At 32.9% G+C, this 57,671-nt stretch carries 54 protein-coding genes (2 of these 54 only partly in view); 27 read left to right on the top strand and 27 right to left on the bottom strand.

Translation table 11 applies throughout. The features are described 5' to 3' along the window. Window positions 1–702 carry the start of a DUF3365 domain-containing protein gene (locus FLY87_RS03680; protein ID WP_012545582.1) on the bottom strand. Its footprint begins 1,233 nt before the window's first position, so 702 of the gene's 1,935 nt are visible here — the first part of the coding sequence; the start codon lies at window positions 700–702; the stop codon falls past the left edge of the window. A gap of 132 nt (window positions 703–834) precedes the next feature. Here FLY87_RS03680 and FLY87_RS03675 point away from each other — a divergent pair, with 132 nt between their 5' ends. Beyond that, window positions 835–2,721, top strand: a complete 1,887-nt coding sequence (locus FLY87_RS03675; protein WP_141266323.1) for an ATP-binding protein — start codon at window positions 835–837, stop codon at window positions 2,719–2,721. Here the strand turns inward: FLY87_RS03675 and FLY87_RS03670 are convergent. The 3 genes from FLY87_RS03670 to FLY87_RS03660 are packed head-to-tail and all read right to left on the bottom strand — an operon-like array spanning window position 2,667 to window position 5,805. Beyond that, window positions 2,667–3,119, bottom strand: a complete 453-nt coding sequence (locus tag FLY87_RS03670; protein WP_028842169.1) for a TIGR00725 family protein — start codon at window positions 3,117–3,119, stop codon at window positions 2,667–2,669. The two genes, FLY87_RS03675 and FLY87_RS03670, sit on opposite strands and share 55 nt — an antisense overlap. Beyond that, the gene (locus FLY87_RS03665; protein ID WP_141266322.1) at window positions 3,116–5,473 is read right to left on the bottom strand and encodes an endonuclease MutS2; all 2,358 of its coding nucleotides are present in this window, start codon (window positions 5,471–5,473) and stop codon (window positions 3,116–3,118) included. The genes FLY87_RS03670 and FLY87_RS03665 overlap by 4 nt, the downstream gene beginning before the upstream one ends. Further along, complete coding sequence (locus FLY87_RS03660; RefSeq protein WP_012546034.1) at window positions 5,470–5,805, bottom strand: YtxH domain-containing protein; 336 nt, start codon at window positions 5,803–5,805, stop codon at window positions 5,470–5,472. The genes FLY87_RS03665 and FLY87_RS03660 overlap by 4 nt, the downstream gene beginning before the upstream one ends. A 116-nt stretch (window positions 5,806–5,921) precedes the next feature. On the opposite strand from FLY87_RS03660, the gene FLY87_RS03655 reads away from it, so the two are divergent. Continuing rightward, window positions 5,922–6,215: a methyltransferase gene (locus FLY87_RS03655; RefSeq protein WP_012545162.1), complete on the top strand. Its 294-nt coding sequence runs from the start codon at window positions 5,922–5,924 to the stop codon at window positions 6,213–6,215. On the opposite strand, the gene FLY87_RS03650 is transcribed toward FLY87_RS03655, so the two are convergent. Next, a complete protein-coding gene (locus FLY87_RS03650) occupies window positions 6,216–7,223 on the bottom strand; it encodes a sodium:calcium antiporter (protein ID WP_012546217.1) in 1,008 nt (335 codons plus the stop codon). A 65-nt stretch (window positions 7,224–7,288) separates the two neighbouring features. Between FLY87_RS03650 and FLY87_RS03645 the strand changes: the two genes are divergently transcribed. The 4 genes from FLY87_RS03645 to rlmN are packed head-to-tail and all read left to right on the top strand — an operon-like array spanning window position 7,289 to window position 11,598. Beyond that, on the top strand, window positions 7,289–9,514 hold the full coding sequence (locus FLY87_RS03645) for a vitamin B12-dependent ribonucleotide reductase (RefSeq protein ID WP_012545329.1): 2,226 nt from the start codon (window positions 7,289–7,291) through the stop codon (window positions 9,512–9,514). 14 nt (window positions 9,515–9,528) lie between these two features. Then, window positions 9,529–9,918, top strand: coding sequence for a co-chaperone GroES family protein (locus FLY87_RS03640; RefSeq protein WP_012545317.1), 390 nt, complete (start codon window positions 9,529–9,531; stop codon window positions 9,916–9,918). Then, the gene (locus FLY87_RS03635; protein ID WP_012545458.1) at window positions 9,902–10,570 is read left to right on the top strand and encodes a TIGR00730 family Rossman fold protein; all 669 of its coding nucleotides are present in this window, start codon (window positions 9,902–9,904) and stop codon (window positions 10,568–10,570) included. The genes FLY87_RS03640 and FLY87_RS03635 overlap by 17 nt, the downstream gene beginning before the upstream one ends. Continuing rightward, window positions 10,570–11,598: a 23S rRNA (adenine(2503)-C(2))-methyltransferase RlmN gene (gene rlmN / locus FLY87_RS03630; protein WP_012546659.1), complete on the top strand. Its 1,029-nt coding sequence runs from the start codon at window positions 10,570–10,572 to the stop codon at window positions 11,596–11,598. Before FLY87_RS03635 ends, rlmN begins: the two co-directional genes overlap by 1 nt. Here the strand turns inward: rlmN and FLY87_RS03625 are convergent, their stop codons facing one another. The 9 genes from FLY87_RS03625 to FLY87_RS03585 all read right to left on the bottom strand — a co-directional run bounded on the left by FLY87_RS03625 (window position 11,599) and on the right by FLY87_RS03585 (window position 24,942). Beyond that, on the bottom strand, window positions 11,599–12,363 hold the full coding sequence (locus FLY87_RS03625) for a YkgJ family cysteine cluster protein (protein ID WP_141266321.1): 765 nt from the start codon (window positions 12,361–12,363) through the stop codon (window positions 11,599–11,601). Beyond that, window positions 12,363–12,764 carry a secondary thiamine-phosphate synthase enzyme YjbQ gene (locus tag FLY87_RS03620; protein WP_012545896.1) on the bottom strand — a complete coding sequence of 134 codons (402 nt, stop codon included), beginning with the start codon at window positions 12,762–12,764 and terminating at the stop codon, window positions 12,363–12,365. Before FLY87_RS03620 ends, FLY87_RS03625 begins: the two co-directional genes overlap by 1 nt. Further along, window positions 12,764–13,924, bottom strand: a complete 1,161-nt coding sequence (locus FLY87_RS03615; protein WP_141266320.1) for an LL-diaminopimelate aminotransferase — start codon at window positions 13,922–13,924, stop codon at window positions 12,764–12,766. Before FLY87_RS03615 ends, FLY87_RS03620 begins: the two co-directional genes overlap by 1 nt. Before the next feature lie 75 nt (window positions 13,925–13,999). After that, window positions 14,000–14,650 carry an energy transducer TonB gene (locus tag FLY87_RS03610; RefSeq protein ID WP_141266319.1) on the bottom strand — a complete coding sequence of 217 codons (651 nt, stop codon included), beginning with the start codon at window positions 14,648–14,650 and terminating at the stop codon, window positions 14,000–14,002. Window positions 14,651–15,235: 585 nt separating this feature from the next. Next, a complete protein-coding gene (locus FLY87_RS03605) occupies window positions 15,236–15,760 on the bottom strand; it encodes a hypothetical protein (protein WP_141266318.1) in 525 nt (174 codons plus the stop codon). Further along, entirely contained in the window at window positions 15,757–16,995 is a 1,239-nt protein-coding gene (locus FLY87_RS03600) for an HD domain-containing protein (protein ID WP_181405975.1), read from the bottom strand. Before FLY87_RS03600 ends, FLY87_RS03605 begins: the two co-directional genes overlap by 4 nt. After that, on the bottom strand, window positions 16,988–20,329 hold the full coding sequence (locus tag FLY87_RS03595; RefSeq protein WP_141266316.1) for an Eco57I restriction-modification methylase domain-containing protein: 3,342 nt from the start codon (window positions 20,327–20,329) through the stop codon (window positions 16,988–16,990). Before FLY87_RS03595 ends, FLY87_RS03600 begins: the two co-directional genes overlap by 8 nt. A 2-nt stretch (window positions 20,330–20,331) precedes the next feature. Beyond that, on the bottom strand, window positions 20,332–23,673 hold the full coding sequence (locus tag FLY87_RS03590) for a helicase-related protein (RefSeq protein WP_141266315.1): 3,342 nt from the start codon (window positions 23,671–23,673) through the stop codon (window positions 20,332–20,334). A gap of 228 nt (window positions 23,674–23,901) precedes the next feature. After that, window positions 23,902–24,942: an ATP-binding protein gene (locus FLY87_RS03585; protein WP_028842176.1), complete on the bottom strand. Its 1,041-nt coding sequence runs from the start codon at window positions 24,940–24,942 to the stop codon at window positions 23,902–23,904. A 68-nt stretch (window positions 24,943–25,010) separates the two neighbouring features. On the opposite strand from FLY87_RS03585, the gene mtgA reads away from it, so the two are divergent. Beyond that, on the top strand, window positions 25,011–25,826 hold the full coding sequence (mtgA, locus tag FLY87_RS03580) for a monofunctional biosynthetic peptidoglycan transglycosylase (protein ID WP_028842177.1): 816 nt from the start codon (window positions 25,011–25,013) through the stop codon (window positions 25,824–25,826). Here the strand turns inward: mtgA and malQ are convergent. Genes malQ through FLY87_RS03565 form a run of 3 tightly spaced genes read right to left on the bottom strand, consistent with a single transcriptional unit; the run spans window position 25,786 to window position 30,810 of the window. Further along, complete coding sequence (gene malQ / locus FLY87_RS03575) at window positions 25,786–27,831, bottom strand: 4-alpha-glucanotransferase (RefSeq protein ID WP_169720688.1); 2,046 nt, start codon at window positions 27,829–27,831, stop codon at window positions 25,786–25,788. The two genes, mtgA and malQ, sit on opposite strands and share 41 nt — an antisense overlap. Beyond that, window positions 27,803–29,095, bottom strand: a complete 1,293-nt coding sequence (locus FLY87_RS03570) for an AAA-associated domain-containing protein (protein WP_012545780.1) — start codon at window positions 29,093–29,095, stop codon at window positions 27,803–27,805. Before FLY87_RS03570 ends, malQ begins: the two co-directional genes overlap by 29 nt. A gap of 2 nt (window positions 29,096–29,097) precedes the next feature. After that, window positions 29,098–30,810 (bottom strand): ABC transporter permease subunit, encoded by a 1,713-nt coding sequence (locus FLY87_RS03565; protein WP_028842179.1) that lies wholly within the window; start codon window positions 30,808–30,810, stop codon window positions 29,098–29,100. Window positions 30,811–31,031: 221 nt separating this feature from the next. On the opposite strand from FLY87_RS03565, the gene FLY87_RS03560 reads away from it, so the two are divergent. Both FLY87_RS03560 and FLY87_RS03555 read left to right on the top strand, forming a co-directional pair. Then, window positions 31,032–32,042 (top strand): ABC transporter substrate-binding protein, encoded by a 1,011-nt coding sequence (locus FLY87_RS03560; protein ID WP_028842180.1) that lies wholly within the window; start codon window positions 31,032–31,034, stop codon window positions 32,040–32,042. Further along, on the top strand, window positions 32,039–34,591 hold the full coding sequence (locus FLY87_RS03555; protein WP_141266314.1) for an ATP-binding protein: 2,553 nt from the start codon (window positions 32,039–32,041) through the stop codon (window positions 34,589–34,591). Before FLY87_RS03560 ends, FLY87_RS03555 begins: the two co-directional genes overlap by 4 nt. Here the strand turns inward: FLY87_RS03555 and FLY87_RS03550 are convergent. After that, window positions 34,577–34,954 (bottom strand): response regulator, encoded by a 378-nt coding sequence (locus FLY87_RS03550; protein ID WP_012546203.1) that lies wholly within the window; start codon window positions 34,952–34,954, stop codon window positions 34,577–34,579. The genes FLY87_RS03555 and FLY87_RS03550 overlap by 15 nt on opposite strands. 79 nt (window positions 34,955–35,033) lie before the next feature. Between FLY87_RS03550 and hemL the strand changes: the two genes are divergently transcribed. Genes hemL through FLY87_RS03520 form a run of 6 tightly spaced genes read left to right on the top strand, consistent with a single transcriptional unit; the run spans window position 35,034 to window position 38,889 of the window. Further along, a complete protein-coding gene (gene hemL, locus FLY87_RS03545) occupies window positions 35,034–36,317 on the top strand; it encodes a glutamate-1-semialdehyde 2,1-aminomutase (RefSeq protein WP_141266313.1) in 1,284 nt (427 codons plus the stop codon). Then, entirely contained in the window at window positions 36,314–36,838 is a 525-nt protein-coding gene (locus FLY87_RS03540; RefSeq protein ID WP_012545951.1) for a molecular chaperone, read from the top strand. The genes hemL and FLY87_RS03540 overlap by 4 nt, the downstream gene beginning before the upstream one ends. Next, on the top strand, window positions 36,831–37,091 hold the full coding sequence (locus tag FLY87_RS03535) for an AtpZ/AtpI family protein (protein ID WP_012545122.1): 261 nt from the start codon (window positions 36,831–36,833) through the stop codon (window positions 37,089–37,091). The genes FLY87_RS03540 and FLY87_RS03535 overlap by 8 nt, the downstream gene beginning before the upstream one ends. Continuing rightward, window positions 37,060–37,425: an ATP synthase subunit I gene (locus tag FLY87_RS03530; RefSeq protein ID WP_012546716.1), complete on the top strand. Its 366-nt coding sequence runs from the start codon at window positions 37,060–37,062 to the stop codon at window positions 37,423–37,425. The genes FLY87_RS03535 and FLY87_RS03530 overlap by 32 nt, the downstream gene beginning before the upstream one ends. Next, window positions 37,422–37,580 (top strand): hypothetical protein, encoded by a 159-nt coding sequence (locus FLY87_RS03525; protein ID WP_012545885.1) that lies wholly within the window; start codon window positions 37,422–37,424, stop codon window positions 37,578–37,580. Before FLY87_RS03530 ends, FLY87_RS03525 begins: the two co-directional genes overlap by 4 nt. Continuing rightward, a complete protein-coding gene (locus FLY87_RS03520) occupies window positions 37,567–38,889 on the top strand; it encodes a glucose-6-phosphate isomerase (protein ID WP_012546494.1) in 1,323 nt (440 codons plus the stop codon). Before FLY87_RS03525 ends, FLY87_RS03520 begins: the two co-directional genes overlap by 14 nt. Here FLY87_RS03520 and FLY87_RS03515 read toward each other — a convergent pair. Next, the gene (locus FLY87_RS03515; RefSeq protein ID WP_012545903.1) at window positions 38,886–39,437 is read right to left on the bottom strand and encodes a thermonuclease family protein; all 552 of its coding nucleotides are present in this window, start codon (window positions 39,435–39,437) and stop codon (window positions 38,886–38,888) included. The two genes, FLY87_RS03520 and FLY87_RS03515, sit on opposite strands and share 4 nt — an antisense overlap. Before the next feature lie 14 nt (window positions 39,438–39,451). Between FLY87_RS03515 and FLY87_RS03510 the strand changes: the two genes are divergently transcribed. From FLY87_RS03510 to FLY87_RS03455, 12 genes are all read left to right on the top strand, one after another. Continuing rightward, the gene (locus FLY87_RS03510) at window positions 39,452–39,973 is read left to right on the top strand and encodes a shikimate kinase (RefSeq protein WP_012546210.1); all 522 of its coding nucleotides are present in this window, start codon (window positions 39,452–39,454) and stop codon (window positions 39,971–39,973) included. Then, a complete protein-coding gene (gene aroB / locus FLY87_RS03505) occupies window positions 39,960–41,039 on the top strand; it encodes a 3-dehydroquinate synthase (protein WP_141266312.1) in 1,080 nt (359 codons plus the stop codon). The genes FLY87_RS03510 and aroB overlap by 14 nt, the downstream gene beginning before the upstream one ends. Then, the gene (locus FLY87_RS03500; RefSeq protein ID WP_141266311.1) at window positions 41,032–41,721 is read left to right on the top strand and encodes a response regulator; all 690 of its coding nucleotides are present in this window, start codon (window positions 41,032–41,034) and stop codon (window positions 41,719–41,721) included. The genes aroB and FLY87_RS03500 overlap by 8 nt, the downstream gene beginning before the upstream one ends. A 5-nt stretch (window positions 41,722–41,726) precedes the next feature. After that, window positions 41,727–42,905: a cell wall metabolism sensor histidine kinase WalK gene (locus tag FLY87_RS03495; RefSeq protein WP_141266310.1), complete on the top strand. Its 1,179-nt coding sequence runs from the start codon at window positions 41,727–41,729 to the stop codon at window positions 42,903–42,905. A gap of 22 nt (window positions 42,906–42,927) precedes the next feature. Then, window positions 42,928–43,431, top strand: a complete 504-nt coding sequence (locus tag FLY87_RS03490; RefSeq protein ID WP_012546031.1) for a Fur family transcriptional regulator — start codon at window positions 42,928–42,930, stop codon at window positions 43,429–43,431. A 42-nt stretch (window positions 43,432–43,473) separates the two neighbouring features. Then, the gene (locus FLY87_RS03485) at window positions 43,474–43,890 is read left to right on the top strand and encodes a bacterioferritin (protein WP_012545069.1); all 417 of its coding nucleotides are present in this window, start codon (window positions 43,474–43,476) and stop codon (window positions 43,888–43,890) included. 2 nt (window positions 43,891–43,892) lie between these two features. Next, window positions 43,893–45,107, top strand: a complete 1,215-nt coding sequence (locus FLY87_RS03480) for an FprA family A-type flavoprotein (protein WP_012546277.1) — start codon at window positions 43,893–43,895, stop codon at window positions 45,105–45,107. 14 nt (window positions 45,108–45,121) lie between these two features. Then, window positions 45,122–45,616, top strand: coding sequence for a rubrerythrin family protein (locus FLY87_RS03475; protein WP_012545398.1), 495 nt, complete (start codon window positions 45,122–45,124; stop codon window positions 45,614–45,616). 43 nt (window positions 45,617–45,659) lie between these two features. Beyond that, a complete protein-coding gene (locus FLY87_RS03470) occupies window positions 45,660–46,232 on the top strand; it encodes a flavodoxin family protein (RefSeq protein WP_028842186.1) in 573 nt (190 codons plus the stop codon). Next, window positions 46,225–47,112 (top strand): radical SAM/SPASM domain-containing protein, encoded by an 888-nt coding sequence (locus tag FLY87_RS03465; protein WP_141266309.1) that lies wholly within the window; start codon window positions 46,225–46,227, stop codon window positions 47,110–47,112. Before FLY87_RS03470 ends, FLY87_RS03465 begins: the two co-directional genes overlap by 8 nt. 62 nt (window positions 47,113–47,174) lie before the next feature. Then, on the top strand, window positions 47,175–47,903 hold the full coding sequence (locus FLY87_RS03460; protein WP_164924879.1) for an ABC transporter ATP-binding protein: 729 nt from the start codon (window positions 47,175–47,177) through the stop codon (window positions 47,901–47,903). Beyond that, the gene (locus tag FLY87_RS03455) at window positions 47,894–49,144 is read left to right on the top strand and encodes a SufD family Fe-S cluster assembly protein (protein WP_012545826.1); all 1,251 of its coding nucleotides are present in this window, start codon (window positions 47,894–47,896) and stop codon (window positions 49,142–49,144) included. The genes FLY87_RS03460 and FLY87_RS03455 overlap by 10 nt, the downstream gene beginning before the upstream one ends. Before the next feature lie 61 nt (window positions 49,145–49,205). On the opposite strand, the gene FLY87_RS03450 is transcribed toward FLY87_RS03455, so the two are convergent. The 8 genes in view from FLY87_RS03450 to FLY87_RS10100 are tightly spaced (at most 36 nt apart) and all read right to left on the bottom strand, a layout consistent with a single transcriptional unit that may run on beyond the window. Further along, window positions 49,206–50,663 (bottom strand): DegQ family serine endoprotease, encoded by a 1,458-nt coding sequence (locus FLY87_RS03450; protein WP_141266308.1) that lies wholly within the window; start codon window positions 50,661–50,663, stop codon window positions 49,206–49,208. Window positions 50,664–50,693: 30 nt separating this feature from the next. Next, complete coding sequence (gene fsa, locus FLY87_RS03445; RefSeq protein ID WP_141266307.1) at window positions 50,694–51,338, bottom strand: fructose-6-phosphate aldolase; 645 nt, start codon at window positions 51,336–51,338, stop codon at window positions 50,694–50,696. Further along, window positions 51,335–52,132, bottom strand: a complete 798-nt coding sequence (locus FLY87_RS03440; protein ID WP_141266306.1) for a YkgJ family cysteine cluster protein — start codon at window positions 52,130–52,132, stop codon at window positions 51,335–51,337. The genes fsa and FLY87_RS03440 overlap by 4 nt, the downstream gene beginning before the upstream one ends. Continuing rightward, the gene (locus FLY87_RS03435) at window positions 52,107–53,273 is read right to left on the bottom strand and encodes a (Fe-S)-binding protein (protein WP_141266305.1); all 1,167 of its coding nucleotides are present in this window, start codon (window positions 53,271–53,273) and stop codon (window positions 52,107–52,109) included. The genes FLY87_RS03440 and FLY87_RS03435 overlap by 26 nt, the downstream gene beginning before the upstream one ends. A gap of 2 nt (window positions 53,274–53,275) precedes the next feature. After that, a complete protein-coding gene (locus FLY87_RS03430) occupies window positions 53,276–54,820 on the bottom strand; it encodes an Rne/Rng family ribonuclease (RefSeq protein ID WP_012546353.1) in 1,545 nt (514 codons plus the stop codon). After that, window positions 54,817–57,234, bottom strand: a complete 2,418-nt coding sequence (locus tag FLY87_RS03425; RefSeq protein WP_012545608.1) for a TIGR03960 family B12-binding radical SAM protein — start codon at window positions 57,232–57,234, stop codon at window positions 54,817–54,819. Before FLY87_RS03425 ends, FLY87_RS03430 begins: the two co-directional genes overlap by 4 nt. 36 nt (window positions 57,235–57,270) lie before the next feature. Beyond that, the gene (locus FLY87_RS10395; RefSeq protein ID WP_181405974.1) at window positions 57,271–57,462 is read right to left on the bottom strand and encodes an EAL domain-containing protein; all 192 of its coding nucleotides are present in this window, start codon (window positions 57,460–57,462) and stop codon (window positions 57,271–57,273) included. A 34-nt stretch (window positions 57,463–57,496) separates the two neighbouring features. Then, on the bottom strand, window positions 57,497–57,671 hold the end of the coding sequence (locus FLY87_RS10100; protein WP_181405973.1) for a PAS domain S-box protein. The gene runs 2,681 nt beyond the window's last position; only the last 175 of its 2,856 coding nucleotides appear in the window; its start codon lies beyond the right edge, outside the window — the gene reads right to left on this strand; the stop codon is at window positions 57,497–57,499.

Genomic DNA, 57,671 nt, shown 5'->3' with positions numbered 1-57,671 from the left:
AAAAAGAAATAAAAGAGAGACAGCTCCAAAAAGAAATGTTGAAATAGCAACACCTTTTATCTCTCCTAAGGTAGAAGCAATTGGAAGAGAGACTGATTCAATTCCCATGATATCGCCTTCTTTCCATGTAAAGTCCTTGGAACGAGGAAACATTTTAAGTAAAGCCTTAGGAGCGTTGTTAATCTTTCCATGACATATTAAACATCCTTTTTCAACAATAACAGGTTTTGCCATCACGAGTATTTCTTGCCCATTATATGTAATAATTCCACTCCATGATTCTTGAGTTTTATTTCTCTTAAAATACTCTATTAATTTGACATATAATGCATCAGCTTTATGTTCTGGATTAATAGGGTCTAAAGAAACTCTTTTATACATGTAATTTCCTATTTTATTGTTGAATCTTTTCATTACACTTAGCCTTACATGAGTTGTTGACATCCCTTCAACGATAAATTCATCTTTTTTGCCAGTTTCATAAAGAAGTTTGAAAATCGCGGGTCTTAGTTCTTCTTTAACATAATTACCAAGTGCATCAATCTGTGTAATAATAATTCTTGTTTTTTCGTTTGCATCTTCTATTACTTTTTGTTTGAGGTGATAGTAAAGTAAAAAAGAAAACAATATACAGAAAGCCAAAATTATCAAAATGATTGAAAGCGTGAACTTTGTGCTTATTGAAAGATTTTTGGGTTTCATTATAGTTTAAATTTTAAAAGAGTTTAAACATTATCTGCAAATTTTTATAAAAATTTTTTAGTTTTTAAAAAAAACAGAAATATACCTTCATATGTAGTCAAAATTTTTTATTACAAGTATAATTTAGTTAAGATGGCAAAATTTATATTGAGTATTAAATGGCTTTTTGTAATGGTAATATTTGTTCTTGTGACAGGCATATTAACAAACAACTATCTATTTTCATACCACTTTTATAAAAAATTTTTTGACCACCATATTGATACAGTATCTGCTCTTTTTCAGAAGGGAACTGAAAATATAACAAAGCCTGTTGAAGTATTTTTATACAATGTTGAGGCTCTTGTATGTTGTAGAGTTTTAGATTTTAATGAAGTTGAAAAGACTAACAGATTTTTAATGGAGTTTATGAAAAAATATCCTTATGTTACTTCAATAAACTATGGAGACGGAAATGGGAATGGTTATCTTATCTTAAATGACAGGGGCAAATGGTTAAATAGAATTAAAAGAGTTGGAGATACAGAACATGTAGTTTGGAATACCTTGAATAATGACGGCAAAATAATAAAAAAAATAAGAGTCAAAGATAACTATGATCCGAGAAAAACAGTTTGGTATAACCAGGCATTACACTCTAAGGATATTCAGTGGAGTAAAGAATATATATTCAGAACAACAAAAGACCCAGGAGTAACAGCTTCTTTAAAACTCTGTAGAAACTCAAAGCAAATTGTCGGTATTGATATAATGATTAAAGATTTATCTGTTCTTCTTAATAAAATAAAAGAAAATGTTCATCCTGAGACAAAGCTTTATCTACTTTCAAACGGAGACCATGTAATAGCTTATACTGATGAAGTCCAGCCTGAACAAAGTAAAATTTATACTCTTGATGAGAAAAAATTCCCGTTACTTTTCAAAGCATTAAATTCAGGAGTAAACGCTTCCAATATCACTTTCAATAATCAAAAATGGTTTGTAAATATTAAAAAATGGGAAAACAAAAATAGACAATATTCCCTTGTAGTATTGATTCCCCATGTTGCTATAACAAAAAGTCTCAGGCTTCATCTTTTCTATCAGTCCTTTTTTTCTTTATTGCTTACATTTTTTGTATTCCTGTATATTTCCCGAAGATATATAGAGCCTTTAATAGATATCTCAAAACAAATGCCAGAAATTGGATTTAAGAAAATATATCTTGAAAAACATTCTCAAAGAACAGATGAGATAGGATATTTAAGTAGAGCAATTTCAGATGTTTCAATGCAAATATTGAAAGCAAAGGAGATTGAAAGAAAAATTCAGGAATCCAATCATTTTGAATCTGTCAGGCGTTCTCTTGGTGAAGCAGTGCACAGATTTAAAGATATTATTAATATTATTCAAGGATTTGCAACTCTTGCTCAACCAAAAGTTTCAAACGAGTTTGCAAAAAATGCTTTAGACCAGATAATCAATGCATCAAAAAGAGCAATATATCTTACAAAAGAAATTTTAAATGTTACAGGTGAAAGAAAATATGAAATGAAAATTACTGATTTAAATTCAATTATTCTTTCCATGAAGACAAAAATAGAAGTGTCTACTGAAGATTCTATAAAAATAGTTTATGAAATATTAAACACACCACTTCCTGTGAAGCTTGATATTGAAGCTTTTGATGAAGTTTTAATGAACTTAGTACTGAATGCTAAAGATGCGATGCCAGAAGGTGGAACATTGACAATAAAAACAAAAACAGCTTCTTTTTTGGATAAACAATTTGCTGTTTTATCTGTATCAGATACAGGAGTTGGTATGGATGAAGAAACAATAAAAAGAATATTTGAGCCATTTTTTACAACAAAAGGAGCTAAAGGAACAGGTCTTGGGCTTTCAATTGTTTATAAAATTATCAAAGACCACTCTGGATTTATTGAAGTGCAGAGTGAGATAGGGAAAGGAACAACCTTTAAAATTTATTTGCCCTTGATTAAAGATGTTGCGATGCTTACTGCTTCCTCTACTGAGTGAGACTCTATTATACCAGGGATATTCCATGTTTTTAATCCAATTACTTTTTTACCAGTTTTTAATGCTAAAGCTATTTCACTGAGTGTTCCGTATCCTCCTCCTATGGCAATAAGAATATCAGATGCTCTAACTATCAAACTATTTCTCATCTCTCCCATACCTGTTGGGATAGGAATTTTTACATATGGATTAGCATCTTCTTTTCTATCTGTTGGTAGTATTCCTACTGTAATTCCTCCATTTATATAAGCTCCTCGGCACACAGCCTCCATTACTCCTCCTAACCCACCTGTAACAATAATAACGCCCTCTATCGCAAGAAGACGTCCTACCTCTTCTGCTGATTTTAAAAGTTCTTTATTTGCCTTACCTGCTCCGACAATACCAATGATTTTCATTTCATCTCAATCACTGTTACAGCATCTCCACCTTCATCAGGATTGCCTTTGCGGAAGCTTTTCACAGCAGGGTGGTCTTTTATATAGTCTCTTATAGCATCCCTCAAAATGCCCTTTCCTATGCCATGCAATATTATCCCTCTATTAGACTCACTAAATGACAGTTCATTTAAAAATCTTTCAACCAAGGGAATAGCTTCATCAACTCTCATTCCTCTAATATCAAGTTTTTTAGAAGGATATTCTTCTTTATAGTTTTCAATAGCTTTTTTATTTGTAACGCTGAAAATATCCAATCTTTTATTACTCTCTTGCTCCTCATGAAAAGACACTTTCTCAAGTTCTCTTAATTCTGCCTCAATCTGCGCGGTATCCGTCTGAATCTTTGCTCTACCATCTTCAATTATTAATATTTTACCTGAAAGATTTAAATTCCTGATTTTCACAATATCCCCAGGGTTTAATTCTTCCTGTTTTTTGGGTTCTTCAGAAATAAACTTTTTTGAGATATCAGATATTTTCTGGGATATCTCTCTAAGTTTTTTTCTGTCTGCTTTTTTGGCTTCTTCATAAAGAAAGTTAATCTCTTTTTTAAGTTTTGTTAGCATGGATTGAGCTTCTATTTTTGCCTGTTCAATGATTTTTTTCTTATTTTCAGATGCGAAAACTAATTCTTTTTCCAGTCTGTTTTTCTCTGAATCCATAATATTTTTAATTTTTTCAATCTCTGCAAGTTTCGTTTCATATTCCTGTTTGTTTTTTTCAAGTTCTTTAATAAGTTCGTATATTTCTCTATCCTGAGTTCCTTTGAGTTCATATGCTCGTCTGATAAGATTTTCAGGAAACCCATACTTCTGAGCAACTTCAAGGGCATAGGAAGGAGTGAGACTACCAATGCTTAATTTATATAGCGGTGTCATGGTTTTTTCATCAAAAAGCATTGAGGCTATTTCTATATTCTGCTGAGTGGCGGCAAAAATTTTAACTTTACTTAAATGAGTTGTTGCAAATGTAAGGGCTTCCCTATTTTTTAATTCTTCAAGTATTGCACAGGCTAAAGCAGAGCCTTCCTCAGGGTCTGTGTTTGTTCCTATTTCATCAAGTAGAATAAGGCTTTCTGAGTCAGCCTGCTCTATTATTTTTTTAAGAGTTATTATGTGTAATGCAAAGCTTGAAAGATGTTCTTCAATTGAGCCTTCATGATATAGGTCAACATATATGTTTTTTACAAAAGGAATTATAGAAGATGGACTTGCTGGAATTGGAAGTCCTGAAATCGCCATTGCTGTTAGAAGTCCTATGGTTTTTATTGTTACAGTTTTACCCCCTGCGTTTGGACCTGTGATAACAAGAACTTTTTTATTCTTGAGTTCAAGATTGAGAGGAACCACCTGTTTTGAAAGCAGAAGAAGAGGATGTTTTGCATTAATCAAACTTATATTGATTTCTCTTGTTAGTTGTGGTGCCTCTGCATTAAATTTTTGAGAAAACTTATATATAGAGAGCATTTTATCAAGATACACAAGCAAATTAAATTCCCTATGAAGTGTTTCACTGATTTGATGAATTTCAAAGGATAATTCTTTTAAAATTTTGATTTCTTCCAGTCTCTGTTCAATTAAAAGTTCCTCAAGTTTTTTAGAAAAAGCTGTTATTTCAGCAGGTTCAATAAATGCTGTTTCTCCTGAACGGGAAACATCATGAACAACTCCTGGAATCTGTCCTTTTGAGTCCATTCTGACAGGAATGACCCATCGGTTATTTCTTTTTGTAATAAATCTATCCTGAAGAAAAACCAGAACATTTGAACGATTAATTATTTCTTCAAGTTTTTGTTTTATTTTCTCTTCAGTTAATTTAATCTGCTTTCTGATATATTTTAGAGTTGAAGAAGCTGTATCAAGAATATTACCTTCTTCATCAACTGTATTTTCAAGTCTTTCAAGAATATAGGGCTGTCCAATTGATAGATTAGTTTTGAGAATATTTTTTATTTTCTGGCTTAAAAAAGGAAAATTGAAAAACTCATCAATATATGAAGAAATTTTATCTAAAACTCTTAAAACCTTTAAAAACTGAGTTAATTCCGAGGGTTCAAAAAATGCTCCTTCTTTTTTAGCTTTTTCAATTAAATTAGCAATATCAGGAAAAGAAGATATTTGAAGTTGTCCCCCTGTGTCAAAATATCTTTTTATTTCTTCAAATTCTTTAAGAGAATTCTCGGCCGATGTAAACTCATCAAAAGGAAAAATTTGTTGAATAGCCTTTTTAGTAGCTTCTGAACCTGCAAACTCCTCTATTAATCCTAATATTTTGTAAAAATCTAACTCCTGAAGAGCTTTTTTTTCAATCAATCAAACTTCTCCAGAAGTCTTTTCTTTTTTTCATCAATTGTTTTTGAAAGTTTTTCAATCTGATTTAAAATTTCTTTTTTAGCATCTGAGCTTAATTCCTGACCACGTTCTTTAATATCTTTAACTTTCTCTTTTAGCATTTCTGAAAGCTCTTCAATTTCTTCGTAAAGTTCTTCTGCAGCTTTCACTGTCTTTTTCTTAAGTTCCTTTGCTTTCTTTTTAATATCTTTTCTTGTTTCTTCTCCTGATTTTGGTGCATAAAGAAGTGATACTGCCGCGCCAATTATTCCACCTATAAGAAATGCTACTAAAATTTTTCCTTCTTCTCTCATTTTAAACCTCCTCCTATTGATGAAATTTTTCGTTAAACTCTTTCTAATTTTACCACATTTTACTGGACAGGTTTTTAAAAATTAGGTATAATTAAAGAAAAAAGAGGAGGTATTCTATGCTTTCCCAGATTCCTTTTTCTATGGACAAATTAGAACAAGAAGATATTAACAGACAGATTTTACGAATAGGACTTATTGCTGAGCTTGATGCTATTAATCTTTATGAGCAACTTGCTTCATTGACAAATGACGAAAAAATTAAAACAATTTTTCTTGATATTGCAAGAGAAGAAAAAACCCATGTTGGAGAGTTTCTCACCCTCCTTCTAATGAATGATGAAGAACAAGAAGATGAACTGGAAGAAGGAAAAGAAGAAGTAGAAGAATTATTAGAGGAAGAGGAGGAGTGATTAAAAAGGTTTAATTATCAAAATGGCATAGAGCAAATAAAAAGAGCCAGACAAAATTAAAGTAAGAGGGGAGATTCGCTTTCTAAAGTGGATCTCCCCTAAAATTATCAAACCTGCAAGAATTGCCAGGCAGGCACTCAATAAGGCATATCCTGTTATATTCCAGTCTGTAAAAATAATTCCCACAGAAACAGGGAAAGTTGACTGAAAGACCATTGCTCCTGTTACATTTCCCATTGCCAAGGTATCTCTTCCTTTAAATGTCCATGTTACTGAATTAAACTTTTCAGGAAGTTCAGTTGCAACAGGTGCTATTAATAGAGCAAAAAGAAGAGGGTCAAACCCAAGCATTAAAGAGACATGCTGAAGAGCAGAAACAAATCCATGAGCACCTTCTATCATTATAAAAAGAGCTAACAGAACCTGAACAAAGGAAAAGAAGCCTTTGAATCTTTCTACAGGAAGAATTTTCCCAAAAAATTTTTCAAGATAAAGTTTTTCTTCATGTATCAAAGCATCACTTTCACTTTTAAAGGTAAGATAAAGATATACAGTGTAGCCGATTACAAGTAAAAAGGCAACTATTATATGCGGGATTATTAACATTGGTAAAAAAATTCCGCAAGAATACATGCAGAGAAAAAATATTAAATCTCTTTTTACTGTTGGAATTTCTGCATCAAAAACAAAGGTTCTTTTTTTTGAGATATAGGCAATTAAAACAGTTAAGCCTATAAGCAAAAAAGCCAATGTTGCAAGCATAAATGGAGCACCCAAGATTGCACCGATTCCAATACTATGTCCTGCTTCTCCTTTATGTAAGAAAATAGCTACCAATGGAAGGATTGTTTCAGGAAGTGCGGTTCCCACAGCTGCAAGAATGCTTCCTACAACTGCTTGACTGAGTGAAAGTTTTTTCCCGAAGACTTCAATCCCATTTGTAAATACTTCTGCGCTAAGCAATATCAACAAAAGATTAAAAAGGAGTAGAAAAATATCTGCAGTCATGCTTAAAATTATAATCTAAAGTTTTATTTATTAACAACTAATTTACTCTAAAAGAGGGAGGGAAAATGGAAAAAATTAAACAAACATTTGAATTGACAGACAATGCTATAGAAGTTTTAAAAAGACGATATCTTAAAAAGAACGAAGACGGTATATTGATAGAAACCCCTGAAGAACTTTTTACAAGAGTTGCAACTGCAATTGCTCAAATAGATACAATATATGGTAAATCAGAAAAAGAAGTGTATAGAACAAAAGAAGAATTTTTTGAACTTATGACTTCTTTAAGATTTTTACCAAACTCACCAACTCTTATGAATGCTGGAACTCCACTTGGTCAGTTGAGTGCTTGTTTTGTTTTACCTGTTGAGGATTCTATGGAAGGAATCTTTGATGCAGTAAAATATGCAGCAATAATACATAAATCTGGAGGAGGAACAGGATTCAGTTTTTCCCGTCTTAGACCAAAAGGCGATGTTGTAGGTTCAACCAAAGGCATAAGCTCAGGTCCTGTATCTTTTATGAGTGTTTTTGATTCCGCTACAGAAGCTGTAAAGCAGGGTGGCAGGCGCAGAGGTGCAAATATGGGACTTTTAAGAGTAGACCATCCTGATATTTTAGAGTTTATAACCTGCAAGGATGACCTCACAAAATTCACAAATTTTAATATTTCAGTAGGACTGACAGAAGAATTTATGAAAGCTGTTATAAACGATGAAGAATATGAGCTTATTAATCCTCGTTCAGGAAAGATTGTAAAACGCCTTAAAGCTAAAGAAGTTTTTGACCTGATTGTTCATCAGGCATGGAAAAATGGTGAACCCGGGATTGTTTTTCTTGATAGAATAAATGCGGCTAACCCAACACCGTCACTTGGTGAGATTGAGGCAACTAATCCATGCGGAGAACAACCACTTTTACCCTATGAATCCTGTAATCTTGGCTCAATAAATCTTGCAAAAATGGTTAAAGATAACTCTGTTGACTGGGAACTTCTTAAAGATACAGTATGGAAGGCTGTCCATTTTCTTGATAATGTTATTGATGCAAACAAATATCCTTTGTCGCTTATTGAACAGAACACAAAGGCAAACAGAAAAATAGGACTTGGAGTAATGGGATGGGCTGATATGCTGATTCAATTGAAAATTCCTTATAATTCAAAGGAAGCATTAAATTTAGCAGAAGAATTAATGAAGTTCATACTTCATGAAGGACGACTTGCTTCTAAAGAACTTGCAAAGGAAAGAGGGACATTTCCAAACTATGCAAAGAGCATTTACTATGACAAAATGCCTTTAAGGAATGCGACGATAACAACAATTGCACCGACAGGAACTCTTTCAATTATTGCAGGTTGCTCATCTGGGATAGAACCTCTTTTTGCTCTCTGTTTTGCAAGAAATGTAATGGATGGAACAAGGCTTGTAGAAGTTAATCCTTACTTTAAAAAAGAAATGGAAAAAATAGGGATATGGTCTGATAGTTTGGCAGATAAAATAGCTGAAACTGGTTCAATTCAGGGAATAAAAGAAATACCTGAGGAAATAAAGAAAATTTTTGTAACAGCTCATGAAGTTTCTCCATCTGAACATATAAGGATGCAGGCAGCATTTCAACAGTATGTTGACAATGCAGTCAGTAAAACTGTAAATCTTCCAAATCAGGCAACAGAAGAGGATGTAAGAGAAGTTTATCTCCTTGCATATCGTCTTGGATGTAAAGGTGTTACTGTTTATAGAGATGGTTCAAGACATGGACAGGTTATTCAAAAAGGTAAAACAGAATCCCCAGCTTTACAGATAAGCCTTAAACCAAGAAAGAGACCTGAAACTCTTAAAGGTGTTACAAGATTAATGAAGACAGGCTGCGGAAATCTTTATGTGACAATAAATAAAGATAAAGATGGAAAACCTTTTGAAGTTTTTACAAATATAGGAAAAGCAGGAGGATGTGCTGCTTCTCAGGCAGAAGCGATTGGAAGGCTAATTTCTCTTGCATTAAGAAGCGGAATTGAGCCACAAGAAATAGTAAAGCAACTTAAAGGTATTTCTTGTCATGCTCCTGTTTGGTCAGGTAATGGCAAGATTACAAGCTGTTCAGATGCTATTGCTAAGGCAATAGAGGCAGAATTAAGAGAAACAAAAGGAAATAGTCTGGAAAATAAAGAGGAGATAAAAAACAATTCAGAGGCAGCTCACTATGGAGCCTGTCCTGAATGTGGAAGTTCTCTTTCTTATGAAGAAGGTTGTGTGATATGTCATAGTTGTGGGTTTACCAGATGCAGCTAAGATAGAGTGAAGTTATGAAAACTAAAAGAGAGTTTATAATAGTTGGAGACAGGGTTCTTATTGAGCCAGATGAGCGAATGGATAAAACTTCAGCAGGTCTTTTTTTACCACCAACTGTTAAGGAAAAAGACAAGGTTCTTGGTGGTAGAATTGTTAAGGTTGGTCCTGGTTATCCAGTCAATGATCCTTCTGCTGTGCTTGAAGAGCCATGGAAACAGTCAAACACCGAATCAATAAGATATATTCCTCTGCAAGCAAAAGAAGGTGACTATGCACTTTTCCTTAAAGATGCAGGAATTGAAATAGAATTTGAAGAAAAAAAGTATTTAATTGTACCACATTCGGCGATACTTGCACTTATAAGAACAACAATAATAGAGGATGAAGATGATAGAGGATTTTAAATCTACTGATACATGGCGAGTCTTCAGAATACAATCTGAACTTGTTGAAGGATTTGAAACACTTCATGGAATAGGTCCTGCTGTTTCAATATTTGGTAGTTCAAGACTAACAGAGGAAAGTTTTTATTATCAAGAAGCCTTTAAAGTTGCAAGACTTCTAAGTCAGGCGGGTTTTTCAATTATCACAGGAGGCGGTCCTGGTATAATGGAAGCAGCAAATAAAGGTGCAAAAATAGGCAGGGGTAAATCTATTGGATTGAATATAGAAATTCCTCATGAGCAACGTCCCAATAAATATCTTGATATTTCATTAAATTTTAGATACTTTTTTGTAAGAAAACTTATGTTTATAAAATATTCCATAGGTTTTGTTATTTTCCCAGGCGGATTTGGAACTCTTGATGAACTTTTTGAAGCATTAACGCTTGTTCAAACAGGTAAAATTATTTCGTTTCCTGTTGTTCTTTACGGTTCTGAATACTGGAAAGGACTTCTTGATTGGTTTAAAAATTCTCCAAAGAATTTGGGCGCAATAAGCCTTGATGATTTTAAATATTTTGAAATAATTGACAATCCTGAAGCAGTTTGCGGTTATCTTAGAAATTATCTTACCCGTCTTGGAGTTCCCTTGCCTGATTTTTATTGCGAATAATGTATAAACAGAATCTGAAAGAGCTTACCACAAAACAGATAGAAAAAATAATATTAGATGAATCTCTTCCATTATATCGTAGTAAACAAATAGTTCAATGGATTTATAAGAAATTTGTAGACTCAATAAACGATATCACTGAATGGTCTAAATCATTGAGAGAGAGATTTTCAGAAAAATATTATATCGGGAGAATAAATCTTTTTGATAAAAGAATAAGCATTGATGGGACTATAAAATTTCTCTGGGAGCTTGAAGATGGTGAAAAAATAGAAAGTGTTTTAATCTCAGATAAAGATAGATTAACCCTATGTGTATCAAGTCAGGTTGGCTGTATGCTTAAATGTAAATTTTGTCTTACAGGGAAAATTGGATTAAAAAGAAATCTGAAAGCATGGGAAATAGTTGACCAGTATATTCAGGTAAGCAAAATAATACAAAAAGAAAATAGAAAGATTACTAATATTGTTTTTATGGGCATGGGGGAGCCTCTGTTAAATTTTGAAAATGTGGTTGAGGCATTATGGAGACTTAAAGACTTAATATTATTTTCTCCAAGCAGAATTACTCTTTCAACTGCTGGAATAATTCCTGCAATAAAGGAATTACCATACAAAGCTCCAGCCATTAAATTAGCTATCTCATTAAATGCAACAGACAATAAGACAAGAAGTTATTTAATGCCGATAAATAAAAAGTATCCTCTTCATGAACTTATTAAAACTTTAAGAGATTATCCATTAAAGCCAAGACATAGAATAACCTTTGAGTATATATTGATAAAGGGGATAAATTGTTCTGAAAAGGATGCTTATAGGCTTTCTGAACTACTTAAAGGCATTCCTTCAAAGATAAATTTAATTCCTTTTAATCCTTGGGAAGGATGCGAATTTGAAAGACCTGAGGATAATGAAATACTTAATTTTCAGGAAATATTGGCAGCAAGAGGTTATTCAGTCTTCATAAGAAAAAGCAAAGGCACAGATATACTTGCTGCCTGTGGGCAGTTGAAGGCTTTATACCCTTAGTTATTTCCTTTTCAGCTTCAGTGTTTCCTTTATCATAAGAAGAAACTTAACGTAATCAAAACCGAAATTCATAAGTTCTGTTTCGTCTTTTTTTATTTTATTTATTTTTTCTTCTGAGACATCAAAGACATCAAGAAACTTGCTTTCAAAGACAAATCTTTTAAATGCATCAATATCATAGCAGGCTGTATAAAATGCTTTTTGTTTTTTCTCATCAAGTTTTTCTGCTTTAAGATTTCTTGTAAAGAAAAGTTCACGCCATCCTCTATTCATGTCATCATATACGTCAACTCCTTGGTCTTTTCTCCACTCTTGAACTGTCCACTCTTTTTCCTCTTCAAATCCCTTGCAGTGAGGCTCTTTAACAAAAAAGTAGTGTTCTTCTGTTATTCCATCTGTTAAGTCAAACTTTTTAAGGGATGCTTGTCCTATAGGATAATATCTACAGGTAGCCGGTCTGTCTTCATAAACAGAACATCCTGCTTCGCAGATAAAAGGGCATGTTTTCTCTTCATCATCATTTTTGTTCAAAAATACAAAGGGATATCCGCTCTTAGGTTCAACAAAAACATAGGTATATTTCATCAAAAACTCACCTGAAGATATACCAAATCTATTTCTAAGCCTCATTATGTCATAGGGAGTAAGCATTATATCAATATTTTTACAGCAGCTTTTGTAACAGGATATTCCTGGATAACAGCGAAACTTAAAATTTGATTCAAGTGTTAGCTCCTCTGGAGCTATTGCATTAATGTTTAACATTATTCCTCCTCTTTAAGTATTTTTAGATAAATTTTTCTTGTTCTTGGTCCGTCAAATTCGCAGAAAAATATGCTCTGCCATTGCCCCAAAATAAGATTTCCATTTTCAATAAAAATATTGACAGATGACCCTACGAGAGTTGTTTTTATATGACTGTCTGCATTCCCTTCCATATGAAGATACCCTGCCCCATAGGGTGCTATTTTTTTTAATGCATTGATTATATCCTTTTTTACTGAAGGGTCTGCTCCTTCATTTATTGTTATGCCTGCGGTTGTGTGAGGAACATAGAGATAACAAACTCCATTTTTAATTCCTGAATCTCTTACAGCTTTTTCTACCTCATCAGTGATATCAATTAGTTCCTCTCTTGAAGAAGTCTTTACTGTCAATGTTTTCATTACAGTTTAAGCCTCCTTATTCTTTCTACAGCTTCTTTTATTTTTTCCTTAGACTGCGTAAGAGCAAATCTGATATATCCTTCTCCATGTTCACCAAAACCTACTCCAGGTGTACATAAAACTTCAGCTTCTTTTAAAAGTTTAGCAACAAAATCAATGGATTTTCCATTAGGAACTTTTACCCATAAATAAAATGTTGCTACAGGTTTTTTAAGAGCAAATCCTGCATTTTTAAGTCCTTCATATAAAATATCTCTTCTTTCTCTGTATACATTTCTAATTTGTTTTAAAACAGTATCTTCAGTTTTCAGAGCTACAATACTTGCCTCCTGAATTGCTTGAAAAACTCCAGAATCAAGATTTGTTTTAACCTTGCCAAGTCCTGCAAGAATATCTTTATTACCAACAGCAAATCCTATTCTCCATCCTGTCATATTATATGTTTTTGAAAGAGAATGAAATTCTATCCCAACATCTTTTGCTCCATCTATTTGCATAAAGCTAATAGGTTTTTCTTCATAGTAAACCTCTGAGTAAGCAGCATCATGACATACGATTATATTGTATTTATTTGCAAATTCTATGATTTTTTTATAAAAATCCGTACCTGCACAGGCTGATGTAGGATTATTTGGATAATTTATGAACATAAGTTTTGCTTTCTTACATACATCTTCTGGAATTGAGTCAATATCAGGAAGGAATCCATTGTCTTCTTTAAGAGGCATAAAATAAGGAATACCTCCTGCAAACTTTGTTCCAACAGGATATACAGGGTAACCAGGAGATGGCACAAGAACAATGTCTCCAGGGTCAATAAATGCAAGAGGAATGTGCCCAATCCCTTCTTTTGAACCAATAAGACTGATAACTTCCTTTTCAGGATCAAGCTCAACATTGAATCTTTCTTTATACCAATCAGCCACAGCCTTTCTGTATGAAAGCATTCCTTCATAGCTTGGATATCTGTGGTGCTCTGACTTTTCAACAGCTTTTTTCATTGCATCTACAATGTGAGAAGGAGTTGGAATATCAGGATCTCCAATGCTTAAATCAATTAAATCCGCTCCTTTTAAGAGAGCTTCTCTTTTCATTTGGTCAATTGCTGCAAAAAGATATGGTGGTAAAGTTCTAATTCTTTCAGCATACTGAATCTGCATTCTCGTCCTCCTCGTGGTGTTTGTTTATTTAGTTTACAAAAAAAATAGTAATATTTCAAAAAATTTGAATTATTTTCAGTTTTTAAGAATAAATCTTACTGGAAGGATTGCCCGACAGGCTACTGGTTTACCATCTTTAATTGCAGGTGAAAATTTTGATTTTTTTACTGCTTCTATGGCTGATTCAGTGAAACCATAAGGAGCTCCTTCTATTATTTCAATATGCATGAGTTCTCCTTTTTCATTAAGGGTAAGCCTCAGAGTAACTTTTCCCTCTTTTCCCAGTCTTCTTGCAATTTGTGGATATATAGGAATTTCTCTATGAATAAACTTAGGTCCATAAGCAGTACCAAACTCTGTGTCAATAATTCCATCTTTGTCTGATTTTAAGTTTGATGCAATTTTATTTGAAGATATTTTCTGTGATGTTTCAACATGGGAAGAAGAATAATTTGTGATAGTTTCAGTTTTTTGATTCTCAATTTTTATATTCTCATCAGATTTAACAGTAAAAGGGATTTTTTCTACAGTTTTTTTTGTTAAAGGAACTGAAGTCTTAACATCTCCTTTAAATGATTTAGTTACGTCATTTATTATAAAAATTTCCAGCTTCTGGTAGTCTTTATTTAATTTTACAAAGCTTGAAACTGTCACAAAAATTAAAAGATGGAAAAAAACAGAAATTACTACAAAATACTGAATTTTATTTATATAAACTATTCTCATTTTTCCATAAAAAAGCCATGAAAGCTTCTTGAGCCTTCATGGCTTTGATTCACCCTTCAGGATGAGTTTGAAAAAATTTTAAAATATTTCATAATTCCCAGTCAACTTTTCGCTGTTCGTTTTTCTATCTTTAGTTACTCAATAATACCTGAGTTTATCAATTAAAATTTGTAACTCATTGAAAATATTGGATTTAATTTTCAAAAATCGCAAATTTTTATACAACAGACTGAATAAGTTTTTGATTTATTGAGATTTTTTATATTTTGAGGGCTTCTCTGGCTACTTTCAAAGCTTTGAATAGTTCTCGGGCTACCCTGTTCATCTTAAGAATGAAAAAATAAAAATGACATCAAGTAAAATCAATGGTTTGCGAAAGTATTTTGCTATCTTTGGACACTAAATTGATAAACTCATTTCAATCTCTTCAAGTAAAAGTTCAAAGGCTATGTTTACTTCATTTTGCTCAGGTATGGTTTACTCCTTTTATTCACCTTCTTTTGCTATGGAGAGAATATCTTCTTCATCATAAAATATCTTAAAATTTTTCATTTTTTGTTTTATCTTTAACTTACGAGGGTGAACTTAATTTAATATCGTAGATTTAATTTTCTGTATAGCATTTTGTATTTCTATATCTGTAAAATGAGGTTTAGTCATTTTGACTGAATTTAACAGTTTTCTTTCATCTTCAGTGAATTTCAAAAAATAAAGGGTAGTTCCTAATAGTTCCATTTCTCTTGCAGTTTTGTTTTCAGATAGTTTTAAAACTTTATTTATTTTTTCATTTATTTCCTCAATATTTTCTATTTCCGTTTCAAAGTTTTTTATAAAATTTTTTCCTTGAGATGTTATTGAAATCTGATATCCTGTTGAGTTGTCGTGTTCTATTCTCAAAAGCCTGCCGCTTTCCAATGTATCAATATCAGCGGAAATCTTGTCAGAATATGGTCCATAGTAATAAAGTCTAAATTGATAATCTAAGTCCAAGCTAAAACCTTCTTTGATGATATACAATGCTTTTTGTATGAAAGTTTTGCCGACAGCCTGATTCACAGTGTCAAGAAGCTTTAGTATTGTATAAAATCTTACCAATGCTTTACTTCTCATTTTATACCCCTTTTATTTAAAAAATCTCTTACAAAATTTTCAATTGTTTCAAGTTTTTTTAATTTTACATAAATTCTGATTTTTTGTAAAGGTCTCAAGTTTGACACTAAAGTTGAGACTTCATGAATTGGAAGAAGCTTGTTATCTTTTTTGATTTTTATATCAGGTTTTTCAAACTTATAGGGAGCATTTTCAGCCTTGTCAACATAAAATTCAGTATCGTTAAATTCTCTTGCAATTTCATTTGAAAGCCAATCCCAAATTATTATCTCCTCTGGTTTCGGATGCTCACTACTTTCTGTTTGAATTTTTCTGAAAAATTCTCTCTCAATGAATATTTTTCTAAAATCTTCCTGTTCTAATCCCCATGAGAAAATTTTAAAATCATCTATTTTAAGGAAATTATTAACATCTGATGGGAATTTATCTGCTTTTAGATTTTCTCTAAGAAACTCTCTAATTAACTGGCTGATGTGATAATCTAAACTTCTCCGAGTTTTGTGAAAGTAAACTTCTAAAAACATAAAGTATCTTGCAAGAATAAATTGTTCAAGAGAATGAATGCCGCCTTCTTCCCAGTAAATACCATCTTCTTTATCAAAGCAAATTGTTTCAATTAATCTTTCAAGGTCATATTTTCCATACATCACTCCCAGATAGTATGAATCTCTAAGTAGATAGTCCATTCTATCAATACCGGCTTGACCTGTAAGCAATTCATTGAAAATGTAATCAATATCTTTAACAGGGCTTGCCTTTTCTGAGGAGATAAATAAGACTCTTTGTAAGGCTTCTTCTCCGAGAGATTCTTTTATAAATTCTCCAATTTGAGTTTCACTAATTATTTTACTTGTCATGACTTCATGATCTATTCCATCCTCAAAAAGTTTCATGTCCTCTCCAACATGCGAGAAGGGAGCATGACCAATATCGTGTATGAGACAAGCTATTCTAAAAATTTGCTCATCTTGCTCTGTAATCTCAAAATTTTCAAATTCTCTCAATTTCTTTATTATTTTCGAGGATAAGTGCGCAACACCTAATGAGTGTTCAAATCTCTTATGATTAGCAGTAGGATAAACAAAAAAAGTAGGTCCTAATTGATGTATGAATCTCAATCTCTGAAAAGGATATGTTTTTATTATTTTCTGCTCTATATGATTTAAATTTATAAATCCATGAATAGCGTCTCTTATATTGATTGTTTTTCCTTGAAAAGCTTTATTCTTAAACATCATTTTTATTTCCCTCTATTATCGGTATCTCTTGTGGAGTAAGGTTATAGAGTTCGTAAACAAGTTGGTCAATTTGGGATTCAAGAAAGTTAGTTTTTTGTGAACTATGTTTCTGAATTTTTCTTATCTTATTTACAAGATTATAGATCTCATTATTCAATTTATTTCCCCCTCTAACTTCCCAGTCATAATTTATAATATGAACGATCTCATAAAATTCAAGATTATAAAATTTTCTACCAATTACTAAGTCTATTAAGTCAATTTCATCTTTGATTTCGCTTGTTCTGAACCTTTTTCTCTCACTCTCAAATACAGAATAGAGTTTCTGCATGAATCTTTCTTTGATTTTTTTTATTAGAATTAAATTATGGCTTATAACTTCTTTTGAAGGGATTGGAAATTCTTCCATAATATCCCTATTCATGTGTCTACCATCTCCGTATACTCTAACCCAGAAGTAAAATAGTGATGAATTCACAGCTAAGAGGAAAAAGTCTTTGTAAATTCTGTCAACATAAATCTCTGATATCTCAGAGCTATCATAAGGTTTTTTATCAAAAGCGTTATACCAGTAATTACCACTTGTTCTGATCCATAACCTGTGATTATTTGAGTTATTTAATATATTAGATATGTTAGATGAAAAGGAAAATAACTTTTCTAAAATTCTAAGATTTATCCTTTCTCCAATCTTTGGTAGTCTGTGTCTATCCTGGTAAGTAGATTTTCGAGGGAGTAAATAATTATCACTATTGCAACTCTCTATAGTATCAATGAGTGGCATTTCCCTAAACATTCTACTTGTAAATATTCCCTCTTTTTCAGTTGAATCTTTAGTAATACACATTAGTAGAGCAACTGATTGTGACATGTTTTCAAAAATTCTACATTTATCTCTATCAAAAATGTAAATTTTTGTTTTTTTGAAACATTCTCTAATTTGCATTCTATTACCTGAAAAATCTTTATTAAATGTTATGGCAAAAGTGATTATGTAGAAAAGATTGCCTTGTTTTTTTAATAGTTGAATTCCTCTTTCGATAAATAAACTGGAAATATCAGATGATGTAGAATACCTATAAAAATCACTTTCTTGTATAAATCTAAAGGTTCCTGAGTCTCTGTTTTTATATTTGTTAACTAAATTACCATACGGTGGATTACCTATCACGATATCAAATCCATCATCTACTCCAAACATCCACTCTGAGTCAAACCAGTCTGCAATAGCAGTTTGAGAGAATATGTCAAAGTTGGCTATTTTTTCTGCTGAGTAATTATCCCAACCTATGTGTCTTAGCAGTTCTTTTATTTCATTTCTTATCTTTTCAGATTCTTTTTGAATATTCTTCTTTTCTGTTCTTGTTTTTATATTAAAGTGTCTCTTATAGAGCTTTTTTAGCTTTTCTTTTTGTTCTTTTACTTTCTCTATGATTTTTGCATTTTCAAGACTTAATTGTATTGGCTTATTTAATCCTATCAATGTATTTGCTGAAACAAACTTCGTCTCAAAATGAGGAAGTGGTTTTATTCCAAAGTTTGGCTTGGTTCTGTCAATCTTTTGGTCTATAAGGAGGCTTAGAAAAAATCTGAGTTTACATATCTGTATTGCAATATTCTGGATATCAACTCCATAAATTGAGTTTTCAATTATATAGAGCTTTCTTGCATAGTCTGGATAGTTAATAGTTTCATCAAAGTTATCATTTAACTCTTTAAGTAGTCTCTCTCTTTCTTCTCTGTCTCTTATCTTTAAAACTTCTTCAACTTCATGAAGGGCTTTCTGGTATTGTAGTTCATACCATAGTTCATTGTCTGGGTCAATTTTGTTGAGAATATGGACAAGTTTATGAACAGCACCCATTGGAAATGCACCAGAACCAACTGCTGGGTCTATGAGTTTGAGGCTGTCTATTGAGTTTATTATAAGCTGTTTTTCTTCATCGGTGAGCTCAATAGATTCTTCTGAGTATGAAAGTATACTTCTTAATTTTTGTTCATCAATGTTTGTCTTTGTCTTAAAATACTCAAGCAAAGATTCCTCTACCATGAAGTCAACTATCTCTTTTGGTGTATAGTAGGAACCTGTAGCTTTCCTTGCGGTAGTTTGAGTTTCTGGGTTGTAGGAGGCAAGAAGGTTTTCAAAGATATGTCCTAAAAGTTCTGGGTCAAGTGATACTTCTATATCAATAGGTGAGGATTCATCGGCTGTGAAGTTATAGTCCTTAAGAATGTTAATAAGACCTTTTACCCTTGCTCTTTTTCTTTCGCCATAGAAATCAGAGAGGTCTTCCTGTCTTTCTTCACTAAAAAATAGAAAATCAGGTAATTTTGCTCTTTTGTCCTCTCTTCTGGTAAAACCGTCAACGTAATTGCCATTGTCATCAAGGCATTCAAAAAGTCCACCGTTAATAAAGGGGACATTTTCAAAGATTTTTATGAAATCCGATTCCTCTATCAATATATTTTCTTTATATCTGTAAAGAGTTTTAATTCCAAATTCCTGCCTGTTAGTGAGAAAATCGCCATTTTTGGTGAATCTCCTGTCCTGAGGATATCTATTCAAAGTGGCAAAAAAGAGATTCTGAAGGATGGTGTTATAGTAAAAATCAGCTTTTCCAAAATTAGCTACGATATTTTTTAGATATTCGGGATTGAAAATCTCATCGGGTATAAGTTTTCTCTCTTTCAAGAACCATACAAAAATCAGCCTCGTAAGAAGTCTTATAAGGTTTTCCTCAGTCGTTCCGCCAGGAAATTTTGCATGCTTTAAAACCCAGGCATACCAGTTCTGTATCTCAGTGTAAAACTCCTTTGTAAGAGGCTGAGTAGAGAAGGCTGAGATTATGTCGTCAAGATTATCAAATCTTGCTTCAGTCAGAGCTTTTATGAATGTTCGGTAAGGTTTATCAGCAGCTACATAATAGGTATATCTACGATAGTGGCTGAAGGTTGCCTTTGTTCCAGAATAAACTGCATAGACGAGAGAGAATCTGAAATTTCCATTACTGTCAAAAAAGACAAATATCCCACAGGGTGTACGAAACTGTTTAAGTAGATTTTTGGCAAGTTCGTATTGGGCTCTCTTGCTGCTACGTTCTGTGAGCTCTTCTTCAGTTTTTATTGCGAATGCAAGGAGTTCTCTGTAATCATCAAGACGCACATTGCCGAGTTTGTAGATCTCTGCAAATCTATCCCTTTCGTAGTCATAAAGTCTTTCTGGAGGGTGATAAACAGTGAAGTTTTGATTTTTAAGCAGTAAAAAATTTGAGAGTTCTTCAGTGGAAAAATTTCTTACAAGATTTTCAATTATTTCAGCTATTTCTGGCATTTTTAACTCTTTTGATTTTCAATTGCAATTATAACTTCTTCTGAGAGAAACCCGGTTTTCTTGTGAATTTTTTCAAGAAAATCCTCTCCAAGATCTTCTTTGAGCATAAGAATTTTGCCCACAAGTGTTTCTGCTTTTTCTAAATCCCTCTCCCATTCCACTATTTCAGAGAGTATATATTCTGAAAGCGTTCCATAAGATTTTATGTCCTCAAGTAAATCTGATATGAATTTTTTATGCGGACGAAGTAATTCGCTCTCAATGCTGAGCATGTAACTCAATAGATTCGCTGCCTTTGTTGGTAGTTCATTTGCTTTTGGTGGAGTCTTTTTGAAATAAGCTGTTTTGTCAAAGATTTGATGATAATGAATCCAAAAGTTTTCACTTAATGGTAAGGATTGGGTGTCAGATTCAGCCTTTATCTTTTCATAGACCTCTTCAAAGGTTGAAGCTATTGGTTGTTTCTCAGAATAGTTTTTATATCCAACAAACAAGTCTTTACCCTTCTTTATAAAAACCATTAATTCATCATCTGAGGCAGCTTTAGCAACTTTTACTCTATTTGGCATATCTTTTATTTCAGCTTCAAGCTCTGGGAATTTTTCTCTTATAGAATCATATTCTCTCTTTATTTTTATAAAGAAACTTTCCTCTTCATCTTCAACATAGGTTGTGAGTCTTCTATATAATTCAGATGCTTGAGGCTCTTCGTCAGGGTCAAATATTTTTGAGTCCTCCCCTAATACATTATGAATCATAAACATCTTTGTGCTTGCTATTTCTCTTGACTTTACTATATCGGCTCCTTTCTCTGTTGGGAAGAAGTTTATTATGTAGATTTCGTCGTAGACTTTTTTCCCAATTCTGTTTATTCTTCCTACTCTTTGAATAACTCTCACTGGATTCCAAGGAATATCATAGTTTATGACTGCTCCAGCCCTGTTTAAATTGAATCCTTCAGAAAGTTTATCAGTAGTTAAGAGAATATGATATTGATTTTCTTGTTTTTTATATTGTGCATCAAAGTTTTCATATATTGATTCTATCCTTGATTTGCTCAGATTACCAAAGGTTGGAAGAAGTATTTCTCCAAATTCTTCTCTGAGAATTGGCTCAAGATAACTGGCTGTGTCAAGATACTCTGTAAATATCACGACCTTTCTATTTTCTTTAATGAACTTTTTTAACCCTATGATAAGTCTTTCTGACTTTGGGTCATTAATTGATAAGCCAACTTTGTCTATTTCTTTTTCAAGCGATTCAAAAAGCTTTAGGTCACTTTCTATGTCATTGATAAATTGTTCTGCATCCTTGAATTTGTCTATTTCATAGACCTTATGATACTTTTTGTTGACTTCTCCTTGTTTTAGCTGTGCTTCATATTCTTCAAGTCTTTGATATATTGTTTCAGGGTCTGCTGTTACAATGTCATCCATGAGTTTTCTGTCAAGGATGAATTTCCCTGATTTTTTTATGAATTCTAAGGCTGTTTTTTGGATTTCTTTGAAGCGTGAAACACTTTGTTTAAAAGCTCCAAAACTGCTTTCAAATCTTTTTACAAGAAGTCTTCTCATAAAATCATAGAGGTTTTTCTGATATGTGTAAAGGAAGCTTTCCTCTTCATTGAGCTTTAATTCTTCTGGATCATCTAAAATTTTTGTCAAGCCCTTTTCATACTTGATAGGGAAATATATGGCTCCTTTAAATTCTCCTCCCTCATCAACTGGTGCAAAAATTTTAATAACTTTGTCATAAAATTTAGATTGCTCCTCAGTGAGCTCAAAAAACCATTCAATTGGGTCTTTTACTTCAGGGAGTTCTATTTTTTCTGGATAATGTTTGAGGTCAAGACGGTTTCTTCTGATTACAACAGGTTCAAGAATTGCCCTCATTTCCTTTGCAAGCCTTTTAGCTCTGTCTTTGACTCTTTCAATCTCTACAAGGTGGCTTGCAAATAACTCTTTGTAAAATCTCTTTGCTCTATCTCTTCTTTTTTTGTCAGAAGAATTCCAGTAATTTTTTATATATGCAAGTTTTCTAAATTGAACTTCATAATAGGCAAAGCGGTTCTCTAAATTTTCATCAAGTATTATGGTTGATTTTTTAGGAATAGTGAAAAGTTTTATCATGGCAAAAAGGTCACTTGGACGATTGTTAAAAGGAGTTGCTGTAAGAAGTATCACTGTTTTACCTCTGCATATTTCATTAAGATAGTGATAGCTTTCTGTTCTTTCGTTTCTGAATCTATGAGCCTCATCAACTATGATTACTTCTATATCTTCATTGTCTTGGATAAACTTTAATGTATCTTCAAGTTTTCCAACCGAGCGAATTTCCCATTTCCACAGTTCAAAGTCAGCAAGATACTTTCTCCAGCCTGATTTTCTGTCTTCATCACCTATCAGGTGGGGTGGACATATTACTACACCTCTTTTGCCAAGGGCTTTTGCAGTAAGGCAGGCTATTACAGTTTTACCAAGACCTACTACGTCTGCAATAAGAGTGCCTCCATGGGCTTCGCAGTTGGAAAGTGCCTGAGAAACTGCTTCAATTTGATAGGTATAGGGTTTGTAGCCTTTTTCTTCCATCAGTTTTAGAAGTTCTCTATTTAAACCTTTACCTCTGTGTAGTTCAAGATATATTTTTAATAAATAGGCATAGGCAATAAACGGGGTTATTTGTCTTAGAAATGTCTTTTTTCTTAGTATTTCAGTGAGTTGGTTTACATCTTCCTCAGCAAGAGTTATTGAATTATTCCAAAGATTATCAAAATATCGCTCAGCTTCTTCAAAGCCATAATCTTTTACTTCAACATTAAACTCATCCTGGGATTCAAGCCCAACTTTAGTTAGATTGCTGCTGCCTGTTATAAAAAGATTGGGTATAACATCTTTTACAGATTCGTTCATTTTAAATAGATAAAGCTTTGCATGATTAGGCTGCTTAGTTTTTCTTAGAATGAGCTTTTGTTCAGTAAGAAGCTTTATGAAAAAGTCTATCTGTTCATAGGTGTTCTTGTTGTCTAAATCCGCGGAGTTGAAGGCAATCTTGAAGGATTTATAGAGGTCCTCTTTAAGTGAGTTTAGATTCAGTTGTCTTTTAGTTTTAGCTGTTTCATATATACCATAGGCTCCTTTGTCAATGTTAAGTCCTATAAGGATTTTTAAATGTTCATTTTTTAAATGTCCATTTTCATACAAGGACTTTAGGGTTTCATATAGTTCTTGAAGTCCTGAGAAATAAAAAAATCCCACAAGAAACTTTAACTCTTCACTCTTACTGATAAGAGTTTTTAGTCGGTCTTTTAAAGAGTTCTCGCTACTATTTGTAATGAAAGTGGTCATTTTTAATTATTTTTAGACTATTTTCCTCTCCTTCAGATTCCAGAGTACTCACTTCTATTTAGATGAAAAGCATGCATTTCTTTAGAATAAATTTTATCACATTTTTTTAAAAAATCTATAAACGGCACAAAATCAAAAAATGTCTTATATGCTTGATTTGTCAAGGTGAAAATTTGTTATTTTTAACCATTTAGTCACAGTTTTAGACACAGAAATAATAAAAGCTTTCTATGATAACAAAACACTCAAAGGGATTGCCCATAGCTTATCACCAAGTCTTACTATATTTGTTCCATTGTATGCAACCACTCCTGCAATGCAGTTTTCTGTATTATTTACAAAAGCCTTAAGCCCTGAAAGCTCTCTGTCTTCCCATTTTTCTCCTGCCTTTACCTCAATAGCTATACATTTGTTTTGAGCTTCAACTACAAAGTCAACTTCATATCTTCCCTGTATATGCCAGAAATAAAGATTTGCCCCTTGCCATCTTGACTCTATTATTAACAGTAGATTTTGGGCAACATAGATTTCAAAAAGTGCTCTCATCAGGGGTTCTCTATCAAGTGAGTCAATGCCAGCGAGATAACAAGCAAGTCCTGAGTCACTCATGTATATCTTTGGTGATTTGATGAGTCTTGCTGCCTTGCTTTTTAAATAAGGATGAATTCTTCTTATGATAAAGGATGCTTCAAGCAAGGAAAGATATCTTGAGGTAGTTGAAACATTAAGCTTTGCATTTCTTGCAAGGTCGCTTAAACTTAAGATACTCCCTGTTCTTAAAGCAACAAGGCTCAGTAGATGCCTGAAGGAGATTAAATTTACTATTTGACTGAACTGTCTTATGTCTCTTTCAAGATAGGTCTGTTCATAACCTTTAAACCAGAGGGTTCTCTCTGATAGTCCAAGAGCAACAGGTGGTAGCCGTCCTTTAATTATGTCTTCATCTTTTATTTTTTCTGGGGTGGTTGAGCTTTCAATTTTCTGTGTTCTGAAAAATTTCATTAAAAATGGCTCTTCCTCTGTTTTAAAAAATAACTCTCTTCGGGACATGGGAGACATGTTCAGATAAACTGCTCTTCCTGCGAGGCTTTCAGTAAGATTTTTAAGTAGAGCAAAATTTGCAGAACCAGAAAGTAGAAATCTTCCAGGCACTCTTGCTTTATCCACAATCTTTTTTATTACTGTAAATATAGAGAGAAAAATTGAAAAAGGTAGTTCAAGTCTTAATCTGGAAATTTCTTGTGTATGCTCATTGATATATTTTATCAAAAGTTTTTTTATCCAAAGACAACTTCATTAAAAATCATTCTATAAGTAACCTCTGTCAATGATAAAATATGGATATGCTTAAATGGATATTTAGAGGTCTAATCATTGTATTTGTATCTTATATTATTTACATAGTTGGTTATCCATTTGTGGTAGATGTTTCCTCTCTAAAAAAGAAAAATCCAGAGTTAACAGCAATGATGAAGTATCGCATTAAACAATGGGAGAGGGATGGTAAAAAAATAAAAATAAAAAAAATGTGGATACCTGTTAATAGAGTTTCCCCCTATCTTGTTAAGGCAGTTCTTATTGGAGAAGATGACAAATTTTATAGCCACTCAGGATTTGATATTGAAGGAATAAAAAAAGCAATTGAGAAAGACATAAAGGAGAAAAAATTAAAATATGGTGGCAGTACAATAACACAGCAATTGGCAAAAAATCTTTATCTTACTCCATCTAAAAATCCTGTAAGAAAGATTCAGGAAGCAATAATTACATGGAGACTTGAAAAAACTCTGTCTAAAAAGAGAATTCTTGAACTCTATCTCAATGTTGCTGAGTGGGGGGAGGGAATTTTTGGTGCAGAGGCGGCATCAAGGCATTATTTTGGAAAATCAGCTTCAGAGCTTAATGCAATAGAAGCTGCAAGGCTGGCTGCGTCTTTACCAAATCCTATAAAATACAGTCCTGTGGGAAATTCAAGATTCATTGAAAAGAGGACAAATCTTATATATTTCATAATGCAGAAAAGAGGAATAATTAAAGAAGAGTATACAGAACCAGAGGAAAAAGATTCCGTGCCTGTATTAGAGGAAAAACAAGAGGAGAAAGAACTTCCTTCTATCCAGAAGGATGAGCCCGTCCAGCCTCAGTTAAAATAGTTGTAATTTCTTTAAAAATAGGCAATTTCATAATGTCATCAAAAGACAAGGGAAGTTTTCTCTGCCAGTTAGGATATTCTGTGACTGTGCCAGGAAAGTTTGTTTGCTCTTCCATAAGCAGCATATCTTCAGGATATAGCAGTAGATATTTTGATTGAGTTTTTGCAAGGAATTTTATTATTGCAACAAGTAGCTTGTCAATTGGAGCTTCTTCTTCAAGCAGTCCTTCTTCTTTTAAAAGGGTAATAATTTTTCCCTTATCTTGCTGCCTCTCTGCAAATGCGTTTTCAAATTGTTGCTCATCAAAAATTGAAAACTGTTTTCGTAATTGTATATCCTTTCCTTCCCAGAATCCCTTGAGAGTAGGTAAATCATGGGTTGTTATACTGCATAAAGCATCTTCAGGATAAAAACTGGATGGTTTATATCCGTATGGACCTTTTTCAAAATAAAATACTTTCCATGAGCAGATTTTTCTTTTAATAAGTTCTTCTTTCATCCATTCCTCTGCGGTTCCAAGATCTTCTCCAATAACCCCTGTTTTGTTTATCTGACTTTCAAGGGTAATTATACCAAGCAAATCTTTCCAATGATATTTTATATATGCGCCTTCATAGGGAGTTGTTCCTTCAGGTATCCAGAAAGCTCTAAAAAGTCCAAGTGCATGGTCAATTCTGAGCAATTTTGTCTTCATATTGGCTTTTAAAAGTTTTATAAATGGCATATAGGCTTTTTCTCTTAATCTGAAAGGAATTAAAGGAGGAAATCCCCATTTTTGTCCCTTAGGATTAAAGTCATCTGGTGGTGCACCATATTCTGCTTTAATTGCATAAAGTTCCTGATTGACCCAAACATCAAAGCTTGACCTAATTGAACCAAAACCAAGATCAAGAGAGATTGGATAGGTTTTCATTTCTGCGATTTCATCTTCAATAAGCCATTGGAGATACTCATAAAAAACTACATCTTTATTGTATTCAGAATAAATCATGGAAAGAGTATTTTTATCAGGCTTTCTAAATTTTTCTTCCCAATTTTGCCAGTTTTTCCCGAATTTTTCTCTTAGGAAACAAAAAACTGAAAAGTACTGTAAATCTTCTCTTACAGCAGGACATAGCTTATTTTTATAATCAAGGAATCTCTTTGCTTCATCTTCTTTGTTAATGTAAGCTTTATAAAACTTTGCAAACTCCATCCTGAGAGCTTCTATTTTTTCTTTCCAGACAGAAGCATAATCAAAAAACTCTTCATTTTTTTCTTTTACAGGACTTTTAGATAGATAAAGAGGCGTATTAAACTGTCTTGATATGGCAGAATAGGGGCTTATACCATACAAATCTTCAGGATCATTTAAATGAAGAGGATTTATACTTATAAAACCTCCAAGAGAATTTATATATTCGGCAATTTTTTTTAGATGTGAAAAATCTCCTTCTTTTTTATTTCCTCTTAAACTCCAGAGATTAAGATGTAAACCCCAGGTTTTCTTTTTAAAAGGAACAAAACAATTTTCAGGCACAACTATCAGAGTGCTTTTATGAATTGATTTTTCAAAAAAAACGGTTATGTTATAGTAGCCAATAGGAAGCGAAGGAACAGGGATATTGTATTTAAAATATATTCCGTCATCAAGAACTCTCTGCTCCTCTTTTTTCATAATATCAAAATTTAAAAATAAACTCAGAGTTTCACCTTCTTGTCCTAAATCTTTGAATGGAGAAATTTCAATGTGACTGGGCTTTTGATTTTCTTTTAGATAAATGAATATTGAATGGTCCTGTTTAACTACATAGACAGGTTCTAAGCAATTTTTCCAAGAATTGTTTTCAAAATAATTAATCCAGCTAATGATGTTTTTTCCATCAGGAGTAATTCCAATTGCTGAAATCAGTTTGATTTTTGTTTCATAAGAGATATCAATACGTTCGCCTTTGTAATTATAATAAAAAGGAAATATTCCGAGTAAATCTGAAAGCTTACATATCAATTGTTGAAGGTTCTTCAAGGTAGAGTTCTCCAGCGTCATAATCATAGGCAAACAGTTCTGCGTATCTTCCCCAGTCTATGGCTGTTTCAAGCTGATTCCATGCTTCTTCTGGTGTGAAATGATTTTTAAGAATATCAATAAAGAATTCCTCTGATACTCTGTGCTTTGAAATTGTTGATAAAACCTGCATAATTTGTTTAATAAGTTGAACATTCTGCAGAGCAGAGTCTTTGAATATTTCTTTTTTCTCAAGAGTATCCGCTTCTGCCCAGTTTTTCCCCTTTTCTGTGAGAATAAAATCACCTTCTCGCACTTCTCCGAAGTCAAGTATTACAGATGCTTCTATCAATGGAAAGATATCATCAACTTCCATGCTTAATTCAGAACTTAAAGCATAGATATCAACCCTTCCACCTTTATCATGAACAAGCTCAATAAGTCCTGCAATTGCACCAACTTTTGCATGGGGAAGAAATTGATATCTACCAGCCGCAAGAAGGAATGGAATTTCCTCAGGTGATTTTATAAGAATAGTGTAGATTTTATCTAACAAAAATTTGAAATCCCTTGAATTTCTATCTCTTGGGTATGGAAGTTCAAGAGGAATCTCAGCTTTGATTTTTCCAGGATTATGAGTAAGAACAACAGCCCGAGATGACATACTTAAAGCTTCTTCAATATTATGAGTAACAAGAACAATGGCTTTTGCCGGCATTTTACCCTCTTTCCATAAATCAATAATATCTCCACGAAGATTGTCTGCTGTAAGAACATCCAGTGCTGAGAAAGGCTCATCCATAAGTAAAAGCTCAGGTTCCACAGCAAGTGCTCTCGCAATTCCTACTCTCTGTCGCATCCCGCCGCTTAATTCTCTTGGATAGGCATCTTCAAATCCATCAAGCCCTACAAGGTCAATTGCTTTAATTGCTTTTTCATGTATTTCTTCTTCATTCAATCCAATGCCTACAAGTCCAACTTTAACATTTTCCAAAACAGTAAACCATGGGAAAAGAGCAAAACTCTGAAAAACCACTGCTATTTTAGCATTTGCTTTTTTGAGAGGTACTCCTTTGTATAAAACCTGCCCTTCAGTTGGTTCAACAAGTCCTGCAATTATTCTTAAAAGTGTTGATTTACCTGCACCAGACTGTCCAAGAATTGAAACAAACTCATCAGAGTATATTTTCAGGTTAATATCTTCCAAAACAGTAATTTCTCTTCCCTTACCAACCATAAACGATTTTTTAATACCTATGGTTTCAAGAATAATCTCTTTTTCCATAACTACTCCAGAACATATTTTGTCTTAGCCAAAATAAAAAGTCTTTTCCATAGCAATCTATTTATTCCAACAACAGTTAGAGACATAAAACATGTTGAAAGCAATAAAAGTCCAAAATTTCCGGAAGCAGATGACTGACTTATTAAAGCACCAAGTCCTGCTGTATGCATTATTTCTCCTCCAAAAGAAACATACTCACTTACAATTGTAGCATTCCATGCTCCTCCGCTGGCAGTAATCAATCCAGTAACAAGATAGGGAAATATCCCAGGAAGTATTAGAGTTTTCCATTTTCTGATACCTTTTACACCATAAGCTCTGGAGATTTCAATTAAATCCTTAGGAATTGCACTTGCTCCAGCAATTATATTAAAAAGCAAATACCATTGTGTACCAAGAAGCATTAAAAATATGGCACCTATATCCAGTCCTCCTCCAAGTTTAATAAGAAAAAGAAGAATAACAGGAAACACCGCAGTAGCGGGAACACTTGCTGCTATCTGAACAATGCTTTGTAATATCTTGGCAGCTCTGGGATTTAGCCCAATATAAACTCCAACAGGAAGAGTCCAGACAAGTGCGATCAATAAAGCCACAAAGACTCTTAGTAGTGAATAAAAGGCAGCTTTTATTATTGTAATGATATCGTTGAAACTAATATTTGAAACCAGTCCAGCAGCTTTTAAAATAGCCCATATAATTACCAACAAAATAATTATTAGAGAAATAATTCCCATGATTTTACTCAGTCTATTTACAACAGGATTGCCTGACAATGAAAATTTTCTGTAACTGAGTTTTTCTACTTTGTTAATCGTATTGTTCAATAAATCTACTACTTTTTTAATGAAAATAGAACCTGAAAAAAGATTTAATACAAAAGATTCTCTTTCTTCTTCTGGTGGAATTGTTTCTATTCTGAATTTTTGTGACCACACAATAAGAGGTCTCCATATAAAAAGATCAAGAATAATTATTAAAAGAATCATAGTTCCCAGTCCGTAAATTACATATTCAATATTTCCCTCATTTGCAGCTGTTTGAATATAAGAACCAATCCCAGGAAGTCTAAAATCTTTATCTTCAAGAATAAACATCTCACATGCCATGAGAAAAAACCATCCTCCTGCTACGCTCATCATACTGTTCCAGATAAGTCCTATAGCACTGAAGGGAAGGTCAAGCCTTAAAAACTTAGAAAATTTATTGAATTTAAAAACTTTTACCACTTCTCTCATTTCTTTTGGAATTGTGCTTATGGAGTGGTAAAAGCTGAATGTCATATTCCATACCTGCCCTGTAAAAATCAGAAGAATACATGCAAGTTCAAGCCCTATTCTTTTTCCAGGGAAAAGAGCTATCATTGCTAAAACAACGCCAGGCAAAAAGGAAAGTACAGGAATTGACTGAAGAATGTCAAGCAAAGGAATCATTATTTTCTCATGAATTTTGCTTCTTGAGGCAGTATATCCATACCATATGGAGAAAGTTAAAGACAATATATAGGCAAAAAAAATTCTTGCAAGAGACTGAATAGCATATTGTGGGATATTTGAAGGATTTAAATTTATTTCCACTGTTCTCTCATAAGGAGTACCCCATTCAGAAGCTATGTATATAATAAAAGAAAGAATCCCTAAAACAATAAAAAATATCGCTATATCAATTGCTCTTACTTTAAATGTTTCAGCAGGAATAGAGATGGGTATTTTCATTTTTACTCTCCCTTAGGAAAAATCTTAAAATTATAAAACAATTCAAATGACATTTGCCATAATTTTTTTAAAAACAGTCAATGTTTTCATGTTATTTTTTCTATTACCACAATTTATCATTCCAAGCGAGGAGTTTAGAATCTGCTGAAAAATATTAAAAAAGTGTATGGAATATTGAAATAACAATTTTGAAATACAAGGAAGTTTTGATAAAATATGGCATGAGAAGTTTTTTAAAAATTTCTGTCATTATCTTTGCCTTTTTTATTCTCTATGGATGCTCGGAACAAAAAACTGTGGTTATTCTTTCAAGTTATGATGCTAAAGATGTATGCGGTCAGCCCCAGGTTGAGGGAGTTACTGATGCGTTAAAAAAGAATGTATCAGATTTAAAGATTGAACAGATTTATTTTGATTCAAGAAGAATCTCTAAACAGGAATTTGAAAAAAGATGTGATGGTTTCACAAAACGTGTTAAATCTCAAAAACCTTCTTTGATTCTTACTACCGATGATGCAGCATTTCAATGTGTAGCAAAGCATTTTATGGGAGATAAAATTCCTGTTGTATTTTCAGGCATAAATCTTACTCCAGAGCATTACAATACAAAATACCATTTTATAGAAGGAAGAAAGCCAATTAAAAATTTTACAGGTGTTTATGAAAGAATTTTTGTATTAAGGCAAATGGAAATGCTTGAAGTTCTTGTTGGCAAGATTGATAAAATTGCTATTCTTTATTCAACCGACTCTATGGGTAATATACTTAAAGAACAAATTATCTATGAACTTAAAAATAAGGATTTTAAAGATAGAATAGTTTTATATCCCGTAGGTTCAATTCAGGAACTTATAAAAGCTTCAGAGGAAATAAATAAAAGAAAGGATATCGTAGCTTATTTCCCTTTTGTGATGTCAATAAAAAATGAGAAAATATTAACTATATCAGATATTGCATCAATAATGACGGATAAAATTAAAAAAATTGACCTTGCAATTAACAGACAGTTTGTTCAACTTGGATTTTTTGGTGGTATATCTGTTGATTTTTATCAGATGGGATACAGAGCAGGTGAGATGGCTTCTTATATTTTAAAAACAGGTAGAATATCAGATTTGGAAGTAGAAGATGCAGAAAAATTTTTAAGAATTATAAACTTAAAAAGAGCAAGAGATATAAATCTCAAAATTTCTGAAGAAAATCTTTCTTTATTTGACGAAGTGATAGGATGAATACTCAAATTTTTGATGATTTATTCAATTTTTTAAGAGTATCATTTCTCTTATTCCATTCTATTGTTTTTTATTATCTTATTTTCTGGCGTAAAATTATAGAGCCAAATTTTAATAAAAGAGTTGTTGGATATTTTTTTATTATCATTTTTTTACATACTATTCTTAATTCAATAATTTTATTCAAAAACTTTACTGGCGGATATTATTTATATTTAATTGCTGCAAATATTGCAGTAATTGCTGCAATTCTTTTTTATGCCTACAAAACTATTATCAATCTCAAACTATATTATCTTTTATTGGCGATTATTTTTGTTATTCTTTTTATATTCAAACAGGATAAGACTTTAATATTTTTAGGACTTTTTCTGATAGGTATTTCTTATTTTCATATTTGGTATAAGGAGGAGTTTTCCCAATACAAACCATCAAGAGTTATACCTTCTTTAATAAAAAAAGGAGCTCTTTTGCCTTTTATTTTTTTTGGCTTATATATTATTTGCCTTTCATGTTATATAGTTTCTCAGTCACTATTTCTTAATATTTTTGCTACCTTTTTAGTTTTTTTAAGTCTCTCATTCAGAACAAGGTCTTTGTATGAAGAAAGATTTAAAGCTTATGTCCTGTATATTTTCATGTTTGTTTTAATATTTTCTATTTTGATTTGCTTATCTGGAAAATATATTGAAGATATGAAAGATATGGATGCATACCATAAAAAACTAAACATGCAGAGAATCTCTCTTGAAGTTAAAGATAAAATAGCCTTTTACAGCGATTTAGTTAAATTTGAAGCATCTTCAAATGAATTAAAAAAAAGAATAAAAAAGGGGCAAGAAGAGTTAAATAAATACCTTTCCTATTTAAATCAAATTTTTGATACGGATTTGGTTTGGCTTACTGATAAAAATGGAAATATAATAGCCTGCTCTACTGAGTATAGAAAAGAGATGATTAATCAAAATGTGAGTTTCAGGAAGTATTTTAAAGATTCAATTCAAGGAAAACTTTCAATTTTTATTGCAAGAGGAATTTATACAAAAAGGGATGATATAAGAATTTCTTACCCTGTTTATGATAGGGGTAATATAATCGGAGTGCTTGTTTTACAGTTTGATATAAGCAAAAATTTTAAGAAAGAGATTGATATTGAAAATGCCTTTATGATGCATTCTTCTGGAGGTATTCTTATAGGTAAACAGGAACTCAAAAATAGGATGCTTTTTAGTGTTTCACCTGAAGAGCTTAAAAAGGTTTACGAAGAAAAAATATTCGGAAATGATAGACTCCTGCCTGCAGGTTTTAAAAAGATTGATAATGACATATTTGAAGATTTTAAGGGACGTAGATGGCAGATTGTTAAGTATGAGATTACTAATGATTGGTGGCTTGCAAGTTTTCTAAATCTTTCTTTGTATGAAAAATTTAAGGGTATTTCCTATATTGTTTTAATCATCTTTGCTTTTATTTCTCATTCTTTTGCCATAAGAAGCCTTGATAGATTAAGAAATATTTTTCTGAATCTTGCAGAGGAGGTAGAAGAAAAAAGAACAGCTTTTGATTCAGTTGATACAGGATTTATTTATACTGATTCTTCAGGAAATATCAAGTATATGAACAAAGAAGCAAGAAGGCTTCTTGATGTTTCAGACGACTCTTTTGGAAAACAGCTAAATGAATTACTAACCTTTAAAGAACACAATGGCTCTGAATATAAGATTTTACAGATAAAAGAAAAAGAGGTTCCTGTGATTTATACAGAAAATCCGATATTGGTAAAGGGTATAAAATTTGGTGATGTAATAACCATTAAGGACGCTACAGAAATAATTCAAAGGCAGGAGCTTTCAAAAAGATTGGAAAGAATGGATATACTCACAAAGATATCAGCAGGAATTGTTCATGATTTTAGTAATTATTTAATGGTTCTTACTGGGAATCTTTCCTTGCTTAAGGAGCTTGAAAAATCAGAGGATAAAAAAGAAAATATAGAGATAATGCTTGAAGTTACAAAAATAATGAATACAATTATTGAACAAATGAAGGATTTAAGTCCTGATTTTATATTAAAGAAAGAAAAATTAAATGTTGAGGATATTGTTAAAAGTTCTACTGAATTTGTTTTAAATGGAACGGCAATAGAGTTTACTATTGAATCAGAACCTTCAATATTGCCTGTTTATGCCGATGCTGCGCAGCTTTATAGAGTATTTCAAAACATTATAATGAATTCAAGACAGGCTATGGAGGATAAAGGAAATATAAAAATAAAGATACAAAATTATATCAATGATGGCGAACTTGAAGATTTAAAGAAAGGAAACTATGTTTGCCTGACAATTACAGATTCAGGTCCGGGTATTCCTAAGGAATATATAGATAAAATTTTTGACCCATTTTTTACAATGAAAAAAGAAGGAAAAGGTCTTGGATTGAGCATTGTAAAAAACGTTATAGAAAAATCTGGGGGTAAAATAGAGGTTGAAAGTATATCAGAGATTGGAACAACTTTCAGAATATATATTCCAGCATCAGATAAGATTTAATTTCTTCAGGACTTCTTTAAGTTCTTCAAGTGTATAGGGTTTGTTAAGGACACCCTTAAAGCCTAATTTTTCATACTCAACAATTGATGAATCATTAAAGTATCCGCTTGATATTAAAGCATTTACATTAGGGTCATATTTCTTTAGTTCCTGTATGACTTCTTTACCTGACATCCCTGGCATAACAAGGTCAACTAATATAACATCAAAAAAATTGTTTGAATTAAGTTGAGAGACGAATTTTTCTAATGCTATTTCTCCATTTTCAGCAGTAATTACTTCAAAATTTAGAAATTCAAGCAGTGCCTTTAAAGTTTCTCTAACTAATTCATTATCTTCTATAACAAGCGCTCTTTTAGACATGAAAAATTATAACATAATTTGCGATTTTGTTGTTTTTTCTGGTATTTTTATTGAAATAAACGATACTTGGAGGTAAAAAATGAAGACAACAAAATCAAAGAAACTTTATAAACAAGCTTTAAAGCTCATGCCAGGAGGAGTCAATAGTCCTGTAAGAGCTTTTAAGGCAGTAGGTGGAAATCCTTTATTTATAGCAAAAGCAAAGGGTTCAAAAATTTATGATGTTGATGGGAATGAATACATAGACTATGTTCTTTCATGGGGACCTCTGATTCTTGGACACGCTTATCCATCTGTTGTTAAAGCATTAAAGAAAGCCATAGAAAAAGGAACAAGCTATGGCGCACCAACTGAACTTGAGATAAAGCTTGCTACTCTTGTAAAAAAAGCATTTCCTTCTATAGAAAAGCTTCGTTTTGTTAATTCAGGCACAGAGGCAACAATGTCAGCAATAAGAGTAGCGAGAGGATTTACAAAAAGGAACAAAGTTATAAAGTTTGAAGGATGCTATCATGGTCATGTTGATGGACTTCTGGTTTCAGCAGGCTCAGGAGGTGCTACATTTAGTATTCCTGACAGTCTCGGCGTGCCTCAATCATATACTTCAGAAACAATTGTCCTACCCTTTAATGATATAAACACATTCAAAAATACATTAAAAGAACATTGGAAAGATATTGCCTGTGTGATAGTTGAACCAGTTGTGGGAAATATGGGATGTATTCTTCCTAAGGATGAGTTTTTGAAAGTTTTAAGGGATGAGACTCAAAAATATGGGATTGTTCTTATTTTTGATGAAGTAATAACAGGATTTAGAGTTTCTTTTGGTGGAGCACAACAATACTATGGAGTTAAGCCTGATCTTACATGTCTTGGTAAAGTTATTGGAGGAGGACTTCCTGTAGGTGCATATGGAGGCAGAAAGGAAATAATGGCACTTGTTGCACCAGATGGCGGAGTTTATCAGGCAGGTACACTTTCAGGGAATCCTATTGCAATGACTGCTGGAATTGAGACTTTAAAGGTGCTTTCAAAAGCTTCTGTATATAAAAGACTTGAAAAAACAATGCAATATCTTGAAGAGGGACTGAAAGATTCAGCCAAGCAAGCAGGAATAAATGTGAAATTTTATAGAGCAGGAACAATGTTCTGCACATATTTTACAGAAAATGAAGTTATAGATGCAAAAACAGCGAAGACTTCAGATACAGAAAAATTTAAACAGTTTTTCTTAGGGATGCTACAAAAAGGAGCTTATATTGCTCCATCTCAGTTTGAGGCAGGATTTATAAGTCTTGCACATAGTGAAAAGGATATAGAAAAAACTGTGCAGGCAGCTTACAAAATATTTAAAAAGCTATGAATTTTTTAGACTATATTGATGAAGAAAGAGCAGAAGCTTATAGGCTTTTTGCCTATCTTTTTATGAATATTCCCCATATTGAGCATATTGAGCAATTTGAAGAGTTTGCTCAAGTAGAAATTAAAGATACATATGAAGAAATATGCGAGGATTTTATACATTTATTTATCAATGATAATCTACCAAACTATGAAGCCTATTACAAAGCTGAACTTTATAAAGATATTCCAATAAATCGTAGTCTTGATGATGTCCAACATTTTTACTGGACAGCAGGAGTTGCAATAGATGAAGAAATAGACCTCCCCCCAGATCACATTTCAATGGAGTTGCTTTTTATGAGTTATTTAATTGAACAAAATTTAAAAGATTTACAAATAGAGTTTGCAAGAAGACTCTGTGAGTGGATACCTCTTTTCTGTGATGCTTTATATGAAAAGGCGAATACAGATTTTTACAAAGAAGTTGCATATTCTCTCAAAGAGTTTGTATTATCAGAATGTGAGGATGTCAGTGAGTGAAGAAAGTCCTAAAAAATCTATTTTTAAAGTAATTCTTGAGGCTTCGGCTTTAGGAATTAATTTTGTTCTCTGTGTAATTATAGGAGCAATCCTTGGATATCTAATAGATAAATTTGTCTTTCATAAAACTTTTCCATTGTTTTCTCTTATTTTTTTAGCTGCTGGATTTGTAGCAGGTGTAAAAGAAATTTTTAGATTTATAAGGAAGGTGAACAGGGCAGATGGACAGGGAAGTAATAAAGAGGGTCAATAAGCAAACTTTCATTTTAGTGCCAGTTCTTGCCATAGCAGCTTATCTTCTATGGCAGAATGAGATAGTTGCTTTTAACGTCATTCTTGGAGGGTTTATTAGTTGGCTTAGCTTGAGAGAACTTGCATGGGCTGTAAAGAAATTTTTTGGAAAACCTATGTTTCAGCTTACTGTAATTGGGTTAAGCTACCTCAAACTGGGGGCTATTTTTTTATTTCTCTGGTTTATTGCAATTAAGGGCTGGTTCAACATTAAAGGATTATTGATAGGTTTTATAGCTATTTTGATTATTTCTACAAAAGAAGCTTACTTGTATATTCGGAGGCAAAGATCTTGAGCTGGAAGCTTTATCTTCTTCTTGCGCTTGCGCTCCTTGTAATGATGGCATTCAAGCTTACAAAGGTTTTAGCCATGATTGTTATTTTATCAGTGGTTATAGTCTTTGTTGTTGCCTATTTTTCAAAGAAAGGAGGCAAACGTGATAAGACTTGATTTTTCAAATATTCTAACAGAAGAAATAGGTCATAATGGTCTTTCTCTTATTGAAATAGAGAATGAAGCAAAAAAATCTATATCGCTTTTGTCTAAAAAACCATATAAAGAGCTTGATTTTATAAATTTACCATTTCAAGATACTTCCCAAATTAAAGAGCTTGCAAAAAAAGCAAGAGATTATGAATATTTTATTGTTCTTGGAATTGGTGGAAGTGCTCTTGGTCCAAGAGTCTTGCTTGAAGCATTAAGTCCTTTTAACAATCTTAGAAAAAAAAATAGAGTTTTTATTTATGATAATGTTGATCCTGCTACATTCAAATACATTATAGAGATTATTGATTTAAAGAAAACTCTCATAAATGTAATCTCAAAGTCTGGAAGCACTGCGGAAACATTGGCTTCATTTTTACTTTTCTGGAGAATGATAAGGGACAGGAAACTTGATGTAAGACAACATTTTATTTTTACCACAGACTCTGAAAAAGGGAATTTAAAAATGATTGCAGATGAGTATGAAATTCCTTCTTTGGAAATTCCAAAAAATGTTGTGGGCAGATACTCGGTTTTAACACCTGTTGGACTTCTTCTATCAGAGGTCATAGGAATAAAAAGTGAAGAATTATTAGAAGGAGCAAAGGAGATATCAGAAAGAGCTTATAGAGAAAATTTGAATGAAAATCCAATGGCATATCTTGCATCCTGTCTTTATCTTATGGATAAATTAAAAAACAGAAAAGTTTTAGTTTTTCTTCCTTACTCTGATAGACTTAAGACAATGTCTGAATGGTTCTGCCAGCTTTGGGCAGAAAGCCTTGGTAAAGAAGGAAAAGGAACTACTCCGTACCCATCTTTGGGAACAACTGACCAGCATTCTCAGCTTCAGTTGTGGATGGAAGGACCTGAAGATAAAGTTATTTTATTTGTTTCTATTGATAATCATGGATTTCAGGAAGAGATTCCTCAGGAATTTCATGATATTGAAGGATTAAGATATCTTGGCGGACATACTCTTGAAGAGTTGATTAATACAGAACAACTTGCTACAGAAATGGCTTTAAGGATGAACAAAAAACCTAACATGAAAATCATAATACCCAAAATTGATTCCTTTATAATTGGTCAACTTTTCCAATTTCTTCAGATAACAACTGCCATGGCTGGTTTACTTTATGGTGTAAATCCTTTCAATCAGCCAGGGGTGGAACTTGGCAAAAGACTTACCTATGGTGCAATGGGAAAGAGAGGATTTGAAACAGAAGGAGAGGAGGTTAAAAACTACCTTAAAAGACAGAGATATATGATTTAGTTTCTTGGATGCTGTTTTCTCCAATCTGAAGGCTTCTCAGTTAGTCCGTCTTTGCCCCAAATGCCTTTTTTCTCTTGTCTGGCAAGTCGCTGAGCCTCTACAAATAACTCTACATATTTTACATTCGGTGGAATAGTATACACCATAGCATATCCATTTCTTATCATCATATAGTTAATCATATTTCCATTTTTATCCCACAAATATGCCAGAATCCTTCCATATTTATCTCTGTGTTGGACATCAAGCTCAATTTTTACCCGCATGTCACTTTCTTTGACGAGTTTTTTTAAATAGTTTTTAGCTTTTCTGCCCCACGGCTCTTGAGCAAGTTCTGGCGCATCTATTCCAATTAACCTGACTTTTTCAGTTCTAACAAATATTCCTAAGACAGAGTTTGTAACAATAGTTAAAGTATCACCATCATTGACTTCTGTAACTATACAATAATCACTTTCCTTTTTTGCACAAGCAGAGGTAAAAATAAAGAACAGTAAAAATACCAAAAGCCCTGCAACTATAATATTTTTAGTATAATAATATTGCATAGTTTAATTTTAACATGAAAAACATAGTTCTTATAGGATTTATGGGTACAGGGAAAACCTCTGTTGGTAAACTCGTAGCAAAAAAGCTCGGCTTTGACTTTGTTGATGTTGATGAAGTTATTGAAAAAGCTACAGGAATGGAAATCTCTGAAATTTTTTCAAAATTTGGAGAGTCCCGTTTCAGAGACATAGAAGAAGAAATGATAAAACTGATAACCCCAAAAAAAAGGCAAGTTATTGCTACAGGAGGAGGTGTTGTTTTAAGAGATGAAAATATGAAGAGGCTTAAAAAAGATGGAGTAATTTTTTGCCTTAGAGCTTCGGAAAATGTTATTTTTGAAAGATTGAAACAGACAACAAATAGACCCCTTCTTCAGGTTGAAAATCCAGAAGAAAGAATAAAAGAACTTCTTCAGAAGAGAATGCCTCTTTATGAAAAAGCTGACTTTTGTATTGATACTGAAGGACTAACTCCTGAGGAAGTGGCTGAGAAAATAATTAAAGAATATGAGAGGTTAAGTAATGGAAAAACTTAGAGTTGAACTTGGGGAGCGTAGTTATGAAATTCTCATTGACAGAGGAAATCTCTCTCTTATTGGGGAAAGATTGCTCAGATTTTCAATAAGCAAGAAAATCGGTATCATAAGCAATCCTAAGGTTTCAGAGCTTTATGGGCAAAAAGTTATTTCTTCTTTACAAAAAGAAGGATTTGAACCTTTTGTAATTTTAATCCCTGATGGAGAGCATTACAAAGACTATTTCTGGGCGTATCATATTCTTACGCAACTTCTTGAATTTGGATTTGACAGGGGTTCTTTTCTTATTGCTCTTGGCGGAGGCGTAATTGGAGACATTACAGGCTTTGTTGCATCAATTTATATGCGCGGTATTTCATATATTCAGATTCCAACAACACTACTTGCTCAGGTTGACAGCTCTGTAGGCGGTAAAACAGCTGTTAATCATCCTCTCGGTAAAAACATGATTGGAACATTTTGGCAGCCATCCTTAGTATGGATTGATGTTGATACGTTGGAGAGTCTTCCTGAGAGAGAGTTTATTTCAGGACTCGCAGAAGTTATAAAATACGGAGTTATATGGGATAAAGAATTTTTTGAATTTCTTGAAATAAACAGGACAAAAATTTTAAAGAAAGATAAAGACATACTTATTTCAATAATTAAAAGAGCTTGTGAAATAAAGGCAGAGGTGGTCTCAAAAGATGAAAGGGAAAGCGCATTAAGAGCTATTCTGAATTATGGACATACAATTGGTCATGCAATTGAAACTTTGACAGGTTACAGTTCATATCTTCATGGAGAAGCAATATCAATTGGAATGGTTTATGAGGCGAAGTTATCCAGTATGCTTGGTTTTCTTGATAAGGAAGATTTTGAAAAAATTAGAAATATTTTGAAAGAGTTTGGACTTCCTGTAAATTTACCCATTAATATGGATTCATCAGCGATGTTGAAAACTATTTTGCTTGACAAAAAGAACATTGAAGGAAAAATCAGAATGGTTATCCCAGACAGTATTGGAAAAATGAAAATAAACTTTGAAATTTCAGGAGAAGATTTAAAAAAGGTTCTTAATGAGTAAGAAAATTCTAATTGTAGAAGATGAAAAGGAAATTGCAGAGTTAATAGCTTATAGCCTGAAAAAAGAAAAATATGATATCTCAATAGCATTAGACGGAGAAACAGCATTAAAAAAATTGAGAGAAACTGTTTATGACCTTGTTATTCTTGACCTGATGTTACCAGGAATTCAAGGGCTTGAGATATGTAAAATCATACGGAACAATTCAAATATGCAGAAGACAGGAATAATAATCGTGACTGCAAAGAGTGAAGAATTTGACAAAATCACAGGTCTTGAGACAGGAGCTGATGATTATATTACCAAGCCTTTCAGCCCAAGAGAGTTAATAGCAAGAGTTAAAGCTGTTATGAGAAGAACATTGTCAGCTGTTTCTAATAACCAGATTATCAAAATAAAAGATTTAATTATAGATAAGGAAAAATATTTAGTAACAGTAAAAGGACAACCCAAGAGACTTTCAGCAACTGAGTTTAAGCTTCTTTTGTATCTTGCAGAACGACCTAACAAAATTTTTAGCAGAGACCATCTTCTTGATGCTGTTTGGGGGCAGGATATTTATGTAGATCCAAGAACCGTGGATGTTCATATAAGAAGACTTCGTTTAAAAATTGAAGATTATCCAGATAATCCAGAGTATATAAAAACACTTCGCGGAATTGGATATTACATAGAGGGTTAATCTCAATGGAAATATCTATATTTATAATTCTTGTTTTAATTCTTGTAATTTTCATACTTATAGGCAAGATAAAAACTCTTTCCTTAAAAATACAGGATTTAAAAGCCCAGAAGCATTCTTATGATTTTTCAATAGTAAAGTCTCCTCAAAGTTTTGAAACAATTCTAAAATCAATAACAGAGGGACTTCTTATTATTGATCCCAAAGGATATATAATGCTTGCCAATCAAAGCTTTAAAGATATTTTAAAAATAGATGAACCTCCCGAAGGAAGACTGGTAATTGAGGTTATAAGGAACATAGATTTAATCAATCTTATAAGTTCATCTATAAGTAAAAAAGAGGATTTAGCAGAGGAGATTACACTCAAGAAAGCAGGAAAGGATATTTATCTTCTTGCTAAAGCAATGCCTGTAGTTGACTCAGAAGGAACAATTTCTTTTTTGATAATTCTTCTTCATGATATAACCCGTCTTAAACAACTTGAAAATGTAAGAAGAGATTTTGTTGCGAATGTTTCGCACGAACTTAAAACTCCTGTTACTGCTATAAAAGGTTATGCAGAAACTCTTCTTGATGGAGCTATTAATGACAAAGAAAATTCTAAAAAATTTATAGAAATTATTAAGAATCAAGCAGACAGGCTAAATGCGCTTGTAGAAGACCTTTTAACTCTTTCTCGGATAGAGTTTGGCGATATAAAAATTGAAAAAGAAAATATTGTTCTGGATGAGCTTATAAGCTCTGTATTTCAAATACTAAAAGATAAAGCTCAAAAAAAAGGAGTTTTACTTCAAAAAGAGATTCCTCCAGAAACAGCTATCTATGCAGATCAATACAGAATGTCGCAGATAATGATAAATCTTGTAGATAACGCAATAAAGTTTACTGAGAAAGGTTTTGTAAAAGTCAGATTTTTCAAGGAAAACTCAAAAGAAGTTATTTCAGTTGAGGATACAGGAATTGGTATTCCAAAAGAGCATATTCATAGAATAGGAGAAAGATTTTACAGAGTTGATAAAGCTCGTTCAAGACAGCTTGGTGGAACAGGGCTTGGATTGGCTATAGTTAAACACCTTGTTTTAGCTCATGGCTGGCAACTTCAAATTGAGAGTGAAGTTGAGAAGGGAACAAAGGTAAAAATTGTCATTCCTGAAAAAGAGTTTGATTTGACAAATAAATAATTTTTTGTTTAAAATTATTCTAATGAAAATTAAATGGACACCTCAAAGACTTGCAATTTTGAAATATCTTGATGGAAATAAAGAACATCCATCAGCAGAAGATATTTATGCTGCTCTTTCTAAAGACTTTCCTACTATGTCTGTTGCAACAGTTTATAATGTTCTTGAATTTCTTAAGAAAACAGGAAAAATTAAAGAAATACATATTGATCCTGAAAAAAGAAGATTTGATCCAGACATTACTACCCATCATCATGCTATATGTGTAAAGTGTAAGAAAGTTTTTGATATTTTTTCTGATATTAAACTTCCAGAATTAAGCACCTATATACCAGATTTTCAAATTCTTGATGCTCGTTTAAAAATTTATGTTTTATGCCCTCAGTGCAAAAATAAGGAAGATTTAAGGCTTGGTTTTAAAGAATACAAATGCACAAATTGTGGCGCAATAAGAACAGCTAAACATAAACCCCAAAAATGTCCTTCCTGTGGAAGCAGAGGCTCCTTAGAAGAATTTAAACATTAAAAAATAGTAAACGTTTAAATAAACTAAAGCAGGAGGTGCCTCATGATAAGCAATGAGCTTATGAGTAAACTACAGAAAGCTGTAGCAAGAGAACTTCAGGTAAGCATTCAGTATATGTGGCAGCACGTTTTAGCAAAAGGAATTAAAGCAGAGCCAGTTGGTGCTTTATTGAAACAGTTTGCAATCAATGAGATGTTACATGCTGAAAAAATTGCTGAAAGAATATCCTTTTATGGAGGAATTCCCACTACACAGCCAGATCCAATCACTATTGGAAAAAATCTAACAGAAATGCTTAATCTTGATAAAAAAGCTGAGGAAGAAGCTGTTGCTCTTTATAAAGAAATTATAAAGCTTGCTGAGAAAGAGGAAGACTATGTAACAAGAAAGCTTTTTGAGCAGATTCTTGAAGAAGAGGAACTCCATCTTGATAAATTTAGTTCCCTTCTTGAGGAGTAACAATGAAGCCTGTAGAGTTAAAGAATGGAATTTACTGGGTAGGTGCTGTTGACTGGGCAATAAGGGATTTTCATGGTTATGAAACTCCTCGTGGTACAAGCTATAACAACTATCTTATAGTTGATGAAGAGCCAACTCTGCTTGATGCGGTCCATCTTGACTTTGTTCATATATCCATAGAAAACATTACAAGAATACTTGAGCCTCAAAAAATAAAAAATATTATCATAAACCACATTGAAAATGACCATGCCACAGGACTTGAAAAAATTCTTGAATATACTCCACAAGCCAATATTTATATAACAGAGAAAGGCAAAAAAGGACTGAGCAAGTTTATTGATCTTTCTAAATATAAAGTCAATACAGTCAAAACAGGAGACCATATAAAAATCGGTAAAAGAACCCTTCATTTTATTGAAACTCCGATGATGCACTGGCCAGATTCAATGTTTACCTATATCAAAGAAGAAAAAATTCTCATCAGTCAGGATGCTTTTGGACAGCACATTGCCTCTGTTGAGAGATTTGATGATGAATTTATAAATAATCGCTCAATGGATGAGCTTGAGGATTCGGTTATTGACTACTATGCCAATATCTTAATGCTCTATGGAAATGTTATTAAAGCAAAGATTGAAGAGATTAAAAAGTCCGGAGTTGAAATTGAAATGATTGCTCCTGACCATGGAGTTATTTGGCGCTCCCATATAGATAAAGTTATAAGTTTATATTCCGATATGGTGGAAGCAAAAGCAAAACTTGGCGCAGTAATTGTCTATGACACCATGTGGCACAGTACTGAACAGATGGTTTTCCCTATTGCAAAGGGACTTGAGGCTGAAGGTATCCCTGTTAAAATTATTAAACTTCGTAGTACTCCAAAAAGCGTAGCTATAAAAGAAATCTGGAAATACAGAGGAGTGATTGTAGGTTCACCTACTTTGAATAATAATATTTTCCCATCAGTAGCTGATTTTCTTACCTATCTTAAGGGGCTTAGACCAAAAAACAGACTCTTTTCTGCTTTTGGAAGCTATGGATGGTCAGGTGAGGCAGTAAAAGATATATTTGAATATGCAAAGGCAATGAAACTTGAGTTGTTTGAACCAGGCATAAGGGTTTTATACAAACCTTCAGAGGAGGAGCTAAATAAATGCTATGAATTTGGCATAGCCTTTGGCAAGGCTTTAAAGGAGTATCATGCAAAATTTTAAAAGGAGGCGCAATAATGGAAAAAACACTTAAAAATTTAATGGAAGCTTTTGCAGGAGAGTCTCAGGCAAACAGAAAATATCTTGCCTTTGCAAAGAAAGCTGAGGAAGAAGGTTATATAGGAATAGCAAAATTATTCAAAGCAGCTGCTGATGCAGAAACAGTTCACGCAATGAATCACTTTAAAGCAGCTGGTGGGATAAAGAGCACGAAGGAAAATCTTCAAGAAGCTATAAAAGGTGAGACATATGAATTTGAAAGCATGTATCCACCAATGCTTAAAGAAGCTGAAGCAGAAGGTCAGACACAGGCAAAAAGAAGCTTTTACTATGCCAATGAAGTGGAAAAGATACACGCCGAACTTTTTAAAAAAGCTCTTGAAAACATTGATAAAAAACTGGATACTGACTACTATGTCTGTCAGGTATGTGGGCATACAGTTGAAGGAGAACCTCCAGATAAGTGTCCTGTTTGCGGTTCTCCAAAGAAAATGTATAAAAAAATTGAATAAAAACCTTTACTCCCTCCTATTTGGAGGGAGCTTTTCCTAAAAAATGAAAATTCTTGCCATACTCGGCTCACCAAGAAAGGGAAATTCGGAAATTTTGCTTGACGAAGCAATAAAACTCTGTAATGGAAAAAAACATGAACTGACCATTATAAAACCTTGCGAATTAAACATCTCTGGATGCACTGCCTGTGATGGATGCAGGGACACTGGACAATGTATACTCCGTGATGATATGGATAAAGTTTATCCTCTTTTGAGAGAAGCTCAAAGAATTATTATTGCCTCTCCCATATTTTTTTTTGGAGTCCCTGCCCAGCTTAAACTCCTTATTGATAGGTGTCAGAGCCTTTGGTATGAAAAATATATTTTAAAAAAAATCTTTCCGCAGCCTATTAAAAAAAAGGCACTTTTAATGCTTGTGGGAGGCATGAAAAAAGGAGAAATTGGTATAACCTGTGCTGAGGCAACTTTAAAGGCTTTTTTACGGACAATAGATGTTAGAGAGCATAAGACTCTGTCATATTTGGGTTATGATGAACCTGGAGCAATATTAAAGGATTTAGTAGCTTTAGAAAAAGTTAAATATGCTACAAAAGAACTTTTAAAAAATGATTGAATATGTCCAATTTTTCCCGACATTGAGATGTAATAAAAGTTGTGCATTCTGTTTTAGCCAGGGACTTTTCTATCATGATTTTCCTGAAGAAAGAATTGGAAGATTTATAGCTATTTTAAGGGAAAATAAAATAAATAGCCTTGATATTTTAGGTGGTGAACCCTTTCTATATAAATCTCTGAATAAGTTAGTAAAAAAGGCTATAGAAAAAGATATAGAGGTTACAATAAGCACAAACGGAACATTTATAAATGAGCTAAAAAATTTTCTCAAAACTTTTGACAAAGGAAGTGTCAAAGTAGGTGTATCAATCAATGAATCACCAGCGGAGGATTTACTGCAAATCATAAAAGATTGTAAACTTTGGATAAAGAGCGTAATAAGCAAAGAAAGCTTGCCTGATGTGAACCTTTTAGAATTTGCAAAAACATCTGGAATTAAATATTATTTTATCTACATGGATGCTCTGAAAGAAAGGGACTTAAAGAATTCCATGCCATTCTATGAATTCATGAATAAGATAAAGGAATATGAGAATTTATTTCCTCAAATTAAACCTGTATTTTGTAAAGCTTTCATTGTAGGCAACTCAAATTACCGATGTCCTGCAGGCACAGAGAAAATTACCATAATGTCTGATGGTTCTGTTTATCCCTGTTATCTTCTTGCAAGATTTGAAGAATATAAAATTGGAAACATCTTCAAAGATTCTCTTTCAGAGATTTTGTCATCACCCAAACTTGAAATTTTCAAAACTTACGATGGTAATATATGCCATAATAAAATATGTAATTATTATGAAGAATGCAGGGGTGGATGCATTGCCCATAGCATTATTCACTATGGCACGCATAGAAAACCTGACCCAAGGTGTAATTAAAAAAAGGAGGAAAAAAGATGATACAAACCTTAAAAACCGATGGAGGAGTAAAAATGGGAGAGATGTTAAAAGTTAAAAACCTCCATGTATCTGTAGAAGGAAGAAAGGTTCTTGAGGATATTAATTTCTCTATGGATTATGGAGAGATAGCTGTGCTTTTTGGACCAAATGGAGCTGGAAAAACAACTTTTATAATGACTTTGATGGGTTTCCCAAAATATAAAATAGAAAAGGGTAAGATAATCTTTAAAGGTGTTGATGTAACACATATGGATGTATCTGAAAGAGCAAAACTCGGAATGGGCATATCCTTTCAAAGACCACCTGTGGTAAGAGGAGTGAGTCTGAAGAAACTTCTTAATATAGTTGGTAATGGTATAAAAGAAGAAGAAATTCTTCAGTATGCAGAAAAACTTAACCTTATCAGTCACTTAGACAGAGATGTAAATGACGGTTTTTCAGGTGGTGAGGTAAAAAGAGCAGAGTTGCTTCAACTTCTTATGCAAAAGCCTGAACTGGTTTTTATTGATGAACCTGAATCAGGCGTTGACCTTGAAAATATAGTATTAATCGGAGAGATAACAAATCAACTTCTTGGCAGAGGTCAGAGAATAAAGGACCCAAAGAAAAGTGCTATTATAATCACTCATACAGGCTATATACTTGATTATATAAATGCAGACAAAGGCTATATACTCTTAAATGGTAAACTTCAGTGTAGAGGTAATCCAAGAGATATTCTCTCAGAGATAAAGAAAAATGGTTACAGGAGGTGTTTCACATGCCAGTAAGCAAAAAATATATAAAACAAATTCAGGATAGAGCAAAAAAAGCATTAAATAAAACAGCTCTATATGGTGAAGATATTGATTTAAATCAGTTTCAAAAACATATTGAAAGAGGTAAAATTGAAAGCCTTGAACTTTTACCAGAACTTGCCAAAGAAGCAGCTTTAATGGCTGGAGTTGATGTAGAGGAAAAGGAACGCTCTGGAAGTTACGTGCAGATGGATCACTCAGTGGTTTATAAGAGATTAAGTAAGCTTTATGAAGGGAAAGTGGAACTTATGAGCACCAATGAAGCGGTAGAGGTCTATGATTGGCTTGAGGATTACTTCTGGAGGATTGTTCAGCCTGACACTGACAAATACACTGCTCAGGTAGCTCTAAATCCTACACATGGTTATTTTATAAGAATACTACCAGGGCAGAAGCTTGATTATCCTCTTCAGACTTGTTTAATGATTGCTGAAGGATATATAAGTCAGAATGTTCATAATATTGTAATAGTTGAAGAAGGAGCAGAGTTACACATAATCACAGGGTGTACGCTTTCAAAGGCAGATGCAGTAGGAATACATCTGGGCATATCAGAGTTTTATGTTAAAAAAGGTGGAAAGCTTTTCTTTACTATGATTCACAACTGGGCAGAAAACTTTTATGTCCGTCCAAGAACCTCAGTTATGGTTGAAGAAGATGGTGTATATGTAAATAACTATGCACTTCTTAAACCTGTTAAATCTATTCAATCTTTCCCCACTGTTTACCTTAAAGGTGATAGAGCCTCTGCAAGATTTAATACTGTTATTTATGGACTCAAAGATTCATACATAGACCTTGGTTCAAAAATAATTTTTGAGGGAAAGGACACAAAAGGTGAATCCTTAGCAAGAACCATAGCAGACCATAAAAGTGTAATTTATTCAAGGGGTGACTTAATAGCAAAAACACAGAATTACTGTATGGGAAGACTTGACTGTAGAGGAATTATATTTTCTAATGATGCTTCAATTTATGCAATTCCTCAACTTATTTCTCACGGAGCTGATAGAGCAGACCTTTCTCATGAAGCCTCTATTGGACCAATATCAGAAGAACAGGTTGAGTATCTTATGTCAAGGGGCATGACAAAGGATGAGGCAACAAGCCTTATTACAAGTGGATTTTTAAACCTTGACATACCTTTCTTGCCAGAAATCATAGATAAACATATTAAAGAGGTGGTGCAGATAACCTCAAAGGAGTCTCTGTAACTTTTTATGGAGGAAAAGAGTAGCCGAACGTCTTTTCCTCCATAAATCTTTACATATTCAATTATTGTCCGATATTAATCGTAATATATGATACTCTTCCCTGTCTATAAAACCAGACAATAGCCTCTGTTTTAGCTTTTTTGGCTACTCTTGCAAAATCTTTAGTATTATTAATTTTTTCATTGTTGATTTCTATAATTACATCGCCTCTTGTTAATAGTCCCTCAACAGGTGAACCTGGGTCAATGGATGTTATAACAACTCCATTAATTTTTTTAGGAATCTTTAACTGACTTCTTAGATTATTTGTTAAATTCTCAACATAAATACCTGACAGAACTGATTCTGACGCAGAAACCTTTTGTTCTGCTGGAAGTTCACCGATAGTAACAGGTATTGTATAATATTTGCCTGCTCTTATTATCTCAATATTTACTGTTTTTCCTGGAGGAGTGCTTACCACAAGATTTCTAAGATGAGCAGCGTCCTCAACTTCTTTTCCATCAAAGTTTATGATAATATCCTTCATCATAATTTTCGCTTTTTCTGCGGGGCTACCTTCCTGAACATCAGTTACAACCGCACCCTTTATTTCTTTAAGTTTTAATGCTTTTGCCATTTCAGTATCCAGGTCCTGAACTGTTACTCCAAGCCATCCGCGAATTACTTTCTTGTTTTTTATCAGGCTATCCATGACCACTTTTGCCATGTTACTTGGTATGGCAAATCCAATTCCTTGATATCCTCCAGTGGTGCTGAATATTGCAGTATTTATACCAACAAGCTCGCCCCTAACATTAACTAAGGGTCCACCAGAGTTTCCAGGATTAATTGCTGCATCTGTTTGAATAAAGTCTTCATAGTCGGATATTCCTACATTTGCTCTGCCTGTAGCACTTACAATTCCGCTTGTTACTGTAAGACTAAGTCCATAGGGATTTCCAATTGCTATTACTGTTTCACCAACTTTTAGCTTATCAGAGTCTCCCCATTTAATGGGACGTAATCCATTTGCTTTTATTTTTATTACTGCTATATCAGTTTTAGCATCATAACCAATTACTGTTCCATCAAAAACTTTTTTGTCATAAAGTTTTACTTTGATTTCATCGGCACCTTTTATCACATGATAGTTTGTGAGAATATAACCTGAAGAATCAACAATTACTCCTGAGCCAAGTGATGTTTGAGTATACTCTCTTTGTCTGTCAAATAGTTCGCCGAATTCATCATCAAAAAATCTTCTGAAAAAAGGGTCATTGAAAGGAAAAGGAATTCCGGGTCTTTTAATTTTTTTTGTAGTGTAAATATTCACTACAGATGGTCTCACAGCCTGAATAACTTCTGCCATAGCATTACCGATTCTTGATAAAATTTCCTGGGAGTCTTTAGAAATTTGATAATCCTCTGAAAATCCTTTGTTCTGAATATCAAACTTTGAGGCAATCACCAGTCCAATAGTAATACCTATAAGGAGAAAGAGAATAGCTGATAAAAAAACTTTTTTATTCTTTTTCATTTGCTTCTCCCTCCTGTTTGTTTGAATATATTATTTTCTCAATTTTTCCCAGTCTTTAAGAAATCTTTCAATGCCTATGTCTGTCAATGGATGTTTAATAAGCTGTTTTATTACAGAATAAGGAATGGTTGCAATGTCTGCACCGATTCTTGCTGCTTCAAGAACATGCAAAGGATTGCGGATACTTGCAACAATCACCTCTGTATCAAATCCATAGTTTTCAAAAATTATTTGAATATCCCTTACGAGTTCCATTCCAAAGTGGCTTATGTCATCAAGTCTACCAACAAAGGGACTTACATAGGTTGCACCTGCTTTTGCTGCAAGCAATGCCTGAGTTGGTGAAAATACAAGGGTTACATTTGTTTTTATTCCTTCCTGAGAAAGTTTTCTAACTGTTTTGAGTCCATCTTCAGTCATTGGAATTTTAATTACAATGTTTGAATGAATTTTGCTTAACTCAATAGACTCTTTTAACATATCTTCATATTTGAGAGATACTGCTTCAGCACTTACAGGACCATCAACTATCTGGCAGATTTCTTTAAGCAAGCTCACTGGCTCTTTACCTTCTTTTGCAAGCAAAGAAGGATTAGTTGTTACGCCATCAATTACTCCTACTTCCCATGCTTTCTTAATCTCATCAACATTGGCTGTGTCAATGAAAAATTTCATTCCTCTTCCTCCTGCATCACTTTGATTATAAAATTTTCGCCTTCTTTTTCAATTATTAATCCATAAAATGGAGTTATCTCAAATAGTGTCCTTCCAAAAAGCAAGGGTAAAACTTCCTCTGACAGGGATAATTTTTCTTTCATCCAATCTCTTAAAGATGAATCATATAAAATCATTTCTGCAATTTTATCAACGTTTTCTTCTTTCCCTTTTTTTAATTCATCTACAAGATCATTAAATTTGATGAGGGAGCAGTTTTCTTTATGTTTTTTTATTGCTTCCTTTATAAGCTCAATCCCGTCAAACAAATCAGTCCTTGTAAGTCTTCTTTTTTCAAGTCCAGTAATCGTAATATTCTGAGACCAGCATTCATATTGTCTACATACAGTAGGTCTATGCTCATAGATTGTGCATCCTTCTTGTGGGTCATAAAAAAGGCATGTAAAGCTTCCAAAAATTGGTCTTATCTTAATTAGTTCCATAGAAGAGTAATAAGTATCTCCGTCTATAGAAGAACGCATTTTTTCTCCTTCTCTTATTGTGTAGATCTCCTTTTCAGAAATAATTCCTTTTGTAAGAAGTCCAATATCATCTTTAAGAATTACTGGGGTGTCTCTTCTGCAACATTCTCCACATCGTTCGCATGCTGTTTTTGTTGAAAATTTCATTTTTTTAGGTTTTCCATCAGGTGTATAACCCTGAATGGTATGAGTATCTTTTGTTTCTGTTTTATTTGGTTTATAAACTGTTCCATCAGGTAAAACTATTTCAAAATTTGAAGAATTTTCTTCCATTTTTTTCTCCTTCCAATAAAATTTTATGGATTACTTCAGTATAATGGAGTATTTTTTTATCTCTCATTGCAATTTTAAACTGAATTATGCAATTTGGACAGGAACTAACTATCATGTCCGCTTTTTCATATTCTAAAACTTTTTTTTGTAGAATATCCATAGATTGTTTTTCAAATAAAAAAGAAAAAAGTCCTCCAAATCCGCAACATCCAGTTTTTTTCTGAATATCCGAGATGCCAAACTTCTGTAATAATTCCATTATTTTATCTGCATCTTTAGTATAGTTAGATGAGTGGCATGAAACATGAAAAAATATTTTATGTTCAAGAGAATTTTTAATAAACTCATTCAAGTTTCTTTGTGATTTATCAAATAAATCTGAAAGTTTTAAAAGAGGAATTCCTTCTCCTATAATTTCCTTGTAAACATCTTCAATAAAATGAGAGCAGGTAGGACATGGAGCGATTACTCCATCAATATTGAAGGATTTATAGATTTCAATGTTTTTTTGGGCGAGCTTTGCTGTTTCTTTTTTAAATCCTGCTGAAAGAAGAGGAGCTCCGCAACAGTGCTGTTTTGGAACAATAACTTCGTAGTTTAACCAATTTAGAATATAAATTAAAGAATTAGTTATTGATGGCAACAAATAGTTTGTTGAACACCCGGAGAAAATTGCTATTCTTCCTATGGGTTTTAATTTGCTATAAACCTGTAAACCTCCAGTCTGTTTTGGTTTAATATTTAAAGTTGAAAATTTATTTAAAAATGAAAATTTTTCATAATTTAAAAAAAGCTTTGAACGACTGAGATTCTGTAAGATTGAAAAGAATACTCCTGGATAAAATGAAAAATATTTGAATAAATACAGTGATAGGTTTTTCTTCATTTTCGCTCTTGTTTTATATATAAGAGTGCTTACATTTACATCCAGAGGGCATAAGCTTTCGCATGTTCCGCAGAGAAGGCAACTAAAAATCCTTTGTTTTAAAGGTTCTCCAGATATAATTTCCTTTTCTTTTTCAAGAGTTTTAATGAGCATTATTCTTCCTCTTGGAGAAAATGATTCATTAAGAAAAATCTGATAACTTGGACAAAGTTGTTTACATTTTCCACATTTATTGCATTCTGTAAAGAAATCCATTTCTATGAAATGTTTTTGTGAAGAGAGTAGTTTTCTTGATGTAGCATAGAATCTTTTTTTATTGTGATTCTTATTTTTTTTATGTTTTCAATCTCTTCTATTGAGTCTCTTTCTTCATCTGTTAAAAGGTCAGCTACAGAAGGATTTGCAACTACAGTCAATTCTGCTCCCTGAGGAACTGTCATAAATTTAAGTTTTCTCAAAATTTCATAGGCTACACTTCTTATGCTTTTTACTCTTCCTTTACCTTCACAGTATGGACAGCTATCACATAAAATGTGTTCAAGACTTTCTCGGGTTCTTTTTCTTGTCATCTGAACTATTCCGAGTTCTGTGATATTATAAATTGTTGTTTTTGCTCGGTCTTTTTTCATCACCTCGGTCATGGCATTTATAATTTTTTGTTTGTTTTCTTCTTTTTCCATATCTATAAAATCAATTAATATAATTCCTCCAAGATTTCTGAGTCTGATTTGATAGGCTATTTCTTTAACTGCTTCAAGGTTTGTTCTCAAGATAGTATCTTCAAGATTTTCTTTGCCAACAAATTTGCCTGTATTTACATCTATAACAGTCATTGCTTCTGTTTGGTCAATTACAATATATCCTCCAGATTTTAACCATACTTTACGCTCCAGAGCTCTATCAAGGTCAACTTCTATACCGAAAGCATCAAAAATTGGCTCTTCACCTTCATAGAGTTCTATTTTATCAGCAATTCTGGGAAAATAAACCTGTGCAAATTCTTTGAGTCTTTGCCATTCAATGTAACTGTCAATTATCATCCTGTCTACATTTTGACTCATAAAATCTCTCAGGCTTCTTAAAACAAGGTCAAACTCACTATGAATAAGAGAAGGTGCGTGGGTTTTATCTTTCTTTTTTTGAATATTGTCCCATAAAAGAAAAAGGAAATCAATATCTTTCTGAATTTCCTCCTCTGTAGCATCCTCACTCACTGTTCTCATAATTAAACCAAATCCTGGTGGCTTAATTTTTGCTGCAAGTTCTTTTAATTCTTTTCTCTTTTCTTCATCTTCTATTTTTCTTGACACACCAATATGTTCCATGCCTGGCATAAGAACAACATATCTTCCAGGTAGAGTTATTCTTGATGTAACCCTTGCTCCTTTTGTTCCCATTGGATCTTTTGCAACCTGAACAAGTATTTCCTGCCCTTCCTGAACAAGCTCTTCTATAGAAATATCTTTAAAGTCAAGTTTAATTTCTTCAGGTTTGCGACTTTTTGAAAGTTCCTCAAATTTTGGGATAATCTCTGTTTCTTCGTCTCCTTCCAGAAATGGATAAAGTTCTTTAATTCCACCCTTTATATCATCTACATAAAGAAAAGCAGCTTTATCCAGTCCTATGTCAACAAAACAAGCCTGCATACCTTTTAAAACCTTAACGACTTTTCCTTTATAGATATTTCCTACATAGCTTGAATCTCCTTTTCTTTCAATATAAAATTCAACAACCTGTCCTCCCTCAAGTAGGGCAACACGGCACTCCTGTCTTGTTACATTAATTAAAAGTTCATTGCTCAAGGTTCTACTAAGCCTCCTTTATAGCCATACATTTGTATTCTTTTAATATTCAACTCCTTTGCTGAGATGCCTGTAAGAGCTTCAACAATCTCAGTTATTCTTGCCTTAGCTTCACTATCTTTAACTATTATACATAGTTCATCATCATAAATCTGAATTTCCTCAATGAAATCTTTAAGCATATAAGTCTTTTCATTTCTTCTTATTTCTTTATTTTCCATATCCTTAATTTCAATCTTTAATGTCTTTGGATAATTTATTAGATATTTATATCTTTGCACAAAGGCATTCAAAGAAGGAGTTTGAGGGTCTATTACCTTAGCAGATATTATTCTTAAGCCCTCAGGAAAAACTTTGTTTAATCTCTCTAAGTATTCAGATTTGAAGTCTCCATAAATTTTTAGATCAAAATATTCTGCCTCACTTTCAATTCCAACAGGCAGAGAAGGGCAGAAAGATATTTCTGGCTTTGGATGAAATCCTTTTGAAAGCACAAAAGGAATTTTTGCCATTCTTAAGGCTCTTGTAAGGAGATTGCTCAGTTCAAGCTGAGAAAGATATTTCATTGCTCCCAACTTAGTGTGGCAGAATCGGACTATCGTGATTTTGTTTTCAGGAGAAATTTTTTGCTCAGATTCTGAATAATTAAAACTCTTTTCATATTTAATCTGAGGTTTTCCTTCTTTTAATTGGCAACTTAGTCCACAGGCTTCGCATGTAATTGTGCATTCATTGCTTTTTTGAGTTTTAAAAGCCCTTTCAAACTCTCTTACAAGAAACTCTCTTTTAACTCCTGTATCTATAAAATCCCACGGAAGAGACTGAAAAATTGGGTAATTTTTTGTTGCATAAGAAAACAGGTCAACTCCTGTCTGCTCCATTGCAGAGAGCCATCTCTGAAAATCAAAAAGATCTGTCCATGATGATAAAGCTTCTCCCTTTTGCCATGCCTCATATATGACTTCACCAACCTTTTCATCTCCTCGTGCAATTGCAGCTTCAAGAAGGCTCATATTTGGATTGTGCCCTTTATAGTGAATTCTACTTTTATGAAAAGCATTTCTTATGAAGTCAAGCTTTTTCTTTATTTCATCAAAGGGAATCTGTGCAAGCCACTGAAATGGAGTATGAGGCTTTGGAATAAATGGAGAGACAGTAACATTTATATCAACGAATTTTTTAGTATAAACTCTGGCTAATTTTATGATTTTTCTTGCTAAGGTAACAATTTCCTCAATATCTTCATCAGTCTCGGTGGGCAGCCCTATCATAAAATATAGTTTTATACCAAGCCAGCCCTCTTCAAAAAGGAGTGCGCAGGCTTTTTCAATGTCTTCATTGGAGATATTTTTGTTTATTACACATCTAAGCCTTTCTGTTGCAGCTTCTGGAGCAATAGTAAAGCCTGTTTTTCTTGTAAGTTTTATTTTCTGAAGCAGTTCTTTACTAACTTTGTCTGCCCTTATTGAAGGGAGCGAAATTGCAACTCCCTGATTGGAAAAATTTTTATTTAGAATATCTATTAACTCCATAAGATAGGGATAATGTCCGATGCTAAAAGAAAGAAGAGAAATCTCTTCATAGCCTGTGCATTCAACTGATTTTTTTGCGATTTCTAAAATTTTTTCAGGAGTTCTTATACGAAGGGGTCTGTAAATCATGCCAGCTTGGCAGAACCTGCATCCAGAGGGACATCCGCGGGAGACTTCAATGGATACTCTGTCATGGACTATCTTCATATAGGGCAGTATGGGCGATGTTGGGAATTCAGCATTATTTATATTTTTTATAAATCTTCTCCTTACAGTTTTTTTACCCATGTAGGGGACATAAAAACCTTCAATCTGACTTATTCTGTTGAGCAACTCTTCTTTTCTACCCTGAGAAATCTTCCATTCCCGATATAGATTAATTAGTTCAATAACTGCTTCTTCTCCTTCCCCAATTAAAAAAGCATCTATGAATTTAGACATAGGAAGCGGATTGGAAACACATGGACCTCCTGCAATTATAAGTGGCTGTTTTTCATTTAATCTTTCCTGCCAAAGTAAAGGAATTTGGGCAAGGCTGAGCATATTAAGCACAGATGGATAGGAAAGCTCATACTGAAGGCTAAATCCAACTATATCAAAATCTTTAAGAGGAGTTTTTGTCTCAAGGGAATAGAGAGGCAATCTTTTATTTTTCATATATTCCTGTAAATCAATCCAAGGCGAAAATACTCTTTCTGCATAAACATCGTGAATTTTATTGAGAATATGATAAAGAATTTTAAGACCAAGATGGGACATTCCTATTTCATAAATATCAGGAAAGCAGAGGGCAAATTTTATAAGATTTTTGTCTTCTTTTATTACAGAATTAATTTCTTTGTTAATGTATCTTGTTGGTTTTTCAAAATAGAGAAGATTCATACCTTAATTAAAACAAAGGGAAACTCTTTTATGCAATCAAACTGCAATCTTTTTTTCTGGAAGAGGCTTTGAAAATAAAAATCCTTGAACAAAGTCGCAGTCCATTGTTTTTAAAATTTTAAACTGTTTTTCTGTTTCAACTCCCTCTGCTAAAGTCATTTTTTCAAGTTTTTTAGCAAGACCTATTATTGTTTCAACAATTGCAAGACTTTTTTTATCCTCAACCATATCTTTGATAAAACTTTTGTCTATTTTTACAATATCAACTAAGATAACTCATTGATGAATAACCTGTTCCAAAATCATCTATAGCAATTTTGGGTGGATTTTTCATTCGTTTTATATCAGAAAGAATTTGCATTGTATACTCGGGATTATTAATAAAAATTCTTTCTGTAATTTCTATTGTAAGTTTATTTCTTATTTCCGATGTAATT

It is taken from the genome of Thermodesulfovibrio sp. Kuro-1 (assembly GCF_006538445.1).
GTDB lineage: Bacteria > Nitrospirota > Thermodesulfovibrionia > Thermodesulfovibrionales > Thermodesulfovibrionaceae > Thermodesulfovibrio > Thermodesulfovibrio yellowstonii.
Note: the sequence above shows the minus strand (reverse complement) of the source record. Positions and strands in the feature narration are given on the sequence as shown.

What these genes read in the sequence shown, in the direction of transcription:
- FLY87_RS03450 (WP_141266308.1), bottom strand. Translation starts at nt 50,663, where the DNA reads ATGAAAAAGAATAAAAAAGTTTTTTTATCAGCTATTCTCTTTCTCCTT.
- FLY87_RS03490 (WP_012546031.1), top strand. Translation starts at nt 42,928, where the DNA reads ATGAAAATTAAATGGACACCTCAAAGACTTGCAATTTTGAAATATCTT.
- FLY87_RS03560 (WP_028842180.1), top strand. Translation starts at nt 31,032, where the DNA reads ATGAGAAGTTTTTTAAAAATTTCTGTCATTATCTTTGCCTTTTTTATT.
- FLY87_RS03460 (WP_164924879.1), top strand. Translation starts at nt 47,175, where the DNA reads ATGTTAAAAGTTAAAAACCTCCATGTATCTGTAGAAGGAAGAAAGGTT.
- FLY87_RS03595 (WP_141266316.1), bottom strand. Translation starts at nt 20,329, where the DNA reads ATGCCAGAAATAGCTGAAATAATTGAAAATCTTGTAAGAAATTTTTCC.
- aroB (WP_141266312.1), top strand. Translation starts at nt 39,960, where the DNA reads ATGGAAAAACTTAGAGTTGAACTTGGGGAGCGTAGTTATGAAATTCTC.
- FLY87_RS03570 (WP_012545780.1), bottom strand. Translation starts at nt 29,095, where the DNA reads ATGGAAAAAGAGATTATTCTTGAAACCATAGGTATTAAAAAATCGTTT.
- FLY87_RS03510 (WP_012546210.1), top strand. Translation starts at nt 39,452, where the DNA reads ATGAAAAACATAGTTCTTATAGGATTTATGGGTACAGGGAAAACCTCT.
- FLY87_RS03555 (WP_141266314.1), top strand. Translation starts at nt 32,039, where the DNA reads ATGAATACTCAAATTTTTGATGATTTATTCAATTTTTTAAGAGTATCA.
- FLY87_RS03675 (WP_141266323.1), top strand. Translation starts at nt 835, where the DNA reads ATGGCAAAATTTATATTGAGTATTAAATGGCTTTTTGTAATGGTAATA.
- FLY87_RS03440 (WP_141266306.1), bottom strand. Translation starts at nt 52,132, where the DNA reads ATGGAAGAAAATTCTTCAAATTTTGAAATAGTTTTACCTGATGGAACA.
- FLY87_RS03500 (WP_141266311.1), top strand. Translation starts at nt 41,032, where the DNA reads ATGAGTAAGAAAATTCTAATTGTAGAAGATGAAAAGGAAATTGCAGAG.
- FLY87_RS03475 (WP_012545398.1), top strand. Translation starts at nt 45,122, where the DNA reads ATGGAAAAAACACTTAAAAATTTAATGGAAGCTTTTGCAGGAGAGTCT.
- FLY87_RS03470 (WP_028842186.1), top strand. Translation starts at nt 45,660, where the DNA reads ATGAAAATTCTTGCCATACTCGGCTCACCAAGAAAGGGAAATTCGGAA.
- FLY87_RS03640 (WP_012545317.1), top strand. Translation starts at nt 9,529, where the DNA reads ATGAAAACTAAAAGAGAGTTTATAATAGTTGGAGACAGGGTTCTTATT.
- FLY87_RS03605 (WP_141266318.1), bottom strand. Translation starts at nt 15,760, where the DNA reads ATGAGAAGTAAAGCATTGGTAAGATTTTATACAATACTAAAGCTTCTT.
- FLY87_RS03635 (WP_012545458.1), top strand. Translation starts at nt 9,902, where the DNA reads ATGATAGAGGATTTTAAATCTACTGATACATGGCGAGTCTTCAGAATA.
- FLY87_RS03620 (WP_012545896.1), bottom strand. Translation starts at nt 12,764, where the DNA reads ATGAAAACATTGACAGTAAAGACTTCTTCAAGAGAGGAACTAATTGAT.
- FLY87_RS03660 (WP_012546034.1), bottom strand. Translation starts at nt 5,805, where the DNA reads ATGAGAGAAGAAGGAAAAATTTTAGTAGCATTTCTTATAGGTGGAATA.
- hemL (WP_141266313.1), top strand. Translation starts at nt 35,034, where the DNA reads ATGAAGACAACAAAATCAAAGAAACTTTATAAACAAGCTTTAAAGCTC.
- FLY87_RS03565 (WP_028842179.1), bottom strand. Translation starts at nt 30,810, where the DNA reads ATGAAAATACCCATCTCTATTCCTGCTGAAACATTTAAAGTAAGAGCA.
- FLY87_RS03615 (WP_141266320.1), bottom strand. Translation starts at nt 13,924, where the DNA reads ATGCAGATTCAGTATGCTGAAAGAATTAGAACTTTACCACCATATCTT.
- FLY87_RS03655 (WP_012545162.1), top strand. Translation starts at nt 5,922, where the DNA reads ATGCTTTCCCAGATTCCTTTTTCTATGGACAAATTAGAACAAGAAGAT.
- FLY87_RS03515 (WP_012545903.1), bottom strand. Translation starts at nt 39,437, where the DNA reads ATGCAATATTATTATACTAAAAATATTATAGTTGCAGGGCTTTTGGTA.
- FLY87_RS03540 (WP_012545951.1), top strand. Translation starts at nt 36,314, where the DNA reads ATGAATTTTTTAGACTATATTGATGAAGAAAGAGCAGAAGCTTATAGG.
- FLY87_RS03425 (WP_012545608.1), bottom strand. Translation starts at nt 57,234, where the DNA reads ATGAATCTTCTCTATTTTGAAAAACCAACAAGATACATTAACAAAGAA.
- FLY87_RS03590 (WP_141266315.1), bottom strand. Translation starts at nt 23,673, where the DNA reads ATGACCACTTTCATTACAAATAGTAGCGAGAACTCTTTAAAAGACCGA.
- FLY87_RS03530 (WP_012546716.1), top strand. Translation starts at nt 37,060, where the DNA reads ATGGACAGGGAAGTAATAAAGAGGGTCAATAAGCAAACTTTCATTTTA.
- FLY87_RS03610 (WP_141266319.1), bottom strand. Translation starts at nt 14,650, where the DNA reads ATGAGAATAGTTTATATAAATAAAATTCAGTATTTTGTAGTAATTTCT.
- FLY87_RS03600 (WP_181405975.1), bottom strand. Translation starts at nt 16,995, where the DNA reads ATGTTTAAGAATAAAGCTTTTCAAGGAAAAACAATCAATATAAGAGAC.
- FLY87_RS03650 (WP_012546217.1), bottom strand. Translation starts at nt 7,223, where the DNA reads ATGACTGCAGATATTTTTCTACTCCTTTTTAATCTTTTGTTGATATTG.
- fsa (WP_141266307.1), bottom strand. Translation starts at nt 51,338, where the DNA reads ATGAAATTTTTCATTGACACAGCCAATGTTGATGAGATTAAGAAAGCA.
- FLY87_RS03485 (WP_012545069.1), top strand. Translation starts at nt 43,474, where the DNA reads ATGATAAGCAATGAGCTTATGAGTAAACTACAGAAAGCTGTAGCAAGA.
- FLY87_RS03455 (WP_012545826.1), top strand. Translation starts at nt 47,894, where the DNA reads ATGCCAGTAAGCAAAAAATATATAAAACAAATTCAGGATAGAGCAAAA.
- FLY87_RS03435 (WP_141266305.1), bottom strand. Translation starts at nt 53,273, where the DNA reads ATGGATTTCTTTACAGAATGCAATAAATGTGGAAAATGTAAACAACTT.
- mtgA (WP_028842177.1), top strand. Translation starts at nt 25,011, where the DNA reads ATGGATATGCTTAAATGGATATTTAGAGGTCTAATCATTGTATTTGTA.
- FLY87_RS03645 (WP_012545329.1), top strand. Translation starts at nt 7,289, where the DNA reads ATGGAAAAAATTAAACAAACATTTGAATTGACAGACAATGCTATAGAA.
- FLY87_RS10395 (WP_181405974.1), bottom strand. Translation starts at nt 57,462, where the DNA reads ATGGTTGAGGATAAAAAAAGTCTTGCAATTGTTGAAACAATAATAGGT.
- FLY87_RS03480 (WP_012546277.1), top strand. Translation starts at nt 43,893, where the DNA reads ATGAAGCCTGTAGAGTTAAAGAATGGAATTTACTGGGTAGGTGCTGTT.
- FLY87_RS03550 (WP_012546203.1), bottom strand. Translation starts at nt 34,954, where the DNA reads ATGTCTAAAAGAGCGCTTGTTATAGAAGATAATGAATTAGTTAGAGAA.
- FLY87_RS03625 (WP_141266321.1), bottom strand. Translation starts at nt 12,363, where the DNA reads ATGTTAAACATTAATGCAATAGCTCCAGAGGAGCTAACACTTGAATCA.
- rlmN (WP_012546659.1), top strand. Translation starts at nt 10,570, where the DNA reads ATGTATAAACAGAATCTGAAAGAGCTTACCACAAAACAGATAGAAAAA.
- FLY87_RS03670 (WP_028842169.1), bottom strand. Translation starts at nt 3,119, where the DNA reads ATGAAAATCATTGGTATTGTCGGAGCAGGTAAGGCAAATAAAGAACTT.
- FLY87_RS03465 (WP_141266309.1), top strand. Translation starts at nt 46,225, where the DNA reads ATGATTGAATATGTCCAATTTTTCCCGACATTGAGATGTAATAAAAGT.
- FLY87_RS03495 (WP_141266310.1), top strand. Translation starts at nt 41,727, where the DNA reads ATGGAAATATCTATATTTATAATTCTTGTTTTAATTCTTGTAATTTTC.